We start from the raw sequence: 57,671 nt of genomic DNA on the forward strand, positions 1-57,671 counted from the left end.
GCCGCAGCTGCTTGCGCCGGCGCTGGCACAGGCGTGCTTCGACGCGCTGCGCGATGCAGCGGACTGGCGCAGCCAGCGGCGCGAGATGTACGACCGCGTGGTCGAGGTGCCGCGCCTGCTGGCCTCCTATCGGCTGGATGGCGCGTTGCCTGCCGGCTTGCCGTTGCACTGCCTGCTCGATGCGGTGCAGGCGGTGGTGCCCGCGCCGTACAACGCAGTGGGGCTGAACCTGTATCGCGACGGGCGCGACAGCGTGGCGATGCATCACGACACGCTGCCGACGCTGGTGGCGCCGTATCCGATTGCGCTGGTGTCACTGGGAACGCCGCGACGCATGAACCTGCGTGCCAACACTGGCCATGCACGCGCCATCGGCCTGGAGCTGGCGCCGGGCAGTCTGCTGGCGATGAGCCATGCGTCGCAGCGAACGCATACCCATGGCATTCCCAAGACCAGCCGCGCAGTGGGCGAACGCCTGAGTGTGGTGTTTCGCGTGCGCCCGGCAGAGCGCATGGCCACAGGCCGGCATGGCCCGCACTGGGAGCCGCCGTCGCCGTGATGTGCGTGCAGATGTGATGGCCCGGTGGCGCTCGCCTGCGCAGGCACGCGCCAGGACGCGGCCGTGCGCAGTCGGCTGCCACCTCCGCTCGCGTGCGCTTGCGGCGCGTGTGCCGCGTGTCATGCGCTGCCGTGCCTATTTCGAGTGATTGCCATTGCCGTCACCACTGCGCATGCTTGCATGCAATCCCCCTTCAAACGCTGCCGATCCATGCCTCTGGACGAGACCCGCCACCATCAGATGTTTCCCGAGCTGGATGCGGGCCAGTTGGCAATCACGCGGCGCTTTGCCAGCGGGCCGGCGCAGCGGTTCGGCGCTGGCGAGACCGTGTTCGAAGTGGGTGATGCGCACGCGCCGGTGTGGGTGGTGCTGGAAGGCGCCATCGAAGTGGTGCGCCGCGACGGCCTGGGCAACGAAAAACCGATCACGCTGCACACGCCCGGCCAGTTCACCGGCGAGGTGAGCCAGCTGGCCGGGCGCGCGTCGCTGGCGGCCGGGCGCGCCGGGCCGGACGGTTGCCTGGCGCTGCCGTTCGACACTGCACATCTGCGCGCGCTGATGATCAGCTCGGCCGAAGTGGGCGAAGTGGTGATGCGTGCGCTGATCCTGCGCCGGGTGGGGCTGATCGAAGGCGATGCCTCCGGCTCGGTGTTGATCGGCGAGCCGGACGACCCGCATCTGACCCGTTTGCAGGGCTTTTTGACCCGCAACGGCTACCCCAACACGGTGATGGATGTTTCCGACGACGACGGCCGCGCGCTGGTGGAGCGGCTGGGCATCCAGGAGCACGACCTGCCGGTGATGGTGTGCCCCAGTGGCCGCGTGCTGCGCCAACCCAGCGATGCCGAGGCCGCGCATTGCCTGGGCATGACCCCGGACATCGACCCGGACAAGCGCTACGACGTGGCGATTGTGGGCGCCGGCCCTGCAGGCCTGGCGACGGCGGTGTACGCGGCCTCGGAGGGCTTGTCGGTGCTGGTGCTGGATCAGCGCGCCATCGGCGGGCAGGCGGGCGCCTCGGCGCGGATCGAAAATTATCTGGGCTTTCCTACCGGGATTTCCGGGCAGGCGCTGGCCGGGCGTGCGTACAACCAGGCGCTGAAATTCGGCGCCGAGCTGGCCATCCCGCTCGAAGCCGCAACGCTGGAATGCGGGCGCGACGACGGTGCGCTGCATCTGGACCTGGCCGATGGCAAACAGGTGCTGGCCAGCACCGTGGTGATCGCCTCCGGTGCGCGTTATCGACGCCCCGACATCGAAGGATTGGAGCGCTTCGAAGGCCACGGCGTGTCGTACTGGGCTTCGCCGGTGGAAGCGCGCCTGTGCGAGGGCGGCGTGGTGGCGCTGGTGGGCGGCGGCAATTCTGCAGGGCAGGCGGTGGCGTTCCTGGCGCCGCGGGTCAAGGAATTGCACCTGATCATCCGCGGCGACGGGCTGGAAGCGTCGATGTCGCAGTACCTGATCGAGCGCATCGCTGCGTTGCCGAACGTGCAGCTGCATACCGGCACCGAAGTGGCCGCGCTGGACGGTGACCCCGATCGCGGCCTGCAGGCGGCCGTCCTGCGCACCCGCGCAGATGGTGCAACCACACGGGTGGAGTTGCGCCACCTGTTCCTGTTCGTCGGTGCCGACCCCAATACCGGTTGGCTGCAGAACTGCGTGGAAACCGACAAGCGCGGTTTTGTCATTACCGGCACCGCGCGCGGCGATGGTGTGCCGGCCTGCCTGCCGCTGGAAACAAATCGCCCGGGTGTATTCGCGATCGGCGATGTGCGGGCCGGCTCGGTCAAGCGCGTGGCTGCGGCCGTGGGCGAGGGCGCGGCGGTGGTGGCGCAGGTCCATCAATACCTGGCGCATCAGGCCAACCCGGTGCCGGTCTCTGAACTTGCCAGTGCTGGGGAATAGGGAATCGGGAATCGGGAATCGGGAATCGGGAATCGGGAATCGGCTTGCGTGCTGGGTGATTTCTTCGGGTGCGGATGGTGTGTCAGGCGATTGCGCTTGTGCCGATGGGGGCGCGATTGGCGCGCGCGTGCTTAGTGCGGCCAGTGCACCTGCGGTAGCGCGCCGATCTGCGGTCTGGCGAACAGGTAGCCTTGCTGCAGGTGGATGCCCATGTCGCGCAGGGCGCGGGATTCGTCGGGTTGTTCGATGCCTTCGGCGATGACAGTAATGCCGAGTTCTTCGCACATGCGGGTGACGTGCAGGACGATGGCCTGGCGGCTGCGGTTGGTGTCGACGCCGCGGATCAGGGCGATGTCGAGCTTGAGCAGGTCGGGCTGGAAGTCGGCCAGCAGGCCGAGCCCGGCGTAGCCGGCGCCGAAATCGTCGATGGCGGTCTTGAGGCCGCGGGCCTGGTAGGTGCGCAGGATGTCGAGCAGGTGGGCCGGGTCGGTGAGGTGCTCCTGCTCGCTGACCTCGAAGATGATGGCATCCAGCGGCCAGCCGTATTGCTCGGTAGCCGAGAGCGTGGCGCGCAGGCAATGCTCGGGGTTGTAGACCGCATTGGGCATGAAGTTGATCGACAGCAGCGTGGGCAGTGCGATCTGCGCGGCGCATTCGATCGCCTTGATGCGGCAGGCCTGGTCGAAGGCATAGCGGTTGCGCGCATCCACCGCCGCCAGGATGCTGCCGGCCGACTCGCCGTTGACCCCGCGCACCAGCGCTTCGCCGGCATAGAGGCTGCGCGTGGCGACATCGACGATGGGCTGGAACGCCATGGTGATGGCGGTGGGAAATTCCTGGCCGTCGCGGCAGGCGTTGCAAACAGGAATCTGGGTCATGGCGTGGTCTATCATGCGGCGTGGGTCGAGCCTAGTCCTATCGGCCGCAACAGCGCGTCATTGAGGGCGCACGGCCCATCGCAGCATCCTCACTCCGCGCGTGGTCGGGCTCGGCGATACTGTCACCATCGCTCGCATCGGACGCCCCATGACCGCTCTTACCGAACGCTACGCCCTGGCCGTGGACTACGCGCGCATTGCCCATGCCGGACAGGTGCGCAAGGGCACGCAGATTCCGTATCTGAGCCATCTGCTGGGCGTGTCGACACTGGTGCTGGAATGCGGTGGCGACGAAGAGCAGGCCATTGCCGGCCTGCTGCATGACGTGGTGGAAGACTGCGGTGGCGGCCACGAGGCCTCGATCCGCGCGCAGTTCGGCGACGCCGTGGCCGACATCGTGATGGCCTGCACCGATGCCACCGCCGAAGACAAGGCCGAGGTGGACAACAGCGCGCGTGCGCGCAAGCGCGATTGGCGCGAACGCAAGCTGGCCTATCTGGAGCACCTGCGCAAGACGCCCGAGCGCGCGCTGCTGGTGTCCGGCTGCGACAAGCTCTATAACGCGCGCACCATCGTGCAGGACCTGGACAACCCGGCGGTGGGGCAGGACATCTTCAAGGTGTTCACCGCCGGCCGCGACGGCACGCTGTGGTACTACGCCGCGCTGGAAGAGATCTTCCGCAGCCGCAACGCCGCCACCGCACGCCTGTTCAGCGGCGTGGTCGCGCGGATGCAGGCATTGGCCGACCACGGCGAGCAGGCGCTGCCGGCGCACGCACCGGGCTGAGTGCGGGCGCGCGCTGGTCGATCAGCACTGGGTGATCAGCACCGGCCGCAAGCGCTGACATCGGCTGCATGCCGCGCACGCTAGGCTGCGGCCTTGTCGATCTGGTTTTACCGTCATGTCCAACGCAATGTCTGCTTCTTCCGGCCTGGTGCGCGTGCGCGGTGCGCGCGAGCACAATCTTCAGCATGTGGATGTGGATATTCCACGCGATGCGCTGGTGGTGTTCACCGGTGTGTCCGGTTCGGGCAAGTCGTCGTTGGCATTCGGCACCATCTTTGCCGAGGCGCAGCGGCGCTATCTGGATTCCATCTCGCCCTATGCGCGGCGGCTGATCGACCAGGTCGGCGTGCCGGAGGTGGATTCCATCGATGGCCTGCCGCCGGCGGTGGCGTTGCAGCAGGCGCGCGGCGCACCGAGTGCGCGTTCGTCGGTGGGCAGCGTCACCACCATCTCCAACTCGTTGCGCATGCTGTATTCGCGTGCGGGCCAGTATCCGCCGGGGCAGGACATCATCTACGCGGACGGGTTTTCGCCGAACACGCCGGCCGGCGCCTGCCCCACCTGCCACGGCCTGGGCCGCATCTACGACGCCACCGAGGCGACCATGGTGCTGGACCGCAGCCTGAGCATCCGCGACCGCGCGGTGGCGGCCTGGCCGGGCGCCTGGCATGGGCAGAACCAGCGCGACATCCTGACCACGCTGGGCCACGATGTGGATGTGCCGTGGCACAGCCTGCCGAAGAAGACCCGCGACTGGATTCTCTACACCGACGAACAGCCGGTGGTGCCGGTGTATGCCGGCTACAGCCTGGCCGAGGTCAAGCGCGCCCTCAAACGCAAGGAAGAGCCCAGCTACATGGGCACCTTCACCAGTGCGCGCCGCTATGTGCTGCACACCTTTGCCACCACGCAGAGCGCACAGATGAAAAAGCGCGTGGCGCAGTATCTGATCAGCACGCAATGCCCGCAGTGCGATGGCAAGCGGCTGCGCCGCGAGGCGTTGTCGGTGACTTTTGCCGGGCTGGATATCGGCGAGCTGTCGCGACGGCCGCTGGACGAGGTGGCCGAGTTGCTGCGCCCGGCCGCGCAGGCCGATGTGCGCACGCAAGGCAGCAGGAAGGGCGCTGCCAGCCACCCGGAGCAGGCGATTGCCGCGCAACGCATCGCTGCCGACCTGCGCGCGCGCATCGGCGTGGTGCAGGCGCTGGGGCTGGGCTATCTGAGCCTGGAACGCAGCACGCCCACGCTGTCGCCGGGCGAGCTGCAACGGCTGCGGCTTGCCACGCAGATCCGCTCGCAGTTGTTCGGCGTGGTGTACGTGATGGACGAGCCATCGGCGGGTCTGCATCCGGCCGATGCGCAGGCGCTGCTGGGTGCATTGGATCAGCTCAAGGCGGCCGGTAATTCGGTGTTCGTGGTCGAGCACGAGGTGGACGTGATCCGCCACGCCGACTGGATCGTGGATGTGGGCCCGGCCGCCGGCGTGCATGGCGGGCAGGTGCTCTACAGCGGCCCGCCTGCCGGATTGGAACAGGTGCAGGCCTCATCCACGCGGCGCTATCTGTTCGGCACGCCGCCACCGGTACAGAGCCGCGCGCGCGCGGCGACCGGCTGGCTGCAGCTGCGCGGCATCACCCGCAACAATGTGCGCGCGCTGGACGTGGATCTGCCGCTGGGCGTGTTCACCACCGTCACCGGTGTGTCCGGCTCGGGCAAGTCGTCGCTGGTGAGCCAGGCGCTGGTGGAACTGCTGGCGGCTCACCTGGGGCACGCGCCGGCAGACGAAGACGAGGCACTGGACCCGCTGGAGCGCGGCACGCAGCTGCCGTTGGGTGGGGCGATCGTGGGCGGGCTGGAGCAGGTGCGCCGGCTGGTACGCGTGGACCAGAAGCCGATCGGCCGCACGCCGCGCTCCAACCTTGCCACCTACACGGGCCTGTTCGACCCGGTGCGCAAGTTGTTTGCCGCCACGCCTACCGCCCGCCGCCGGCGCTACGACCCAGGGCAGTTCTCCTTCAACGTTGCCAAGGGCCGTTGCGCCACCTGCGAAGGCGAGGGCTCGGTGTCGGTGGAATTGCTGTTCATGCCCAGCGTGTATGCGCCGTGCCCCACCTGCCACGGCGCACGCTACAACGCCAAGACCCTGGAGATCGAACTGCGCGGGCACACCATTGCGCAGGTGCTGGCGATGACGGTGGATCAGGCGGCCGACTTTTTTGCCGACGACACCAGCGTGGTGCGGCCGCTGCAGGTGTTGCGCGAAGTGGGGCTGGGGTATCTGCGCCTGGGCCAGCCGGCCACCGAACTCTCCGGCGGCGAGGCGCAGCGCATCAAGCTGGCGAGCGAGTTGCAGCGTGCGCAACGCCGCGACACCGTCTATGTGCTGGACGAACCCACCACCGGCCTGCATCCGGCCGACGTGGACACCTTGATGACCCAGCTGCAGGGCCTGGTGGATGCCGGCAACACGGTCATCGTGGTCGAGCACGACATGCGCGTGGCGGCCAGCAGCGACTGGGTGCTGGACATGGGGCCGGGCGCCGGTGGTGGCGGTGGCAGCGTGGTGGCGGCGGGGACGCCGGCCCAGGTTGCGCGGCAGCGTGGCAGCCGCACGGCGCCGTTTCTGGCGCAGGTGCTGGCGGGGAAATAGGCAGGGCTGGCATCGCAGGCTGCGTATGCCGGCGATGCAGCGCGCCGGATGCGCGTGCGCAATGCGCACCGCCGGTGTGGTCGCGCACGCTGGCGCCGACGTATCGCGTTGATGCCTTGGGTGGCCGCCGGCCGGCCGCTGCGTCAACAGCCGGCGCGTGTTGCGATGCTGCCGCCGCCGCTGCAATGCCCGGGCTCTGCAATCAAGTGCAACGCAACGCGCAACGACTGCGGCGACATCGCCGCGCTCATCCCAGCAGTTCGAATCTGCCGCTCACGCCATCGGCTTCGGCCGACGGCGCGATCCACACATCGAACACACCGGGCTCCACGGTCGGCGTCATTGCTTGCCCGACAAACAGCAGGTGCTCGCGGCGCAGCTCGAACTGCACCTCGACGCTCGCGCCGGCCGGCACCCTGACCTTGCGGAAGCCCTTGAGCTCGCGCACCGGGCGGGTGACGCTGGCGGTGCGGTCGCGCACATACAGTTGCACCACTTCGTCTGCATCGCGGCTGCCGCGGTTGCCGATGCGCGCGCTGAGTTGCAGGCGGCTGGTGGCGGTCAGCTGTGGTGCGCTCAGGCGCAGGTCGCTGTAGTCGATGCGGCCGTAGGTCAGGCCATGGCCGAACGGGAACAGCGCCGTATTGGGCACGTCGCGGTAATGCGTGGTGTACGGCTGCAAGGTGGCCGGGTTCAGATTGGGCCGGCCGCTGGGCGGATGCGCGTAGGTGTAGGGCACCTGGCCCGCCGCCTGCGGAAAACTCACCGGCAGGCGGCCGCTGGGTGCCTGCGCACCGAACAGGATGTCGGCCATCGCGTTGCCGGCCTGCGAACCCAGGAACCAGGTGACCAGGATCGCTGCGCTTTGCAGCGCCGGGCCTTGCAGCGCCAGCGCCCGGCCGGTGCTGAGCAGCAACACCACCGGCGTGCCGGTGGCCGCCACCGCCGCCAGCAGTTGTTGTTGCACGTCCGGCAGGACGATCTCGGTCCGCGATTGCGCCTCGCCGGAGTAGGTCATCGGCTCGCCGACCGCCAGCAGGGCCACGTCGGCCGTGCGCGCGGCCGCCACGGCGGCCTGCACGCCGCCGGGCAGCGGCTGGTCGAAGCCGCACCCGTCCACCACCTGCAGCAGCTGCGGGTCGGCCATGGCACGCGCCACGGCCGCGGCCACGGTGTTGTTGCGGTCTTCCTGGTCGAACAGGCTCCATGGCCCGGCGTGGTTGACCCAGTCGCGCGCCATCGGCCCGATCAGCGCAATACGTTGCCCGCTGCGCTGCAGGGGCAGCAGCGCGCGTTCGTTCTTCAGCAGCACCACCGACTTGCAGGCGGCCTCGCGCGCCAGCGCCAGCGTGTCTGCCTGGCGCTGGCGCGGCTGCGCCCGTGCCGGCTGCAGACGCCGGAACGGGTCGTCGAACAACCCCAATGCCGCCTTGAAACCCAGCACCCGGCGCACCGAGGCGTCCAGGCGCTGCATCGGCACCACGCCCGCGGCCACCAGCGCGGGCAGATGGCGCAGATACAGGCCGCTCTCCATGCTGATGTCCACGCCGGCCAGAAACGCCAGCCGTGCCGCGTCGCGGTCGTCGGCGGCCACGCCATGCGCCACCAGTTCCTGGTCGGCGGTGAAGTCGGACACCACCAGGCCGCGGTACTGCAGGTCCTGCCGCAGCACCGTGCCCAGCAACCAGGCGTTGGCGGTTGCCGGCACACCCGACAGCGCGTTGAACGCGGCCATGGTGGTCACCGCGCCGGCGTCGAAGGCGGCTTGGAACGGAGGCAGATACACCTCGCGCAACGTACGCTCGGAGATGTCCACGCGGGCGTAGTCTAGGCCGCCTTCGGCCGCGCCATAGGCGGCAAAATGCTTGGGGCAGGCGGCAAGCGCATCGGCATGCGCCAGCCCGGCCTCGCCCTGGAAGCCACGCACGCGTGCCTGCGCAAACTCCTGCGCCAGCTGCACGTCCTCGCCGGCGCCTTCCACCCCGCGGCCCCAGCGGGCATCGCGGGCGATGTCCACCATCGGCGCGAATGTCCAGTCGATGCCGACCGCGCTGGCTTCCATCGCGGCGGCACGCGCGGTGCGTTGCGCCAGCTCCGGCTCGAAGCTGGCCGCTTCGCCCAGCGGCACCGGAAAGACCGTGGTGTAGCCATGGATCACGTCGGCGGCAAAGACCAGCGGGATTTTCAGCCGGCTCTGCATGGCGGCCTGCTGCAACTGCCGATGCCAGCGCACGTTGGAGCCGTTGAAAACCCCGGTCAGCTGCCCGGCGCGCGCTGCCGCCAGCTGGGTGCGGCCGGCCGCGTCCTTGTGGATCGGGTTGGCGACGATGGCCTTGTCGATCTGTTCTGCCGAGCTGAAAAGACTGAGCTGGCCGGCCTTTTCCTCCAGCGTCATGCGTGCAATCAGGTCTTCGATGAAGGCCGGCCCGTGCGCGGGGGCGTGCGGCAGCGCCCAACCGCTCGGGACCCGGCTGAGCACGGCCAGCGTGGCCGCACCGCGGAGCAACTGTCGACGGGTGGTGCGCGGTGCCATACGAGCCTTGCGGTGGGCGGAGGTCCGCTCACGCTACAGCAGCGCCGCAGCATTCGCGTCGATGGCGTTCGCATTTGATGTGGCCGCTTCGGAGGGGCTGGCCTGTGCAACGCGCAGTGCCAGCGATGCAGTCGCAAGACGCGACGGGCCCGACATCGTGCAATGTCGAGCCCGTGCGTTGCCGTCGTGGTCAAGCCGCGGATGGACGCATCCGCGGCCAATCGCTCAGTCCGCCATCACCTTGTCCGGCGTCATCGGCGTGCTGCGGATGCGTTTGCCGGTGGCGTGGAAGATCGCATTGCAGATGGCCGCCGACACGCCGACCTGCCCGATCTCGCCCACGCCCTTGGCGCCCAGGCTACTGACCACGCGGTCGTCTTCATCGGCAAAGATCACCTCGATGTCGTGGATGTCGGCGTTGGCCGAAACGTGGTACAGCGCCAAGTCGTGATTCATGAAGCGCCCGAAACGATGGTCGGACTGGGTGTGTTCGTGCAGGGCCTGGCCGATGCCCCACACCACGCCGCCGATGATCTGGCTGCGCGCGGTGGTGGGGTTGAGGATGCGTCCCGCGGCAATCGCGCTGACCACGCGCGTCACCCGCACCGTGCCCAGTTCCTCGTCCACCCGTACTTCCACGAAGACTGCGCCATGCGTGGCACGGGTGTACTTGCGCTGCTTGAGCACGTTGGGCAGCAGCAGGAACTTGTCCTCGATCTGCTCCAGCTCGGCCGCGCGCAGCAACGCTGGTAGCGCAATCGCACTGCCGGCATCGCCACGCAAGGCAATGGCCCCATCGGCGAACACCACAGCGTCCTGCTTGACCCGCGCAAAGCGCGAGTCGGGCAAGGCCTGCGCCAACCGGAACAATTTGGTGCGCAATTTGCCGCAGACCCCATCCACCGCCGAACCCACCGTGCTGACATGCGAGGAGCCGCCTTCGATCGGCGCGACGGGCAGGGTGGAATCGCCCAGCTGGAAGGTCACCTGTTCCAGCGGCAGGCCCAGCGCCTCGGCGGCGATCATCGCCATCACCGTGTAGGTGCCGGTACCGATATCGCTGGCGGCGCTGCTCACCACCAGGCGGCCATCGGCATGCAGCACGGCGTGCGCACGTGCAAACATCTGCATGGCATCCCACTGCCCGGTGGCCATGCCCCAGCCAACCCACTCGCTGCCTTCCTTGCGCGCACGTGGTTGCATGGGGCGCTGCGCCCAACCAAAGCGTTCGGCGCCTTGCTGGTAGCACTCGCGCAGCGCCTTGGTGGAGAACGGCTTGTCGTCGGCCGGATTGACCTCGGCGTAATTCTTCAACCGCAACGCCAACGGGTCGATACCGACCTCGTAGGCCAGTTCGTCCATCGCCACCTCCAGCGCATGCACGCCGTGGGTGGCGCCAGGCGCGCGCATGTCCATCGGGCTGTACTGGTCCAGGCTGACCAGGTTGTAGCCCAGATGCACGTTGTCGCAGGCGTACAGCTGGCCGCTCCAGTTGACCACCACCTCCACGTAATCCTCGATGCGCGAGGTTTCGGCGATGGCCTCGTGCCAGATCGCCCGCAGCGTGCCGTCGCGGTCGGCGCCGAGCTTGAGCCGCTGCACGGTTTCCGGGCGATGGCCGAAGGTGAACATCTGTTGGCGGGTGAGCACCACCCGCACCGAGCGATCCAGCAGGATCGAGGCCATCACCGCCAATGCGAGCTGATATTGCGGGCGCAGGCCCGAACCGAAGGCGCCGCCCACATACGGGTTGCGCACGGTGACCTTGCGCTTGCTCAGGCCAAACACGTGCGACACATACCAACGGCTGTTCTGCGAGCCCTGGGTCTTGTCGTAGATGGTGAAGTGGCCGTCCGCCTCACGGATCACGGTGGAGGCGAACAATTCCATCGGATTGTGATGCTCCACGCCGCTGTAATAGTCGCCCTGCACCTGGCAGGCGGCATTGACGAACGCGGTGTCCGGCTCGCCCTTGTCCTTGGGCGGCGGCGAGAAGCCGGCCTTCATCGCCTTGGGCTTGTGCGCACGGTCCAGATTGGTCATCAGGTTGGTGTCGTGCGGCTCCTGGGCGTAGTCCACCTGCACCAGATGCGCGGCGTGACGCGCCGCTTCGAAGGTCTCGGCCACCACCAAGGCGATCGGCTGCCCGCTGTACAGCACGGTGTTGTCGTACAACGGGCGGAACGGCGAGCCGGCCGGTGCGGTCATGTCCTTGTAGAACAGGTCCATGCCGCGCATGTGCGGACGGTTTTCATGGGTGATGATGTCCAGCACGCCAGGTACCGCACGCGCGGCTGCCAGGTCGAAGCCGATGATGGTTCCCTTCGCGATGCTGCTGCTGACCACCACGCCATAGGCCAGGTCCGGCACCGGCCATTCGGCGGCATAGCGTGCCTGGCCGGTGACCTTTGCGCGCCCGTCGATGCGCGGGACACCGGTACCGGTCGGGCGAAAGCCGGTGCCCTGGTCGGCAACCGGTGGCGTCAGTTCGGTGTTGGACAGGTCGGTGCTGCGTGCATTCATGGCGATTCCTCCAGCGCGCTGGTGCGCCCGCGGTTGTCGATGGTGCCCTCGCGTGCGACCTCCAGTGCGCGCACGATGGCGCGGCGCGCCAGCGGCAGCTTGAAGCCGTTTTCGCCTTGCGACTGTGCGCCCTGCAGCAGCGCATCGGCCAGACGCGCGAAAGTCTCGGCGTTGGCGGGCAGGCCCACCAGCTGCGCCTCGGCAGCGGGATTGCGCCATGGCTTGTGCGCCACGCCGCCGAGCGCGACGCGCACCTCGCCGATGCTGCCGTCCTCTGTCAGATCCAGCGCGGCGGCAACCGACACCAGCGCGAACGCATACGACAGGCGCTCGCGGATTTTGAGATAGGCGCTGTGGGCGACAAAGCGCTGCGCGTCGGGCAGGTCGATGTGCACGATCAACTCGTCCGGCGCCAGGGTGCTGTCCAGCTCCGGATGGTCGCCAGGCAGGCGATGGAAATCAGGGAAGGCAATGGCGCGTTCGCCCTGCGGGCCCTGCACATGCACCACCGCATCCAACGCGGCCAACGCCACGCACATGTCCGAAGGATGCGTGGCGATGCAGTGCGCGCTGGCGCCGAGAATGGCGTTGTACTTGGTAAGCCCGCCAATGGCCGAACAGCCGCTGCCCGGTGCGCGCTTGTTGCAGGGCGTGGCACGGTCATAGAAATACATGCAGCGCGTGCGCTGCAGCAGGTTGCCGCCATTGCTGGCCATGTTGCGGATCTGCGGCGAGGCACCGGCCAGGATGGCCGCGCTCAGCAACGGATAGCGCGTTTCCACCTCCGGGTGGTAGGCGGTATCGGCATTGCGTGCCAACGCACCCAGGCGCAGCCCGCCTTCCGGCAGCGTGGTGATGCTGTCCAGTGGCAAGCGGTTGATGTCGACCAGGCTGCTGGGCCGCATCAGCTGCAGCTTCATCAGGTCGGTGAGGTTGGTGCCGCCGGCAATCAACCGCACCGGCGCGTCTGCGGGTACCGGGTGCGGATCATCCCCACGCGGCGCGATGGCGGTGAGCGCGGCATCGATGCTGTCCGGGCGCGCGTAGCTGAGCGGAATCATGCCGGCACCGTCCCGGGCGTCCACGGCGTGGTGGCGCTGTCGCGGCTGTCGCCGGGCTTGCCCAGGACCTCCATCACCGCATCGGTGATCTGCGGATAGGCACCGCAACGGCACAGATTGCCGCTCATCAGCTCGCGCACCTGATCGCGATCGTGCGCCTTGCCCTCGTTGATCAGGCCCACCGCAGAACACAGCTGGCCCGGCGTGCAGTAACCGCACTGGAAGGCATCGTGGTCGATGAAGGCGCGCTGCAACGGGTGCAATTGCTCGCCATCGGCCAGGCCTTCGATGGTGGTGATGTCGGCGCCGTCCTGCATCACCGCCAGGGTCAGGCAGCTGTTGATGCGGCGGCCATCGACCAGCACCGTGCAGGCACCGCACTGGCCGTGGTCGCAGCCCTTCTTGCTGCCGGTCAGATCGAGCCGGTCGCGCAACAGATCGAGCAGGCTGACCCAGGCTTCGAGCTGGAGGTGATAGGGCTGGCCGTTGATGCGCAGATTCACCGGATAAGTCGGCGCAGGGGCAGTGGCGGTGGCCGGTGCCGTTTCATGGGCAGTGGCGGGCGTGGCATTCATGCGAACCCCGTGGCGGTGGCTGAGGAGGGCCACCACCTTGACGACGAAGGGGTCAACGCAGAGTGACCACCTCCTCTATTCATTCGAGGTGATATCGCGCATCTGCAGCGCTGTGACGGTTGCACCCTTGTCGTGAAGGGCATGCTGATCCGCTGCGAGGTGGTGCAAGCCTTCGAACTGAATTCGTCAGCAATGCGGCGCGCTGCAACAGCTGCGTCCCAGCGGGTGCGACGCAGCGCCGGTATTCTGGTGGCATGAACAAGCAGTGGCAGTCATGAGCCGGCGCGGCGGCAGTGCAGATCTTCCCTTGCATGGCGGACGCGTGCCGCAATGGCTGGGGCAGCGGATGACGCGACTGGGTGCGGTGATGTGCGAGGCCATCGTGCACAGCTATGGACGCGATGAGTTGTTGGGTCGGCTTGCGCATCCGTTCTGGTTTCAGTCGTTCGGTGCGGTGATGGGCATGGACTGGCATTCGTCCGGCATCACCACCAGCGTGATCGGCGCGCTCAAGCGTGGGATGACGCCTCTGGCTGGCGAGCTGGGCATCCATGTGTGTGGCGGGCGCGGCCGGCATTCGCGCGCCACACCGGCTGAGCTGCTGGCGGTGGGCGACGCGGTGGGGCTCGATGGCGCGGCGTTGGCGCAGGCCAGCCGGCTGGTGGCCAAGGTCGACAGCGCGGCAGTGCAGGACGGTTTCGACCTGTACCTGCACGGTTTCATCGTCAGCGATGACGGCCGCTGGGTGGTGGTGCAGCAGGGTATGCATGGGCAACGCAAGCAGGCGCGCCGGTATCACTGGCTCTCCGAGGGGCTGAGCAGTTTCGTGGATGCGCCGCATGCGGCCATCGACGGGGCGCATCAGGGCAGGATCGTCAATCTTGCAGATCAACGGGCCGCCGCCTCGCGTGAGGCGCAGGTGGAGTTGCTGCGCAGCACCGCGCCGGATCAGCTAGCGCGTGAATGGCAGCGGATTGCGGGTGTGGAAGCGCCTGTAGCGGCGCCCGCTGCGCAAGGCCCGGTGACTGGCGATCTGTTCGCCGGGCACGGTTGGGACCCGGCGCAGCAACCGCATCTGTCCATGCCCGAGCATCACGACGTGCGCAGCGAAAACGTGATCGTCCGGCGGCTGCACGCCAGCCTGGCCGCTGCCGCCGAAGCCGGCCCGCGCGATTTCACCGCATTGCTGCAAGTACCTGGCGTAGGTGCGCGGACCTTGCGTTCGCTGGCGATGGTGGCCGAAGTGGTGCATGGCACGCCATGCCGTTTCAGCGACCCGGCACGCTTTTCGTTGGCCCACGGCGGCAAGGATCGCCATCCGTTTCCGGTGCCCACGCGCGTGCTCGATCACACCATCGGCGTACTCAAGCAGGCGATGCAGCAGGCCAAACTGGGCAATGACGAACGCTTGCAGGCGATCGCACGGCTGGACGCGCAGGCGCGCCGGCTCGAAGCCAGCGCGCAAGGTCCCACGGTGGAGGAGTACATCGCACAGGAACGCCGCGATTCGCACCGTTACGGCGGGCGCAGCGTCTTCGGCTGGGAGCCGGCGCCGGCGCCGTCACGACCCGCTGCGCCAGTGCGTGCGCGTGCGGGGCAGCGGTGAGCACGCGGACACGCCGCGCCACGACGGTCGCCACCGACGGACGCTGCTTCACCTACGTGTTCCCGTGCCAATGGGAAGACCATAGCAAGATCGGTTTCTCGCGCGACCCATTGGGGCGCATCGGCAGCCTGCATCCGCGTTGGTTCGATTTTTTCGATCTGGAGCGCGGGCTGTTGGTGGAAGCCGAACGTGAGCGCGATGCGCGCGACCTGGAGCTGCAACTGCGCCGCCCGTTGCTTGCGCACAACGCGCCGGCGCCCCTGGCCATCCGTGCGACGGCAGGCGGGCATACCGAGTGGTTCCGTGGCGTGAGCCAGGCGCTGGAGCTGGTAGTGGCTGATCTGCAGACGCAGGGGTATCGCGTCTTTGTGCTGCGCGATTGGCTGCAAGCGGCGATGGCGCAGCGGATCGATCGCCTGTACGACTGGTCGGCCGTGCAGTTGAGCCCGGACGAACTGGATGGCCTGCTCGGCACCACGCCGGCGCAACGCGCGCTACGCGATGTGCTTGATGGGTATCGTGCGCTGGATCTACCGCTGCAGGCGCACCTGCCCGACCAGGTCTGGGCGTGGTACTGCCGTCACCCATGAGCGCGTTGCCAGCGCGTTGACGCGTGGCGGCCCAGCATCGCGGCAATCCCGAGGAGATGCCACATGCGCAGTGCACAGCTGACGTTGACTGATGCGTTCAAGGTGCTGTTTTCGGTGCGGCACGTGCAGGCCGCCGAAATGGTGATCGCGCCGGGCGAGGGCGAAGGCGGGCCCGACAATCGTCACCGTGGCGCCGATCAATGGCTGTACGTGGTGGACGGCACCGGCGTGGCAGTGGTCGAAGGGCAGGCGCATGCACTGCAGGCCGGTTGCCTGATCGCCATCGAGCGCGGTGAAACGCACGAGATCCGCAACACCGGGCACACGCCATTGAAGACGGTCAACTTCTATCACCCACCCGCCTACGATGCGCAAGGTGAGCCGCTACCGGCTGGCGAAGCGTAGTGTGAGCTGAGCGCGGTGACGCATACATCTGCTGGGTACGCCGATGCGCTCATTCTTGCGCAAGCCAGGCGCATGCACAGGCCTGGGATGGCGCCAGGCACGCTTCAACGTCAGGTGAGTATTGCGCCCACTGCATATTGACGCCGCGCTTGTTACATCGGGCTGCCATCCACAGCCCGGGAAGTGCCATGCCACAGATCAAAACGCGCCGCGCTGCCGACAAGGACAAGCGCGAAGGAAAATCGCCCAGTACCCAGGCCGGCGAATACGTCAAAGAAGAAATCGAACAGGTGCGCGAAGGCGCGCATGGAGTCAAAAGCACCAAGCAGGCCATTGCGATCGGGCTGTCCAAGGCGCGCCGCGATGGCGTGGATGTTGCACCGTCCGGTTCCGCGTCCAAAGCCACCAAGAAGAAAGCCGCACAGGACAGCGCAGCTGCAACTTCCAAAAAGCCGGTGTCGCCCACACGCTCGGCCGGCGCCAAGAAAGCCTTGAAGACTGCCAGCAAGAACACCAGCGCCAAGAAGACAGTGGGCAAGCAGGCCCTGTCCACGCAGGCCGCGGGCGCTGCCAAAAAGCGCACAGCCAGCGACCGTTCGGCAGCGGCAAAGAAAGCCGCAAGCACCAAGGGCCCGGCAGTGCGCAAGGCGGCCGCGAAGAAGGCAGCTGCAACGCGTAAGCGTGCCGAAGCCAAAGACGCTTAGACGGCGAGTACGAGCGTAGCGTGCAGTCGTTAGCCGGAGTGGGACGGCGTGAGGGAGATTGGCGTGCAACGGGCGCATGCCATGCCCACAGAGAATCGACTCTCCAGGTGATTGGTTGCGCGGTCACTTTTATTTATGCCTGCCACGCTCAGCAAGAAGTGCTGCCACGCGGCACGCACGAACAGTGCCGCGCCGGCGGTCACTCAGCCGTAGGTCGGTGCTGATTCATGCACACGCTGCTGGTGCCGGGATTGCAAACGTGGACGCAGCCAAGCGGCACAAGCGGCTTCATCGAGCGAGCCGTCCGCCAAGCCGATATAAAACCCGTAGAGTTCCAGATCGCCCGCCACCAAGGTGGCGCCGTTGAGCACAATGAAGGTTTCGCAGGCCACTGCTGCGGTGCGCTTGTTGCCATCGACAAATGGATGGTTACGGGCCAGGCCATACGCCAGGCTCGCTGCAAGCGCCGCCAGGTCCGGTGGCGGGTCGCCATAGGCAGCCAGTTGTTTCGGTCTGGCAAGCGCCGAATCGAGTAGCGCATCGTCACGCACACCGCTCCCGCCGCCATGTTCGGCCAGCTGGCGATCGTGAATGGCCAAGACAAGTGGCCGCTCGATCCAGATGAGCATGCGTGCGCGTTACTGTGCCAGTTTGTTGAGCAAAGTGCGGCGGTCACGCATCACCTGCTCGGCCACATCCATCTGCGCAGCCAATGTAGGGTCGAATGCGGTCAGCTTGATGCCGTCTGGCGTTTCCAGCGCATAGAGTTCGTCGCCCTTGCCCAGGCGCAGGCGGGCGAGCAGTTCCTTGGGCAGGATGACGCCGGAGGAATTGCCGATGGCAGTGATCTTGAGTTTCATGGCGGCACCTTGCGTTAATACGTAAGTTATAACTCCCCAGCGACCCGTTCGCAAGCCGGCCCGGCTGAATCGGCTCAGTAAGCCAATCTCGTCTGCTGCGACCGATGGGTGTACAAATGTACACCTTGTCCCGTCCGGCTGCCGTTGCCATGCCCCCACTGTCTCCTCAACGCGCTGCGGTGCTGGCCTTTCTGCAAGAGCAGGCCCAGGCCGGCGTGTCGCCCAGCCTGGCCGAGATTGCGCAGGCCTTCGGGTTCGCCTCGCGCAACGCGGCGCAAAAGCATGTGCAGGCCCTGGCCGAGGCCGGGTTGATCGAGCTGCTGCCCAACCAGAAGCGCGGCATCCGCATGCCCGGCGGGGCAAGACGCGATGCGGTGCTGGCCTTGCCGGTGCTGGGGCGGGTGGCGGCGGGTGTGCCGATCGGCGCAGACATCGGGCTGGAACGTCAGCTCTGGCTGGATCGCGCGCTGTTCTCGCTGCGCCCGGATTACCTGCTGAAAGTGCAGGGCGATTCGATGATCGACGACGGCATCCTGGATGGCGACCTGGTGGGCGTGCATCGCAGCAACGAGGCGCGCGATGGGCAGATCGTGGTGGCGCGGGTGGACGGCGAAATCACCATCAAGCGCCTGGAGCGTGGGCCCGAGCGCATCCGCCTGCTGCCGCGTAACCGCGCGCATGCGCCGATCGTGGTGGCAGCCGATGCCGACTTCGCGATCGAAGGACTGTACTGCGGCCTGATCCGGCAGGGCTGACATGAGCCAGGAGCCCGCGCGCACCAGACAACACGGCAATGCGGCGCTGGCGTTGCCGCTGGATGCCTTGCTGGCCGCGCGCACGGTGTGGCGGGCCGGCCATGGCACGGCCACCGCCAATGGCGGCGAAGCCACCGGGCATGCCGCACTGGATGCGCTGCTGCCCGACGGCGGCTGGCCGCGGCGTGCGCTGACCGAGTTGCTGTTGCCTGCCCACGGCGTGGGCGAAATCGCCTTGTTGTTGCCCACCCTGGCACGCATGACCGCTGCCAGCAGCCGGGTGGTGTTGGTGGCCCCGCCGTTCATTCCGTATGCGCCGGCCTGGCAGGCGGGCGGGGTGGTGCTTGAGCACCTGGAAGTAGTGCAGGCCGAGCCGCGCGAGGCCTTGTGGGCCTTCGAGCAATGTCTGCGCAGCGGCGCCTGCGCGGCGGTGCTGGGCTGGCCGCAGACCGGCGATGCGCGCGCATTGCGACGGCTGCAGGTGGCAGCCGACAGCGGCAACTGCTGCGCGTTTGCGTTGCGCGACCGCCGGCATGCGGTGAATGCATCGCCGGCGGCCTTGCGGCTGGAATTTCTGCCCGAGCGCGATGCCTGGCAGGTGCGCAAATGCCGCGGCGGGCAGGTGCCCTCGCAGCCGTTGCGGCTGGCGCATTGAGGCGCGCGCATGTTGTGGGCCTGCATATTGCTGCCGCAGCTGGCGCTGGACGCCGTCCTTCGGCGTCTGGAAGAGCCGGACGCACCGCTGGTGCTGGTGGAAGGCCCGGCGCAGTTGCGCAGCCTGCACTCGGTCAATGCCGCGGCCGGCGCGGCCGGGCTGAAGGCCGGCATGCGGCTGTCGGCGGCGCATGCGTTGATGACGCAGGTACGCACCATCGATTACGACGCACAGAACGAAGCACGCACGCAGCGGTTTCTTGCGGCCTGGGCCTATCGGCATAGTTCGTTGGTGAGCCAGCAGTGGTCGCGCGCCATCGTGCTGGAAGCCGGCGCCAGCTTTCGCCTGTTCGGCCCCTGGCCACGGTTCGAGCGGCGCTTGCGTGACGAGCTGCAGGCGCTGGGCTTCCAGCATCGGCTTGCGCTGGCACCGACACCGCGCGCCGCACGCGTGCTGGCCGGCCTGCGCGATGGCATGGTGGTAACGGAATTGCCGTCCTTGCACAGCACGCTCGACAAGGTGCCTGTACGCCGCGCCGCGTTGCCGGGCGATGTTGGCGAGCGCCTGCAACACATGGGCGTGCGCACGCTTGCGGCGCTGCGCGCACTGCCGCGCGACGGGCTGCGTCGGCGCTTCGGTGCAGGCCTGCTGGATCACCTGGATCGCCTCTACGGCACCGTCGACGACCCGCTGGAGTGCTACGCGCCGCCAGACCATTTCGATCACCGCGTGGAGCTGGGCTACGAGGTGGAAACGCATCCGGCGCTGCTGTTTCCGTTGCGCCGGCTGATCGGCGACCTGTGCACGTACCTGTCCATCCGCGATGGCGGTGTACAGCGTTTTTTGCTGCGCCTGGAACACGAAGAGGGCGCCACCGATGTCGAGATCGGCCTGCTGACGCCAGAGCGTGCGCCAACCTTGCTCTTTGAGCTGGCGCGCAACCGGCTGGAGCGGGTGGAAATTCCGCGCCCGGTGGTAGCGATGCGCCTGCTGGCGCGGCAACTGCCGCCGTTCGTGCCGGCGATGCGCGACCTGTTCGATCAACGCGCGCAGCAATCGGTGGACTGGCCGCAACTGCGCGAACGCCTGCGTGCGCGGCTGGGCGATGAGGCAGTGTACCGTGTGCTGCCGGCCGACGACCCGCGCCCGGAACGCGCCTGGCGTCGCGCCATCGGCGATGCGGTGCGCGAAACCGCCGCGCCGCCACGTCCGCCGCGTCCCACCTGGCTGCTGCCGCAGCCGGTGCCGCTGCACGACCCGCATCTGCGCATCGTGTCCGGCCCGGAACGGCTGGAAAGTGGTTGGTGGGACGACGACGACGCGCGTCGCGATTACTACGTGGTGGAAACCGCGCGCGGCCGGCGCGGTTGGGCATTCGCCGCACCGGGCCGGGTGGATGGCTGGATGCTGCATGGGTGGTTTGCGTGAGCGCGCATGCCCGCGCGGTATCGGAGCACGTGCAGCTTGGCTGCTCATTGCGGCTGCGGCGTACGCGGCCGGTGCCAAGGCTCCAGACAAAACGCGGCAGGATCTGCGGCGATGCGATCTGCCGCGCACTGGACATCTGCAGGGCGCAGCCCGAAGTTGAAGGCGTCCGTGCATGAGCTGGGATGACGCCGTCGATGGCGTGGACCGCGACACGCCCGGCGGGCGCATGCCGCGCGCCTGGAACGTGGCGGCGCGGCTGCGTGCGGCCAACGACGACATCACCCATGCGCAGGTCGCCGATGGCTTGCCCGCGTATGCCGAGCTGCATTGCCTGTCGGATTTCTCGTTCCTGCGTGGCGCCTCCAGCGCAGAGCAGTTGTTCGTGCGCGCACAGCACTGCGGCTACAGCGCCTTGGCCATTACCGACGAATGCTCGCTGGCCGGCATCGTGCGTGGCCTGGAAGCGTCGCGTGCCACCGGCGTGCGGTTGATCGTCGGCAGCGAATTCACCCTCGTCGATGGCACCCGCTTCGTGCTGCTGGTGGAAAACGCGCAGGGCTATCCGCAGTTGTGTGCGCTGATCACCAGCGCGCGGCGTGCCGCAAGCAAGGGCGCGTATCGGTTGGGGCGTGCCGAAGTGGAAGCGCAGTTTCGCGACGGTGTACCAGGTGTGTTTGCACTGTGGTTGCCCAGCGCGCAGCCGCAGGCAGAGCAGGGCGCCTGGCTGCAACACGTGTTCGGCGAGCGTGCGTTTCTGGCGGTGGAACTGCATCGCGAGCAGGACGATGCCGCACGCCTGCAGGCGCTGCAATCGCTTGCCCAGCAACTGGGCATGACCGCCTTGGCCAGCGGTGATGTGCATATGGCGCAACGCCGCGAGCGCATCGTGCAGGACACCCTGACCGCCATCCGCTACACCCTGCCACTTGCCGAGTGCGGCGCGCATCTATTTCGCAATGGCGAGCGCCATCTGCGTACGCGGCGCGCGTTGGGCAATATCTACCCGGATGCGTTGTTGCAAGCCACGGTGGAGTTGGCGCAACGCTGCATCTTCGATATTTCCAAGATCAGCTACACCTACCCTAAAGAACTGGTGCCGGAAGGGCATACGCCAACCAGTTATCTACGTCAGCTCACCGAAGCCGGAATTCGCAAGCACTGGCCGGGCGGCATCTCGGCAAAGGTGCGCGAGGACATCGAAAAAGAGCTGGCGCTGATTGCGTTCAAGAAGTACGAAGCGTTCTTCCTCACTGTCCAGGATGTGGTGCGCTTCGCGCGCGAGAAAAAAATTCTTTGCCAGGGCCGTGGCTCATCGGCCAATTCGGCGGTGTGTTATGCGCTGGGCATCACCGCAGTCAATCCCGACGAGACGCGTTTGTTGATGGCACGCTTTCTCTCCGAAAAACGCGATGAGCCGCCAGACATCGACGTGGATTTCGAACACGAACGCCGCGAAGAAGTGCTGCAGTACGTCTACAGCAAGTACGGTCGCGAACGTGCGGCGCTGGCGGCAACAGTGATCTGCTATCGCGGCAAGAGTGCGGTACGCGACGTGGCCAAGGCCTTCGGCCTGCCGCCGGACCAGATCGCGCTGCTGGCCAATTGCTACGGCTGGGGCAATGGTGAAACGCCGATGGAACAGCGCATCGAAGAAGCCGGGTTCGCTCTGGCCAATCCGTTGATCAACAAGATCCTTGCAGTGACCGAGCAGCTGCGCGATCACCCACGGCATCTCTCCCAGCATGTCGGCGGTTTCGTCATTTCCGACGAGCCGCTATCGCTGCTGGTGCCGGTGGAAAACGCCGCCATGGCCGATCGCACCATCATCCAGTGGGACAAGGACGATCTGGAAACCATGAAACTGCTCAAGGTCGATTGCCTGGCGCTGGGCATGCTGACCTGCATCCGCAAGACGCTGGAGTTGGTGCGCGGTCACCGCAGGCGCGACTACAGCATTGCCACGCTTCCGGGTGACGATCTCCCAACCTACAAGATGATCCAGCGCGCCGATACGGTCGGTGTCTTCCAGATCGAGTCGCGCGCGCAGATGGCGATGCTGCCGCGGCTCAAACCTGCGGTGTTCTACGACCTGGTGATCGAAGTGGCGATCGTGCGTCCCGGGCCGATCCAGGGCGACATGGTGCACCCGTATCTGCGCAGGCGGCAGGGCCGCGAAGAAGTGAACTATCCATCGCCGGAAGTGGAAGACATCCTCAAACCCACGCTGGGCGTGCCGTTGTTCCAGGAGCAGGTGATGGAACTGCTGATGCATGCCGCCGAGTACACCGAAAGCGAGGCAGACAATCTGCGCCGCTCCATGGCGGCCTGGCGGCGCGGCGGCGACATGGAACAACATCGCACGCGCGTGCGCGAGCGCATGCAGAACAGAGGCTACGCCTCCACCTTCATCGACCAGATCTTTGAACAGATCAAGGGCTTCGGCTCCTACGGGTTTCCGCAAAGCCACGCCGCCTCGTTCGCCAAACTCGTCTATGCCAGCTGCTGGCTCAAACGCCACGAACCGGCGGCCTTCGCCTGCGGGCTGCTCAATTCGCAGCCAATGGGCTTTTATTCGGCCAGCCAGATCGTGCAGGACGCGCGCCGCGGCAGCCCAGAGCGCGAGCGCGTGGAGGTGCTGCCGGTGGACGTGTTGCACAGCGACTGGGACAACACCCTGGTCGGCGGCCGGCCGTGGCGCAGCGACGCCAACCCGGGCGAACAACCGGCGATCCGGCTGGGGATGCGGCAAGTTGCCGGGTTATCGGAAGTGGTGGCACATCGCATTGTCGCTGCACGCACGCAACGGGTTTTCGCCGACATCGGCGACCTGTGCCTGCGCGCGACACTCGACGAAAAAGCGCGCCTGGCCCTGGCCGAAGCCGGCGCCCTGCAGGGTCTGGTGGGCAACCGCAACGCCGCGCGCTGGGCGATGGCCGGCGTGGAAGCGCGGCGACCGTTGCTGCCGGGCAGCCCGGAAGAACGCCCGGTGGAGTTCGAAGCGCCGCGCGCGGGCGAAGAAATCCTGGCCGACTACCGCGCGGTCGGCCTGAGCCTGCGCCAGCACCCGATGGCGCTGCTGCGCCCGCAGATGCGCCAGCGACGCATCCTGGGCCTGCGCGAATTGCAGGGACGCCGCCACGGCAGCGGCGTGCATGTGGCCGGCCTGGTCACCCAGCGTCAGCGCCCGGCCACCGCCAAGGGCACCATCTTCGTCACCTTGGAAGACGAGCACGGCATGATCAACGTCATCGTCTGGTCGCACCTGGCGCTGCGCCGCCGCCGCGCGCTGCTGGAGTCGCGCCTGCTCGCGGTGCGCGGACGCTGGGAACGCGTGGATGGCGTGGAGCACCTCATCGCCGGCGACCTGCACGACCTCAGCAACCTGCTCGGCGAGATGCAGCTGCCCTCGCGCGATTTTCATTGAGCGCTGCCCGCGTGCAGCAGGTATCGGCAGCGCAACACTCCATCGCGTCGATACGCCTGCCCTGATGCCTTCATTCGTGTACTGCAATGCAGGGTGGGTGACCACCTGTGGTGCCGATCACCCGCGCATCGCCGGTATCACAGGCGCCGAGCGACGCCGGGCAGGGCGGAGTTGTCGAGGTCGCTATCGGTGAAGACCCGCCTGAGGCCCGTCCACGCAGGCGTTGTGCACCACGAAACCCGGACGCGCATGAATACTGCCCTGCGTTGGTCACCGACAGCCAACCGGTCTGTGCTACACCATGCAGGCTGGCGCGGCCGCGCTGGCTTATCCCTTCACCCACGAGGCGATCATGAAGTTGGAGGCGCTGTTCGAGCAGTTGCATACCTTGCCCACGGTACCCAAGGTGGCGCAGGACCTGATCCGTCAATTCGACGATCCGCAGACCGATATCGATACATTGGCGCGCAGCATCGAGCGCGATCCGGTAATCGCCGCAAAGGTGCTGCGGCTGGCCAATTCGGCGCGCTTTCACGGCCTGCGCGATTCCACCAGCGTGGAAGACGCCGCGATGCGCCTGGGCTTCAATACGCTGCGCACCCTGGTGCTGGCCTCGGCGATGACTGGCGCCTTCCGCGCCGGCCCGGGCTTCGACCTCAAGGCATTCTGGCGGCACAGTTTCGAAGTGGCCGGCATCTGCCGTCTGCTGGCGCGCCAGCACGGCCTGGACCCGGAAACCGCCTTTACCTGCGGCATGATGCACAACATCGGCGAGCTGCTGATCCAGTCCGGCGCCCCGGATTACGCCAGCCGCATCAACCACGACACCTCGTCGGCCGGCCATGCCGCCGAAGAGACGCTGCAACTGGGCTTCGGCTACCCCGAAGTGGGCGCCGAGCTGGTGCGTCGCTGGCAGTTGCCAGCCGTGATCCAGGAAGCCATTGCCTACCAGGTCCGCCCCGCGGCCGCACCCGACGGCGCGCGCATGCCCTTGCTGGTCGCCCAGGCCGTGCAGGTCTCCGACGCCCTGCATGCCCATGGCGGCGACCCTGTGGCGGCACTGCAGGCGGTACGCGGCCCGCTGATGGACGGCGTGGATCTGGACGCGTTGTTCGCCGCGCTGCCTGAGGTCATCGAAGCCGATCGCGCGTTTGCCGAATTGCTGCATTGATCAGGGCGTGCCGCTGCGTCACTCCAGACGCAGCGGCTCGAACGCGCAGTCCGCCGCGCTTTGGATGTCCTCGCTGCGGGAACAGGCATAGAACTGATCCTGCCCAGGCGCTGGCGCTTGATCGAGCTGCCAGCGGGATGGGTGCTGCAGGGTGACGATCAGGTTGCGTTGCGTCTCCGGCGTCTGGCGATCGAAGTAGGCCAGATCCACCTCCGTGCCACCGCGTAACGTGTAGCTGCAATTGACCAGCACTCCGGTGCTGGGCGCCGCCACGGCGAGGGTGCCGTAGTAGAGCGCTGATGAAAAATGCCGTGGACTGCCCGCGTTGGGTTGCAGGGTACTGGCCCACACGCCGCTCCCGGAGCCGACCTCAAGCCGGACAGGGGCGCGATAGCGTCCGGCCGCGTAGTGCACCGTTTCAGGTGCCGGGCATCGTGCCGCATCCTGAGCGGGCTGCTTGCCGGATGCATCGGCGGCAGCAGGCGGCAACAGCATGCCGGCCAGAATCAACGGTGTCAGTGGACGGATCATGTGTCGGACCTTTCGGCACGCGGCCGCGGTATGCGATGGAAGGCCGATGAAACAGGCTTGGCGGTCAGCGCACGCCGCATCGGCCGGAGCGGGGCGCACAGGCTCCTGTCGACGCGCTGCTGTGCAGGACGATAGCGAGCCCCACGCCCAGGCCGGCGCCGTGTGCGAATCCGTGGCGCCACGGGCGCATCGATCCACACAGGCTGCCGCCAGCTGGCGTCTCCATCGCGCCACGCAAGGCGTCGCCGCCGATGTCGTTGGTGCCGCACGCCATGCCTTGCACACTGTCACGCCGCGGCGCAGCTGGACGGAAACCTGCGTAGACGCTAGCGTGGTGCGGATTTTTTGCCTACAGGGGAACGCCCAATGCGCCATGACGCGCAGCCGCGCCAGCTCACTTTCCGCGCCGTCGTGCTGGCCATCGTGCTGGCGGTGGTGCTTTCGGCCGCCAACGCCTATCTCGGCCTGTTTGCCGGCCTGACCATTGCCACCGCCATCCCGGCAGCGGTGGTGTCGATGGGCGTGCTGCGCCTGCTCGGCGGCGGCACCATCCTGGAGAACAACATCGTCCAGACCGGCGCCTCGGCCGGTTCGTCGATCGCGGCGGGGGTGATCTTCACCATCCCGGCGCTGGTGATCATGGGCTACTGGCCGGACTTCAAGTACTGGTGGGTGCTGGGCATCGCCGGCATGGGCGGTCTGCTCGGCGTGCTGTTCTCGGTGCCGCTACGGCGTTCGATGATCGTCGAAGACCCGCTGCCATTCCCCGAGGGCAAGGCCGCCGCGGAGGTACTCAAGGCCGGCGAAAACCCCGGCCCGGGCCTGAAGATCCTGGCCGCCTCCGGCGCCATCGGCGCGCTGGTCAAGCTCGGTGCGGCCAGCGGCCTGCGCGTGATCCCGGACACCTGGGCGCAGGCCACTTACCTGGGCAGCAGCCGCCTGGTTGGCTATATCGGCACCAACCTGTCGCCGGCGCTGCTGGGCGTGGGCTATATCGTCGGCCTGAATGTCGGCATCGTGGTGCTGTCCGGCTCGATCCTGTCCTGGCATATCGCCATTCCGCTGTATCAGCAGTTCTTCATGGGCAGCGATCCGGCGCTGGCGCAGAGCCTGGCCGGTGCGCCGGCCGCCGATGCGGCGTTCGGCATCTGGGGCGCGAAGATCCGCTACCTCGGTGTCGGCGCGATGCTGATCGGCGGCGTGTGGACGCTGTTCTCGCTGCGCAAGTCGCTGTTTTCCGGCATCAAGAGCGGCTTTGCGGCTGCGCGCAAGAGCAGTGGCGGCGTGGTCGCCGAGACCGAGCGCGACCTGCCGATGAAGTGGATGCTGGTGGCGCTGGTGCTGTGCACGTTGCCGCTGCTGGGTCTGTACCAGGCCATCGTGCAGCAATGGCATGTGTCGATCCCGATGACCATCATCATGATCGTGGCCGGCTTCCTGTTCGTGTCGGTGTCCGGCTACCTGGCCGGGTTGATCGGCTCGTCCAACAACCCGGTGTCCGGCATCACCATCTCCACCATCCTGTTCGCATCGGCGGTGCTGGTGCTGCTGCTGGGCAAGAGCGGCCTGGTGCCGGTGGGCATCGGCGCTGCGCCGCTGGGCGCGGTGGCGGCCATCATGATCGGCGCAGTGGTGTGCTGCGCGGCGGCGGTGGGCGGTGACAACCTGCAGGATCTCAAAGCCGGCTATCTGGTTGGTGCCACGCCGTGGAAGCAGCAGTTGATGCTGGGCATTGGTGCGTTCTCGTGTGCGTTGATCATGGCGCCAGTGTTGAATCTGCTGGCCCAGGCGTATGGCATCGGCCCGGCCACGCCGCAACATCCCAACTCGCTGGGCGCGCCCCAGGCCACCTTGATGGCCTCGGTGGCCAAGGGACTGTTCGGCGGCCAGTTGCCGTGGACCATGATCGCCATCGGCGCCGGCGTCGGTGCGGCGATCATCGCGCTGGACGAATGGTTGAAGGCCACCGGCAAGCGCTTCCGCGTGCCGGTGCTGGCGGCGGCCATCGGTATCTATCTGCCGCTGGAACTGATGGTGCCGATCTTCATCGGTGGCCTGATCGCGCACCTGGTGGAGCGCTTCCACAACATTCGCGCCGACGACGAAGATGGCCGCGACCGCGTGCATCGTCCGGGCGTGCTGTTCGCCGCCGGCCTGATTACCGGCGAGGCGCTGATGGGCATCGCCATTGCCGTGCCGATCGTGCTGTCCAGCCGTGCCGATGTGCTGGCACTGCCGGCCGCCCTGCAGCTCAATCAATGGATCGGCCTGGCCATTCTCGCCCTGGTTGGCTGGCTGCTGTACCGCGTCGGCAAGCGCGGCGAACAGGCCGCCTGAGCCTGCGACAGACACGGCGCATGCGATGCATGCGCCGTCCTGGCAGGCGCGCAAGGCGACCTGCCCGCAGCGGATGTCGCTGCCATCATCTGCATCATCCCCACGCACCGCCGCTGCAAACTCCATCGACGGTCCCTGACGGCACCTCGTCGTCTGCGGCCTGTCTTTGCGCCGACTTTATGCCGGGTCCAGCGCTCATGCATAGCGCCTTTATGCCGCCGCTGCGTATCGTGCCGTCTCCCGCACGGATGATGCGCCACCACTGCCGCAAGCCTGGATCGACCCCGCTGATCTCCGCGCAATAAGCCATCGCGCCGCCGCTGCTGCCGACAAAAACGTTAGCCCAATCACACTGCGCTCCTTTCAAGGCACGGTTGCGGCCGCTTTTTGTCTGGCGAGCTCGACAGTTCGATAGGATCGACCAGACGTCGCCGTTTGGGCGGCGTGCAGTCGATCCACCTCTCCACGCGCATTCCCCCCACTCACTGCTGGCCTGTTGTGTCCTGGCCCAGCGCTCTGCCATGGAGTTACTGCAATGCTGACTGTTATTTCCGGTATTTCCGGTTCTTCTTCCCGCGCACCCCGCATCTCGCTGCTGACCATCGCCGTGGCCGGCATGCTGTGCGGCCTGGCCACTCAAGCGCAGGCGCAAGACGCCACCGAAGCGGCGCTCTGCACCGATCGGCCGACCAAGGCCAATTCCACCTGTACCGTGCCGACCGGCGCCTGGCAGCTGGAAACCGATATCGGCAGCTACACCCGCGACAGCCAGCCCGGCACACGCATCGAAACCTCGGTGTTTACCAATCCCACGCTCAAGTACGGCGTCAGCGACCGCATCGATCTGCAGCTCAACTGGGCACCACAACTGCAGGTCAAGAGCACCGATCGCGCCACCGGCGCACGCAGCAGCCTGAGCGGCGGTGGCGACATCTATCTGCGCATGAAGGCGCGTTTCTACGAAAGCGACACCGCCACCGTGGCGGTCCTGCCGTTCGTCAAGGCGCCGACCGCCCGCACCGGCCTGGGCAACGACGAGTGGGAAGGCGGCGTCGCTCTGCCGATCAACTTTGCGTTGCCTAACAGCTTCTCGTTGACCTTCGGCCCGGAGCTCGACTGGTTGGCCGACAGCGATGGCAGCGGCAAGCACATCGCGGTGATCAATGCGATCAACCTGGCCCACCCGCTCACGCCGAAGCTGTCGATGGCGGTGGAGGTGTGGTCCTCGATCAACCGCGATCCTGCACAGACGGTCGAACAGTATTCGGCCGACATCGCCGCGGCGTATCTGCTCAACCCGCTGTTGCAGCTGGACGTGGGCGCCAACTTCGGCCTCAACGACCGCACCCCGGACGCGCAGGTGTATGTGGGCATGTCGCACCGCTTCTGATGCGCTGCCGCCCGTGCCGCCCATAGGCGGCATGGGCAATGCGCGCGACGGCGTGCCGCGCCACTTCACGCCGCATGACGTCCTGCCTTTGCGCGTGCGCCGCAGCAACGCCTACCATCGGCGTTTTGCCGTTGCGGGAATTATCGATGAAGCTGCGTCACGCCGTATTGCCCTTGTGTTTGCTGGCCGCCTTGCCAGACCTTGCCGCCGCGCGCGGTTTCGATGTGCGCGACATGGTGGCACTGGACCGGGTGTCCTCACCCACGCTCACGCCCGATGGCGGCAGCGTGCTGTTCGCCAAACGCCAGGCCAAGACCAGCAATGGCAAGCCGGCCACCAGCCTGTGGGTGCGCAATCTGCGCACGCGCGATCTGGCGCCACCCAAGCGGCTGACCCCGGAAGGCTGGAACGTCAACAGCCCGGCGTTGTCGCCCGATGGCAAGACGGTGTACTTCCTCAGCAGCAAGTCCGGCAGCCAGCAACTCTATGCGCAGCCGCTGGCCGGCGGCACCCCGCAGCAACTCACCGCCTTTGCGGTGGATGTGGACAGCTACAAGCTCTCGCCCGAGGGCAAGCGCATCGTCTTCAGTGCGGGCGTGTTCCAGGACTGCGGTTCGGACCTGGGCTGCACCAAGAAGCGGCTGGGCGAGCTCAAGAACAGCAAAGCCAGCGGCGTGGTGTACGACCAGCTCTTCGTGCGGCATTGGGACACCTGGAACGATGGCCGCCGCAATACCTTGTTCGTGGCCGACCTGCCAGCGGCAGGCGGCAAGGCCGTGGTCGGGGCGTCGGCCATCAGTGCCACGCTGGCTGGCGACGCGCCCTCCAAGCCGTTTGGCGGCAACGACGACTACACCTGGTCGCCCGATGGCAGCACCGTGGTGGCCAGTGTGCGCATCCCACAGCCGCATGGCCCGGAAGCGGGCAAGAATGCCAAGGCCGGCGCCAAGCCCACCGGCAACGACGAGCCGTGGCAGACCAACTTCGATCTGTATCGCCTGGATGCCAGCGGCAAGTCTGCACCGGTCAACCTCACCGCGGCCAATCCGGCCTGGGATGCCGGCCCGGTGTTCAGCACCGACGGCAAGACGCTGTACTACCGCGCCATGAAGCGCCCAGGGTTCGAGGCCGATCGCTTCGGCCTGATGGCGATGGACGTGGCCAGCGGCAAGACGCGCGAGATCGCGCCGAAGTGGGATCGCTCCGCCGGTGAGATCGTCTTGAGCGAGGACGGTACCAGCCTGTACACCAGCGCCGACGAGCTCGGCGAGCACCCGTTGTTCAAGATCGACATCGCCACCGGCGCCACGACCAAGCTGGTCGGCGAGGGCGCGGTGCACGCACCGACGCTGGCCGGAACCACGCTGGCGTTTACCCGCAACTCGCTCAAGAGCGGCGACCAAATCTTCGTGAGCGACCTGCAGGGCCAGGGTCAGCGTGCGATCAGTCAGAGCGCCGGCGAGCAGCTGCCCGACGTGCAGTTTGGCGACTACGAGCAGTTCCAGTTCAAGGGCTGGAACAATGACACCGTCTACGGCTACGTGGTCAAGCCGTACAACTATCAGGAAGGCAAGACCTACCCGGTGGCGTTCCTGATCCATGGCGGTCCGCAGGGCAGCTTCGGCAATGGCTGGAGCAACCGCTGGAATCCGCAGACCTACGCCGGCCAGGGCTACGCGGTGGTGATGATCGACTTCCACGGCTCCACCGGCTATGGCCAGGAATTCACCGATGCGATCAGCCAGCACTGGGGCGACCGCCCGCTGGAAGACCTGCAAAAGGGCTGGGCCGCCGCGCAGAGACAGTACGGCTTCCTCAATGGTGACAAGGCCTGCGCGCTGGGCGCCAGCTACGGCGGCTACATGGTCTATTGGATGGCGGGCAACTGGAATCAGCCGTGGAAGTGCCTGGTCGACCACGACGGTGTGTTCGACAACCGCACCATGGGCTACGCCACCGAAGAACTATGGTTCAGCGAATGGGAAAACGGCGGCACGCCGTGGCAGAACCCGGCCGGCTACGAGAAGTTCAACCCGGTGCTGCACGTGGACAAGTGGAAGGTGCCGATGCTGGTCATCCACGGCCAGCAGGATTTCCGCATCCCGGTCGAACAGGGGCTGGCCGCGTTCACCGCGCTGCAGCGCAAGGGTATCGACTCCAAGTTCCTGTACTTCCCGGATGAGAACCACTGGGTGCTCAAGCCGGACAACAGCATCCTGTGGCACGACACCGTCAACGGCTGGTTGAAGCAGCACATCGGGCAATAAGCCGGCGATACCGGCACGCCGCGCAATGCGGCGTGCCGGTCTTCATCGATAGGCACGCTGCAACGTTGGTTTACAAACAGCAGCGCGACAAGTGTGCGCACGCAACCGCGACACATGCGGCTACGTGCGCCGCGGTCGGTCCGCAGCATGCAGCGATCGCTGCTACAGCTGCATTGCTGTCGGGTTCGCTTGCGGGCACGCACGTTACGCCGAGACGAGCGCTGTCGGGTGCGCTTGCGGGCGCGCCAAACAGTGTCATGACGAAACGGCGGCTGATCGCGCACGGGCATCATCGCCCAGGCGTCATGTCGACGTGTCAAAATAGCGCTTCTTTAACTTTCCCAGTCCCTGCAGGATCGCAAGGATCTTCCGTATGCGCACGTTCGCCCGTCCCGCCCTGCTGGGCCTCGCCCTGATCTTCAGCCCTGCCTGGAGCGCCGCGCCGCGGACGGCAGCTGGCGCACCTGCGCGTGTGCCGGCACCTGCGGCGCCCGTGGCCGCAGCGGAGGCGGCCGACAGCGAGCTGCTGGTGCCGCTGCCGGCAACACTGAAGTCGGGCATGAACTACCGCGCGTTCTCGCAGGCGATTGCCGAACAGGGCTGGCAGCCGGTGGATCCGCTTGCAGCCGACAGCTGCATGGCGGCGGGCGACTGCGAAATCGAATTTGTGGCACCGGCTGCCGGTGCGCGTCTGCGCGTGCAGGTGGGGTCGCACTCGGGTGCGGCCGTGGTGCAAAGCTGGGCGGCGCGGCGCACGCCGGCCGATCGTCTGGGCGCGACGAGTGCTTCGCTCGACACCTCCAAGGCCGCTCCCGCTGCAGCCACGGCCACCGTGGCCGAAGAGCCGCGCTGACCTCCTGCAAGCCGTGCGGCCTGCGCGGCGTATCATGAAGCGGCGCGGCGATGCTGTTCGCCGAGATGGCTGCGTCGTTTTCTTGCCGCCGCGTCTTTCCTGCTCACGAGCCCACCGTCCTGCATGAAGAGCATCGATCCTGCCGATCTGGAAGCGTTGTTCGATGCCGTGCCGGACGTGCTGTTCTTCGTCAAGGATCGCGAGGGCCGCTATACCCACGTCAACCAGACCATGCTGCGGCGGCTTGGCCTGAAATCGCGCAAGGAGCTGATCGGCAAGCGCGTGGCCGAGGTATACCCGAGCGGCCTGGGTGCCAACTACGCCAACCAGGATGAGCAGGTGCTGGCCGGCGAGGTGATCGACAACCTGCTGGAGCTGCACCTGTTCGCCAACCGCGAACCGGGTTGGTGTCTCACCTGCAAGCGCCCGCTGCTGGTGGATGGCAAGGTGCAGGGCATCATCGGCATCTCACGCGATCTCGGTCCGCAGGACGGGCACGAGTCGCAGTACGAAAAATTGCGGCTCGCACTGGCCTACCTCAACGCCAACTACGCGCAGAACGTGCGCATGCAGGCGCTGGTGGAAATCACCGGGTTTTCGATGTCCAAGCTGCAACGCTCGTTCCGCAAGGTGTTCCAGCTCACTCCGCAGCAGGTATTGGCCAAGTTGCGGCTGCAGATGGCTATGCATCTGCTGCACGGCGACAAGAGCCTGACCGAAATCGGCCACGCCTGCGGCTTCAGCGATCAAAGCGCGTTTGCGCGGCAATTCAAGCAGGCCGTGGGCATGACGCCGCGCGAGTATCGTGCGCTGGCGAATGCGCAACGGTTTGCTGTCGAAGCGGTGTAGAGCTGCAGACCACACGACTGCACCGCTGTGGAGTATGCGTGGCTAGTTCCAGCATCTCTCTTCCAATGTTCAACATCTAAACGATGGGTCGGTCGAGGGCGCGGTGCCCTCACCGCTTGCGGGACACGCCGTGAATCCGTCCGTGGAGGCTCGGTGGCGGCATCCATGCCGCCACACGGTCCCGCAATCGGCGAGGGCACCGCACCAGACAGTGTGCTGGTGACGTCGTTGAAGGACGAAAGCACCGCACCGGATAGTTGGCTAATGGTTTTGTTGAAGAGCGAAGAAGCCACGCCACGCGACTTGCCAATCGCTTATCAAAGCGCTGCGCATCAACTACACACCGCGCATCGACCATCTCCACTGGTCCTTGCCCGCCCACCGTCGCGGGACCCTTGGCGGCATGGATGCCGCCACGGAGCTTACAGGGACGTACTTGCAGCGTGTCCTGCGATGGTGGGCGGGCAAGGACCCTGCAGCAAAATGCAGAGCTAGCACTCCGCAGCTGATCTTCCGCGCTGTCAACGTACTTTATGGCGATCAGCATCGGCGTTCTGGTCTTGCTGGTTCAGTCAAACGCTGAGTCGGTCGAGGGCGCGGTGCCCTCACCGCTCGCGGGACACGCCGTGAATCCGTCCGTGGAGGCTCGGTGGCGGCATCCATGCCGCCACACGGTCCCGCAATCGGCGAGGGCACCGCACCAGACAGTGTGCTGGCGACGTCGTTGAAGGACGAAAGCACCGCACCGGATAGTTGGCTGATGGTTATGTTGAAGAGCGAAGAAGCCACGCCACGCGCCTTGCCGATCGCTTATCAAAGCGCTGCGCATCAACTACACACCGCGCATCGACCATCTCCACTGGTCCTTGCCCGCCCACCGTCGCGGGACCCTTGGCGGCATGGATGCCGCCACGGAGCTAAATGGACGTACTTGCAGCGTGTCCTGCGGTGGTGGGCGGGCAAGGGCCCTGCAGCAAAGGCGAAGATGATCCGCTTTCCACCTGTTCTGCCGGTATTGAGCAGTCAGGTCGAGACGGCTGCACTGTGCGTATCGCGATCGCTTGGCTGTCTTCACGTCTGGTCGAATGCGCGGTGCCCTCACCGCTTGCGGGACACGCCGTGAATCCGTCCCTGGAGGCTCGGTGGCGGCATCCATGCCGCCACACGGTCCCGCAATCGGTGAGGACACCACGCCAGACAGTTGGTTGGTGGTTTTGTCGAAGAGCGAAGGTCAACGCATCGCCAGCCTGCTGTTCGCTGGTCGCTGGTTGAGATCCATGCGCACCGACCAACTCCACTGGTCCTTGCCCGCCCACCGTCGCGGGACCCTTGGCGGCATGGATGCCGCCAAGGAGCTACATGGACGTACTTGCAGCGTGTCCTGCGATGGTGGGCGGGCAAGGGCCCTGCAGCAAAATGCAGAGCTAGCACTCCGCAGCTGATCTTCCGCGCTGTCAAGGTACTTCATGGCGATCAGCATCAGCATCAGCATCAGCGTCTTGCAGGTTCAGCCAAATGCGGCGTCGATCGAGGGCGCGGTGGCCTTGACCCATGCAATCAACAGCGCGCTCAACGCCTCCGGCGCTGCATCTTCATCGCTGCCTGCGGAAACAACTTGGGCGCGAAACGGCTACTGGAAAGCCGCTCGCGCCCAAGCCTGCATCTGCCAACCAGCCGCGATTACGCCAGCATGCGCACCTTCGGCTCGCGTGCCCACTGGCGGGTCTTTGCCGCCGCGATGAAGGCCTTGGTATCGGCGGCAGAAACGATGCCCGCGTCCTTGCCGACGTTGCCGGCCTTGAGCAGCAGTTGCGCACCGTCGTCGAAGGCGATCGCCTTCAGATGCGCCCAGGCGTTGCTGACGAAATCCAGCGCCGCCGATTCGTTGGTCAATGCCTTGGCCGCTTCCGACGACAGCAATACCGCCACCGCATCGAAGATGATCGACGGGGTGCCGGCCAGCTGGCCATCGGCCGCCAGTTGCTTGCCATCGCTGAGCTTGGCGCCACCCAGTTTGGGTGCCACGATCTTGACCGTGGCGCCGGCCGCTTCCGCCGCCTTGCGCACTGCCTTGATCGCCGCAGCATCCGAGCCGTCGTGGATCAGGATGCCGACCGTGCGGCCTTGCAGGGTGTCCTTCATCTTGCCGATCAGCTGCAACGCCGGCGACAACGGCATGTCGGTGGGCGCAACGGCCGCTGGCGGCGCGGGCGGCAGCGTGGTCATGCCCATGCCGTCGGCCACGCGCTTGGCCAGGCTTTCATCGATGTGGCGCAGATGGCCGACAACAGCCTCGCGCACGTGCGCGGTTTCGACCTTGGACAGTTCAAACACCAGCGCCGATGCCACGTGTGCCTGCTCCGGTGCGGTCTGGCTGCGGAAGAACATGCGCGCCTGGCTGTAATGATCGGCAAAGCTGTCCGCACGCACGCGGCCCTTGGCGCCGTCTTCGGCTGGCGTGGCGTGGCTGGGGAATCCACGCAGCGCCTCGCGCGGCGCATCTGCCTGCAGCGAGCTCGGTTCATAGGCCACGCGGCCCTTCGGCACGCCCATCTGCATGTGGCCATCGCGTTGGTTGTTGGCGAACGGGCACTTGGGTGCGTTGATCGGAATCTGGTGGAAATTCGGCCCGCCCAAACGGCTGAGCTGCGTATCCAGATACGAGAACAGGCGCCCCTGCAGCAGCGGATCGTTGCTGAAGTCGATGCCGGGCACGATGTTGGCCGGGCAGTACGCCACCTGCTCGGTCTCGGCAAAGAAGTTGTCCGGCCAGCGGTCCAATACCATGCGCCCGACGATCTGCAGCGGCACCAGTTCTTCCGGAATGACCTTGGTCGAATCCAGGTGGTCGAACGGGAATGCCTCGGCCTCGGCCTCGGTGAACAGCTGCACGCCCAATTCCCATTCCGGGAAGTCACCGTTCTGGATCGCTTCGAACAGGTCGCGGCGCTGGAAGTCCGGGTCGGCGCCGGCGATCTTCACCGCCTCGTCCCAGATGGTCGATTGCAGGCCAAGCTTGGGACGCCAATGGAATTTGACGAAGGTGCTCTCACCGGCTTCATTGAGCAGGCGGAAGCTGTGGATGCCGAAGCCTTCGATCATGCGCAGCGAACGCGGAATGGTGCGGTCGCTCATCGCCCACATGATCATGTGCATGGATTCGGGCGTGAGCGAGACAAAATCCCAGAACGTGTCGTGCGCGCTGGCGGCCTGCGGAAAGCCACGGTCAGGCTCCATCTTTACTGCATGGATCAGGTCCGGGAACTTCATCGCATCCTGGATGAAGAACACCGGGATGTTGTTGCCGACCAGATCCCAGTTGCCTTCCTTGGTGTAGAACTTCACTGCGAACCCGCGCACGTCGCGCGGCGTGTCCACCGAGCCGGCGCCGCCTGCCACGGTGGAAAAGCGCGTGAACAGCGGTGTTTTTTCGCCGACCTCGGTGAAGATCTTGGCCGTGGTGTACTGGCTCAACGATTTGGTCAGCTCGAAATAGCCATGCGCCGCGCTGCCGCGCGCATGCACGATGCGCTCAGGAATACGCTCGTGATCGAAGTGGGTGATCTTCTCGCGAAGGATGAAGTCTTCCAGCAACGTCGGCCCACGCGGCGTGGCGCGGAGCGAGTTCTGGTTGTCGCCAACCGGGATGCCTTGATTGGTGGTCAGTTGCGGATGCGAGCCGCCGGCCTTTTGATGCAGTTCGTCGCCGCGACCGCGCGACACATCGGCGGTGGCGCTTGCGGTAGCGGCGGCAGGAACCTGCGCGGGTTTACTGGGGGACTTGGCCATGGGACTCCACTCTGGCGAGCTGATTGCGGGCTGAGCCGCAGAGCGTGCGAGTGGCGCTGTTAACTGCATGTGTCTGCTTGAGAACGAATACTCACATCTGCGCAGAACCCTGCAGCGCGTCGCAGCGCTTTGTTGCGCGCGTCACGTCAATGGGCACATGCACCGAATGACGTGCATGCGCAGGGCGAAGTTACAGCAGATCCAACGGCTGCTTGCGCGTTGGCGCAGGGAAGCTGCGGTCCAGCTCGGCAAGATCGTCGTCATCCAGCTGCAATGCACAGGCGGCGGCGTTCGCGCGCACATGCTCCGGCGTGCCCGACTCGGGAATGGCGATGACCTTGCCGCTGCGAGTCGCCCACGCCAGTGCGACGGCAGTGGCCGCCACGCCGCGTCGCGCACCGATGGCCTGCAAGGTTGAGTGGCCGAGCAGGGCGCGGCTACCCAGTGGCGAGTACGCCATCACTGTCACCTGATGGTCGGCGCACCACGGCAGCAGATCGAATTCGATGCCACGGCTGCCGGCGTGGTACAGCACCTGGTTGACCAGGCAGCGGTGTCCGCCATCGATGGACCACAATTCTTCCATGTCATCGACATCGAAGTTGGATACGCCCCAGTCGCGGAGCTTGCCGGCATCGCGCAAGGCTTCGAACGCATCGACCACCTCGGCCAGCGCGCTGCCGCCGCGCCAATGCAGCAGGTACAGGTCCAGCGTGCGCACACCCAGCCGCTGCAGGCTGGCCTCGCAGGCGCGCGCAATACCGCGCGCGCTGGCATTGCTGGGCAATACCTTCGACACCAGATACGGCGGCTGCCTGCTGTCGATGGCCTGGCCGACCAGCTGCTCCGAGCGGCCATTGCCATACATCTCGGCGGTATCGATCAGCCGCATGCCCAACTGCTGCCCGACCTGCAACGCATCGATCTCCTGCTGCGACGGATGCCGGCCCTGGCCCAGATTCCACGAACCCAGCCCGAGTGCCGGTAACTCGCGCCCGTGACGCAGGCGCACCTGGGGACAGGAAGGTGACGGGGCGATGGACATGGATGGCTCCTCTGCGGTGATGGCGGTTGGTCGTGTGTCCGGTGCGACGGGCGACGTGCGACGTGCATGCACGGTTGCGGGCGCCTGCCGGTATCGCGCGGCAGCGGTCCTATCGTTGAGCAGCGTGCGTTACGTCGGGCTGATGCTGTTGCGAAGGCGATGGGACGTTCGCCGTGGCAGCGCGCGTCTGTGCGTCCCAGAACCCACAGCGGTGCCCTTGCACGAAGTCCGGCGTTGCGCCGATCCGGGCGGGCGACAAGGTCAGCGGTGTCTGGCCATCGAATCGCGGCCACTGCGGGCGGCCATGACCGTTCGGATCGCCGGTACGCGCGAACGCGCCCCAGTAGTCCTGCAACGTGTCGGAGAACGCCTGTTGCGCCGGGCTGAACTGCGGATCGCCGCTGAGCACCCAGGGGCGCTGAAACAGATACACCAGCTCGGAGGCGTGGAAGGCGCCCAGCGCCGGCGAGAACGGCAGGCGCAGCAGCCCGTACGGCGCCTGCGGGTCATCGAACTCGTATGCGTACACCGGGGCCTGCGTGCGCAATGCCTGGCCCAGCCGGCGCGTCGGACAGGCGAAACCGCCGTCGGTGACGATGTCGGCAAACGCCTCCCAGCGCGAGTGCGTGGCGACATCGGCGTACTGCGCCATGATCGGCGCCGCAGACGCGTGCATGCGTTGGATGCGTGCCTCGTAGCCACTGCGCGAGGTGAGCTTGCCAAGGTAGGACAGCAGCTGCGCGAACAGGCGTCCCTCATCGCGGTTATTGCCGATCAGTACCGGCACCTGTGCGTGTTGCGCGCTTGCGATCGCCTGTGCAGGTGGCAGCGGCAGTACATCGCCGCCGGCCATCGGCGCCCACGCATCGCGGCCGGTCAGGCCGCGTCGCTGCGGCGTTGCATCGGCCAATGCATCGGCCGGAAGCGCGCGCAGGCATGCTGCAACGTCGGCCGTGTGCGTGCAGCCAAGCGCCTGCGCCATGCGCACACCGCCGTGTTCGGCTTCATCGTGGGTCACGCTGGAATCGGCGGCCAGGCAGCTGCCGCTTTGCAGGATGGCACGCTGGAACAGCCCTTTGGCCGTTGGCGAAGCGAGCTGATAACAGATGCTCCATGCGCCGGCGGATTCGCCGAACACGCTGACGTTGTGCGCATCGCCGCCGAACCCGGCGATATTGCGTTGTACCCAGCGCAGCGCGGCCTGCTGGTCGAGCAGCGCATACGCGCCTTCGCCCTCGCCACGCAGACCAGGGTGCGCAAGAAAGCCGAACACGCCCAGCCGGTAGTTGGGCGCCACCACGATGACATCCTGGCGCGCCGCCAGTGCGCTCAGGTCGTAATCCGCATTGCTGCCCAGCTCCAGCGCACCGCCATAGATCCATACCATCACCGCGCGTGGATGCGCGGGGGCCGGGCCGGGCGGGGCATAGATGTTCAGCGTGAGGCAGTCCTCGGAGACATGCGTGCGCCCGATGCGATAGCGCGGCAGGCAGGCGGGCCCTGCGTGCGTGGCATCGCGCACGTCCTTCCAGGCCGGCACCGGTTGTGGCGCGCGAAAGCGCAATGTGCCCACCGGCGGCGCTGCGAACGGTATCCCCAGGAAGACGTTGCCGTGCGCGCTGGCCACGCCGCGCACCGGCCCGGCGTCGGTCTGCACCACCGCCGCACGCGCATCGTGCGCCTGCACCAGTGCCGGCACCTCGCCGGGACGACGCGGCGCGCAGCCGCTCAACATGCAGGCGGCCAGCAGCACGGCGCCGAGATGTTTCAGTTCAAGCATGTGCGAGGCTCTGCCAGTGCGGTAAGGACGTCCGCCATCATCCCGACTGCACGTGTAGGCCAGGCAAATGAACGACGCGCCTTGCGCGCAATGAAAAACCCAGCCGTTTCCGGCTGGGTTTTTTTGTTTACAGCATGCGTGGCGCTACTCAGGCTTCTGCGTCTTCCTTGTACGCGTCCACCGGGATGCAGGCGCACATCACGTTCTTGTCGCCATAGACGTTGTCCACGCGCGCAACCGGCGGCCAGTACTTCTGCTGCTTCAGGCCGGGCAGCGGGAAGGCGGCCAGTTCGCGCGGGTAGGCATGGGTCCACTCGCTGGCCGAGACCTGCGTGGCAGTGTGCGGGGCGTGCTTGAGCGGGTTGTCCTCGCGGTCCAGGCGGCCGTCCTCGATGGCGCGGATCTCTTCGCGGATCTGGATCATCGCGTCGATGAAGCGGTCCAGCTCATGCTGCGATTCGCTTTCGGTGGGTTCCACCATCAGCGTGCCGGCGACCGGGAAGCTCAAGGTCGGTGCGTGGAAGCCGAAGTCGATCAACCGCTTGGCGATGTCTTCGGCGCCGATGCCGCTGGTCTTCTCCAACGGGCGCACGTCGAGGATGCATTCATGCGCCACCAGCCCGTTGCGGCCGGTGTACAGCGTCTTGTAGTGCGGGGCCAGGCGCTTGGCGATGTAGTTGGCATTGAGCAGGGCCACCTGCGTGGCCTTGCGCAGGCCGGCGCGGCCCATCATGGTCACGTACATCCAGCTGATCGGCAGGATGGAGGCAGAGCCATAGCTGGCCGCGCTGACCATGCCCACATCGCCTTCGCCGCCCAGCGTGCGCGGCAAAAAGGGTGCGAGGTGCGACTTGACCGCACACGGGCCCACGCCCGGGCCGCCGCCGCCGTGCGGAATGCAGAAGGTCTTGTGCAGGTTCAGGTGCGACACGTCCGAGCCCCACTTGCCGGGCTTGGCCACGCCAACCAGCGCGTTCATGTTGGCGCCGTCGGTGTAGACCTGGCCGCCATGCGCATGCACGGCTTCGCAGATCGCCACCACGTCTTCTTCGAACACGCCGTGCGTGGACGGGTAGGTGATCATCAGCGCAGCCAGGCGGTCGGAATATTTCTCCGCCTTGGCGCGAATGTCTTCGACATCGACGTTGCCGTTGGCATCGCACTTGGTGACCACCACGGTCATGCCGCACATCTGTGCGGAGGCCGGGTTGGTACCGTGTGCGGACTCCGGGATCAGGCAGATGTCGCGATGCGCCTCGCCGCGCGAGCGGTGATAGGCACGGATCGCCAGCAGGCCGGCGTACTCGCCCTGCGCGCCGGAATTGGGCTGCAGGCTCACCGCGTCGTAGCCGGTGCATTCGACCAGCATCGCTTCCAGTTCGTCGATCAGCTGCGCGTACCCGGCCGACTGTTCGGCCGGGGCTAGCGGATGGATCGCGCCGAACTCCGGCCAGGTCACCGGGATCATTTCGGCGGTGGCGTTGAGCTTCATGGTGCAGCTGCCCAGCGGGATCATGGTGCGATCCATCGCCAGGTCCTTGTCGGCCAGCGAACGCATGTAGCGCAGCAGTTCGTGCTCGCTGTGGTGGGTGTTGAACACCGGGTGGGTCAGGAACGGCGTCGTGCGCAGCAGGCCTTGCGGCAGGGCATCGGCGGTGGCGGCATCCAGCGCGTCCACATCGGCCGTGGCACCGAACAGCTGCGCCAGCGCGACCACGTCGGCGCGCGTGGTGGTTTCGTCCAGGCTGATACCGACCGCTTCGCTGTCGATGGCGCGCAGGTTGATGCCGGCCGCACGCGCGCGGGCGTGGATGGCGTCGGCATCGATGGCCTTGACGTGCAGGGTGTCGAAGAAATGCTCGCCCACGGTGACGCCGGCGCTGCGCAGTGCAGCCGCCAGGATCACTGCCAGGCGATGGGTGCGGCGCGCGATGCGGGTCAGGCCATCGGGGCCGTGGTAGACCGCGTACATCGACGCCATCACCGCCAGCAGCACCTGCGCGGTGCAGATGTTGGAGGTGGCCTTCTCGCGGCGGATATGTTGTTCGCGGGTCTGCAGGGTCAAGCGATACGCCGGGTTGCCGGCGGCATCGATCGACACGCCGATCAGGCGGCCCGGCATCGAACGCTTGTAGGCATCGCGGCAGGCCATGAAGGCCGCATGCGGGCCACCAAAGCCGAACGGCACGCCAAAGCGCTGCGAATTGCCGACCACGATGTCCGCGCCCCATTCGCCGGGTGCGGCGATCAGGGTCAGCGCGAGCAGGTCGGTGGCCACCGCGACCAGGCCGCCCTGCGCATGCACCGCCTCGGCCAGCGCGGCGTGATCGCCGATATGCCCGAAGCTGTCCGGGTACTGCAGCAGCACGCCGAAGCATTCGGCCTGCAGCGCTTCGTCCGGCGTACCCACGCGCAGCACGATGCCCAGCGGCTCGGCGCGCGTGCGCAGCAGTTCCTGCGTCTGCGGATGCACCGCGTCGTGCACGAAGAAGATGTCGGACTTCGATTTGGCCGAACGCTTGGCCAGCGTCATCGCTTCGGCCGCGGCGGTGGCTTCGTCCAGCAATGAGGCGTTGGCGATCTGCATGCCGGTCAGATCCGCGCACAGGGTCTGGAAGTTGATCAGCGCCTCCATGCGGCCCTGCGAAATCTCCGCCTGATACGGCGTATAGGCGGTGTACCAGGCCGGGTTTTCCAGGATGTTGCGCAGGATCACCTTGGGCGTATGGGTGCCGTAGTAGCCCTGGCCGATGAAGGTGCGCTGCACCTTGTTCTTGCCGGCGATGGCGCGGATCTTGGCCAGCGCTTCTTCTTCGGTGATGGCATCGGGCAGCGCCAGCGCGGCCGGCGACTTGATGTTGCCCGGCACGATGGCGTCGGTGAGCGCATCCAGCGAGGCGTGGCCGACCACCTCGAGCATCTGCGCGATTTCCGCGTCGTTGGGGCCGATATGGCGTTCGACGAACGCGCCGTGGTGTTCGAGGTCGCGCAGGGAAGACGGGGTCTGGGACATGGCGGGCATCCGGGGCAGGGGACAGACGAATGGTCGACGCGTCCCGCAGCCGGCCCGGCGCGCATGGCGCACCGCAACCCGCCGTAGCGACGGTCTTCCTCGCGCCCCTCTGTCCTTTTGCCTGAGAGTTTAAAAACGCGGCATGGCGCCTGGCCTGCCTGCGTTCCGTGCCCCTTCGGCGCCGGCATCGGCCGGTCTCTCCAGAGTTGTACTGCGGATGGTATCGGGCCTGAGCGATTACGGGCTGTTGCGCCTTCGGCAGCGGCAGTGCCGCTTCTCCCACCGTGTTGCCGGCCGATTATAGCGTGGCTGCACGTGCTGGCGGGCCGCGTGGGTCGCCGGCAACGGCCCGTGCACTTGGGTTTGCTTAACCTCGCTGGCGCAAGCGCCTATCATCGGCGCCCTCACGCGCTATCCGGCGCCGCCCCCGGCGGATGCCGGCGTGCGTCCCGGATGCATCACGTTTCGGATCCCTGCATGACCCCCACCACGCCCTCCACCCGGCGCATGGCGCTGCTGCTCGCCGGGCTGGCGATGTTCGGCCCGTTTTCCATCGACACCATCTTCCCGGCGTTCTCGCGGCTCAGCCGCAGCCTGGCGGTGGACCAGGTGGCGATCCAGCAGACCATCAGCGTCTACCTGCTGGCCTATGGCGTGATGAGCATCGCGCACGGGCCGCTGTCCGATGCCTGGGGCCGCAAGCGAGTGATCCTGGGCGGGCTGGTGCTGTTCATTGCCGGCTCGATCGGCTGCGCGCTGTCGCAGGACCTGCCCACGCTGCTGGCGTTCCGCGCCTTGCAGGGCCTGTCGGCCGGGGTGGGCATGATCGTCGGGCGGGCGGTGATCCGCGACCTGTTCCATGGCCCGGACGCGCAGCGGCTGATGAGCCAGGTGTCGATGATCTTTGGCATCGCGCCGGCCATCGCGCCGATCATCGGCGGCTGGATTTTGCTCAGCGGTGCCGGCTGGCCGCTGATCTTCTGGTTTCTGGTGGTGTTCGGGCTGGTGCTGCTGGTGGCCACCATGACCTGGCTGCCGGAAACCCACCCGGTGGAGGCACGCACACCGCTGCAGTTCAAGCGCCTGCTGCAGGACTACGTGCGCATCGGCTTCAATCCGCGCTTCCAGCGGCTGGCCGCGGCCGGGTCGTTCAATTTCGCCGGCATCTTCCTGTACATCGCCTCGGCGCCGGTGCTGATCATGCAGCACCTGGGTCTGGGCGAGGGCGACTTCGCCTGGCTGTTCATTCCCACCATCGGCGGCATGACGCTGGGTTCGTTCCTGTCCGGGCGCATGGCCGGACGCATGGAGCCGGTGCGGCAGATCCGCATCGGCTTCATCTGCTGCGGCGTGGCAGCGCTCGCCAACCTGGGCTACACCTTGTCGGTGACGCAGATCGCGTTGCCCTGGGCGGTGCTGCCGATCTTCCTGGCCGGCGTCGGCATGGCGCTGATCTTCCCGATCCTGGCACTGGCTGTGCTGGACATGTACCCGCAGCAGCGCGGGCTGGCGTCCTCGCTGCAGGCCTTTACCCAGTTGATGACCAATACCGTGGTGGCCGGCGTGCTGTCGCCGCTGCTGAGTGAACACCCGCGGCATCTGGCAATCGGCATGACCGGTTTTTTCTTGCTGGGCTGGCTATTCTGGCGTTGGGAGCGCCGCAGCGGCCGCCGTCTACGGCACCGCCAGGCCACCGAGGCAGTGCCTCTGGAGCCGGCCGACCACCTTTGATCCCACAGGAGCCCGCATGTCCACCGATTCCAAGTTGCGCCGCGATGCCCGCAAACGCGCCGCCGAGCGCCAGCGCAACCAGGCTGCCGCCAAGGCCACGGCCGACTCGCCGATCGAACCGCATGCAGAACTCCGCGACCAGCAACGCACCCTGCTGGCCGGTATCGTCCGCCGCGACGGCGAATGGGTGCTGGGCATGGACGGCCGCATCGCCGGCGAAAGCACCAGCGCCGCCCAGGTGCTGGCGCTGATCATGCGCGCGGCCGAACTGCACGAACGCCAGGGCACACCGGTGCGCCTGACCTACTCGGACGCCCTCAAGGACGCCGCGCACGCCGAAGCCCGGGCCGACGGCATGGAGTTCGAACAATTCAAGACCCGGCTGAGCGAGCGGCTGCAGGGCGGCGCCAAGCTCAATTGAGCCACGCTCGCCGTGTGCCTTCGCTGGTGCCTTGAGAGACGCGTCGTTTAGAACGGGTTACCGGGTTGCTGTGCCTGCTGCAAGGATGTGCAGCAGGCCGGTGTTAGATCCGCTGCCTGGCAGGTGTGGCGCGCGGTATCACCGGCCAGCCAGCAGATCATCGTTCCCGTCCAGCCCACCGGGCCAACATCGCGGTTGGCCATGCGTGTCTTCGAACGCTTTCGATCGGGGAATCCAGGTGCAGCCCCCAGCGCGCAGTCTCAGCGCGCCTGCGCCTGTCGCTGCGTTTCCTGCTGCGACGCCTGCGCCTGCGTGGCGGCATCGCGCTCCGTGCTGGGTTCCAGCGCCTGCAGGCGTTGCAGGCTGTTGGCAATGGGCTCCTCCTGCACAGCCTTGGCGTCGAAGCTGCCCCGCAGATGTGCTGGCGAGTCGAGCGCTCCCTGCACCACGAACCCGCGCGCGGGATCGTTGCCGAGTAGCACGTGATCGACCCGCTGCAAGCCATTCTCGCGTGCGGCTACCACCGACCCCAAGGCCAGGCGTTCGCTGTCCATCCCGGCCGCGGGGCCGGGTGTCGCTTGCAGGCGCTCCACTGCCGCCGTGCATTGCTGCAGCAACGCATGATCCGGGTGCGTTGCATCGCGCGGGTCCGGGAGCGTCGGGGTGGCGTCCGTCGGTCGCGGCAGTACGGTGGCATCCACACGCTGCAGCTGGCCGTCGTATGTTCCGTCGGCACCGTCGGCGATGCGCTGCAGCCGCTCGGCAAACCCATAAGGCGATCCACCCACATTGCGCGCCATCGCGATTGCGAACTGCTCGGGCGACTGCGACGGGGCATTGTGGTCGCCGACCAGCGCCGTCAACGCGCTGCCGCCGATCTTGCCGGCGTCGGCGCTGGCGCGGGTCTGCTCCAGCAGCGCCTGCATCTGCACCTCGCTGAATTCCAGCGTGGTTTTCTGCCCTGGCGCGATTGCGCCAGTGCCCGCCATGTCGCCGCTCAACGCGCTGTTGAGGGTCTGCGCGATCGCCTTTTCCTCGCTGGCCTCGTTGCGCCCGCCCAGGCGCTGCAACAAGCCCGGCGCGGCCACATCGCCATCGATCTCGAAACGGTAGCTGCGCTGCTCCACGCGTTCGGCATCGTTGCCGTCGTACTGGCGCACGATCGTCAGCGGCACGTTGTCGCCGTACTGCAGCTGTTGCACCATGGTGTAGCCGTACTGGCCCGGCGTGCTGATGCGCACCTGGCTGCCTTGGTTGCGGTTGCCGGCGACATCGGCGCTGAGCGGGCCCAGTTCCAGCTGCAGACGCTGCTGCGAGCTGAAATTGATCCGTTCCAGCGTCTGCATCTCATCGACGCCGGGCACGCCCGGGGCAATCTTGCCCTCGCGCACGAACGCACCCATGGCCGCAAGCGCACGCGGATCGGCCAGATCGAACTGCGCGCTGTGCACCTGCGACTGGCCCAGCGAGTCGGCGCGTCCGAGCAGGGCCTGCGCCGGTCCGGCCTTGATGCCCAACGCATTCACCGCCTCGATGGCCGCGTTCGGCCCAGTCACCACCCGCACGTGGCGCTCGTCGACGCGTTCGATCATGTAGCTGCGGCCGCTGGCTTCGGTGATCTCGCTCTGCGTGCTCAGCGATCGCAGGCTTGCCGAGGATTCGCGCTGCACAAAAGTCTGGGTGTCCATCACCGCGCGTGCGCCGATCGGAAGGCTCTCCGGCTGCAGCGGATTGACTCGCCTGGCGGCTTCCAGCGGTTGATCGACACCGGGCAGCGTCACTACGTAGCGCATGCGCTGCCCGGCACTGGCGCCTGCCTCGATGCTCAGCTTGCTGTCGCCGAGCTTGGATTGCAGGCTTTGGTGCTGGCCGGTCTGTGCGTCGGCCTCAAGGCTGAAGGTGGTGGTCTTTGCATCGGCATCGCTGAGCATGCCTGCGCTCAGCGCGCCGCCGCGACGCAGGATGGTCTCGCCCGGTGGCTGCGTCGGGCTGCCGCTGCTCTGCTCGCTGGTCTGCGAAACTTTGGCCGACTGCTCTGCCGGGGTCACCGAGACGGTGCCGCTTCCCACCTTCGCCGCGTATTCGCTGTTGGAGCTGCTGTAGGTCGGGTCGAACGCGCGATCGTTCGCATCGTCAATGAACTGCGTGTTGCGGTCCACATCGCGCGCGTCCGGGCCGGTGGAGGCGTTGCTCATTAGGATGCTTCCTGCATGCTGCGCCTGTGCAGCGGGCGCGCAGTATATCGCCGGCGTTTTAGGCGTTTATCAAAGGAACGTTAGGCGGCGGCCTTGGTGACGGCCGCCGCATGCCGCAGCGACAGCGGCGCGTCAGTGCAGCGCGGCAGGCGCAGGCGCGTTGCTCGCGGCAGCAGGCGCAGTCGCCTGCCACCCGCACATCTGCCCCTGGTTCTGCTGCTTCAGCCACTCGCTCATCGGTGCGAAATATTCCAGCATCGGGCCGGCGTCGAGTCTGTCGCTGCCGGTGAGTTCCTTCAGCGTGGTCTGCCACGGCTGGCTCGCTCCACGTTGCAGCATCGACCAGAATTTCTGCCCGGCGTCCTTGTTGCCGTAGAAGCTGCACTCGTACAACGGACCCTGGTGGCCGGCGGCCTGGCACAGGCCCTTGTAGAACTGGAATTGCAGGATGTGCGCCAGGAAGTAGCGCGTGTAGGGGGTGTTGCCCGGCACATGGTATTTGGCGCCGGCATCGAAGAACGCTTCGCCGCGTGCGGTTGCCGGCGCCACGCCTTGATAGCGGGCTTTCAGTTCCCACCAGGCCTGGTTGTAGCGCTCCGGCGGAATCGAGCCATCGAACACCCCCCAGCGCCAGCGGTCGATCATCAGGCCGAACGGCAGGAATGCCACCTTGCTCAAGGCCATGCGCATCTGCGAGTTGATCAACGCCTCGCGGCCGGCCTGTTGTTCGCCCACCATGCCGATCGACTGCAGATACCTGGGCGTCATCGCCAGCACGATGGTGTCGCCGATCGCTTCATGAAATCCATCGTTGGCACCGTTCTGGAACAGCGGCGGCAACGGGTTGTAGGCCAGATCGTAATAGATGTGGCCCAGCTCATGGTAGATGGTGGTGAAGTCTTCCTCGGTGGGTTTGATGCACATCTTGGTGCGCACATCCGCACCGATGTTCTGGTTCGCCTCGCCGCCCATGTTCATGTCCCAGGCGCTGGCGTGGCAGACCACATCGCGGTCCAGTGGTTTGATGAACTGCGAGCGCTGCCAGTAGGTGTCCGGCAACTTGGGCATGCCGAGCGAGGTGTAGAAATCCTGCGCGCGCTCGGTCATCTGCCTGGCGGTGCGCAGCTGCGCCTCGCGCTCGGCATTGAAGCGTGCCGCGGTGCCGCCGTCGCCACCGGTATTGCGTGCCAGCACTGCGCTCAGATTGCCCTGGTACTGCTTTTCCAGGGCCGAAGTGATGTCCAGATCGCCGGCGCCGGGGTAGGGCTGCAACAGGTCCCACAGATTGCTCCAGTCCTGCTGCCACATGTTGCCCATCAGATGCGCCGGCAGCAGGCCGCCGGCCACCTCGCCCTTGTCCTTGCCGTATTGCGTGTCCAGCTTGCCGCGCGCATAGCACTGCAGCTGTGCGTACAGCGGTTTGACCTGCTCCCACAGGCGGTCGGTTTCGCTGGCCAGCTGCTGCGGCGGCATGTCGTAGCCGCTGCGCCACATCACGCCGACATCGGCAAACCCCAGGCCGCGGGCGCCTTCGTTGGCCAGCTCGACAAAGCGCTGGTAGTCCTTGCGCATCGGCTGCGCGGTGCGATGCCAGCCCTGCCAGGCATCGAGTTGTTCGTTGTAGTCGCGGCTGCTGGCCAGTACCTGCTCCAGCTCGCCCAGCTGGCGGCAGCGGCGTTGCTCGCCATCGCCCACGCAATAGGTTCCGGCGCCGTAGTCGCCTTCCATCTTGGCGGCGATGCGGGTGAGTTCGGCCAGTTTGGCTGGGTCGCGCGGAGCGGGCAGGGCGCTCATCAATTTGAGCAACTGCAGCGCACGCGCGCTGTCGGCCGACATTGGCGTGCCGGCGTAGCGCTTGGATTGTTCGATCCAGCGATCCAGCTGCGCCAGCGAACGCTCGTTGGCCTTGGCGGCCAGCAGTTGTGAATCGCCATTGATGAAGGTGGACGACAGCCACTGCGCCGCGGTGACTTCCGGGTAGGCCGCCTTGTACTCGGCGCTGATGCGCGCGACGAACTGGTCCGCAGTTTCGCCCGGCGCGGCGTTGGGTGCGGCCGGTGTGACCGGCGGTGCGGCATCCTTGCGACAGGCCGACAGCGACAACGTGCCGGCGGCAACAGCCAGCGCCAGCAACAGCAGACGAGGATTCACGGGTGGTCCTTGCGGTGAAGTCCGGCGAAGGCTAGAGCGCGCCGGTCTTCAGGGCAAGCGGTGCGGCGGTAGGCGTCACGCCGCGACGATCGATCCGGGCAGCGATCCGGCAGAACGGTTGGCGCGCGCGCAAACCCTGGCCGACCAGGGTCAGGCGGCGTGATCGGCGGCCAAGCTGCAACGCCGCAGGTGGACATGCGGCGCCGAACACTGTCCGCGCCCGCCTGCTGCGCGGGCTGAAGGCATGGGCGCGCTCAGCTCAGCGCTTGCCCGTGCATTGCGCGAACACGTCCCGCTCGCGCGCATACACGCTGGTCCTGACCTGCATCAGGCCCAGCACCGAAGGAAACAGCGCATCCTGATCGGTGTACTGCCCGGCGCGGTGGCGCAGGCAGGCCTCGTCCAGGCCGCGGTCGCGCGCGAACTCCGGCGAGAACCACATCACCATCGGCACATGGGTCTGCTCCTTGGGCGCGATCGCGTACGGCACGCCATGCAGGTACAGGCCTTTTTCGCCGAGCGATTCGCCATGGTCGGAGAGATAGATCAGCGCCGTGTCGTAGTCCTGCAGCCCGCGCAAGGTGTGGATGGCCTGGTTGAGGAAATGGTCGGTGTAGCTGATCGAGTTGTCGTAGGCATTGACGATGCTCTGGCGGCTGCAGCTGCCCAGGTCGGCGGTCCTGCACACCGGCTTGAAGCGCTCGAAATGCGCCGGATAGCGTTCGAAATAGCTCGGCCCATGGCTGCCCAGTTGATGCAGCACCACCACACGGTCGCCAGGCTTTGCCCGCACCTGCGCGGCCAGATCGCTTAGCAGGATTTCGTCCATGCAGCGGCCATCCGCGCACAGGCCCGGCGTGGTGGCATCGTCGAGTTTCTGCAGTTCCAGCCCGTCGCAGACACCCTTGCAGCCGGACTGGTTGTCACGCCACAGCGTGGAGATGCCAGCGTGTTCGAGCACATGCAGGAACGATTGATGCCCGCGAATCATGTCTTCGTTGTAGTCACGGCGGCCGAATGGCGAAAACATGCATGGCACCGAGACCTCGGTGCTGGTACCGCACGAATGCATGTCCGGGAAGTTGATGACCCCGGCCTGCGCCAGCTCGGGCGTGGTCTGGCGCGCATAGCCGTTGAGGCCCCAGTTCTGCGCACGCGCCGTTTCGCCCAGCACCAGCAGCAACAGGCGGGGGCGGCTGCCGGCAGCGCGCGGCGTGGCCATGGCGTCGTGTTCGATCGGCTGCTTGGGCGCATGCTTGATCGGCGATTCGGATTTGAGGTTCTGCCGCAGCGCCACGATGTAGTTGATCGGCGTGGCCAGATAACGCACTTCACGGTGATTGCGCATCAATGCCGAAATATCCTGCGACGACAGCAGCGTGCCCGCAGCGCCCACCACCGCGACCGCCAGCAAAAACCCCACCCGCACCAGGAACGTCTTGCCCACGCTGCGTGCGCGCAGACGCGTGCGCCACAGCAATGTGGTCGGGATCAGGAAGTAGCCCACCAGCGGCAGGATCAATCCAGGCGTGAGCAGCTCGCGCGATTCCTTGTGGTCGGTATGCAGCACGTTGCGCAGCATGTCCGCATCCAGATAGACGTTGTAGCTGTCCATGTAGTGCGCGGCCAGGGCGGTGGTGAACAGCAGCAGCGTGAGCAGCGGCTTGGCATTCCAGCGCCAGACCAGCACCCCCAGCAGCAGCGCATGCACGGCCACCAGCAGCGCCATCAACGACACCGCAAAGCCAAGGCTGCCCGGATGCGTGGCCATTGCCGTGCGCCAGAACAGCTGGTTGCACACCAGTGCGAAAAACAGGCTCGACAGCAACACCAGCGCTTCGGTCGACACCGTCGGCCGCGTACTCCATGTCAGCGCGCGCAGGCCACTACGCCTGCGTGGTTCCGGTAACCAGGTGCTCATGCTGCGTCCCCCGATAGCAACATCAAACCAAGCGCGCGACGCGGTGGTTGCAGCATCACGCAGTACAGTGCCAGTGCGCTCACCCAGCACACCGCCAACGACCAGACATCGTGCGAGAGAAAATGCGCGCCACGCAGTTGTTGCGCAACGCCGAAAATGAGACCTGCTGCCAAGCCTGCGAACAAGCCTGCAAAGCGCCATGCAGGACGGAGCGCCAGCGCACAGAAATACAGCGCCACCCACGCATAGCCGGCACTGGCATGGCCTGCCGGAAAACAACCGGACGCAGCAATGCCGTTGCGCGATTCAAACAGTCCGATCATCGCGTGCGTGCCGCCATAACGGCTCAGATCCCAAGGGCAGTCCATCGCAGTCCACGACTTGAGCAGCGACACCAGCGAGGTCGACAGTGCGACCGATGCGGCCAGATACGTCAGCGGCCAGCGCAATCCCTTCAGACGCGGCCGGCACCACGCAACGCTGGCCAGCACCAACACGCTGACACCGGCAGTCGTGCTCAACCATTTGCCCACCCGGTGGATCACGCCGCTGGTAAACCAATGGTCCTTGAGCAGCCAGTGCCCGCCTTCCAGCCGATACAGCGCGTCGGCAATCCACTGGTCGCCACCGGCGCCCATCAGTAGCGCACTCGCCAACAGCACGCAGGCCAGTGGCAGCCACAGATGCCGAACAAGAAACTGCGCCTGCACATCGCTGGCGGTATGTGCCACGTTGGGCGCATGGAGAGGAAACGAGCTCATCGAGATGTCGGTCTGTGTCAATGCCCGGCATCTTCGAAACCCGGATGTCGGAGAGCGGTCGGACCGGAGTTGCTCAGGTGTTAACCCGACACCAAGCGTTCAGTCTGTCTCGTCGTCATTGCCGGTTTGCTCGCTGTCCGACGCCGTGGCAGCGCATCCGGCATGCCACGCAGTGCCCGGCACCAGTTGCCATTGATTGCGATTGGATTCGCCGATATCGATGCGTTGCGCAGGGTCGATACACGCCGGCACCGCCTGCCGGAGCACGAACAGCCAACGCCGCTCCGGCGCCTGTGCGAGCCAGGGGCCCGCCTTGGCCCACTGCTCCTGCCAACTCGCCTTGAAGCCGAAGTCGGTGACCGGGCGATCGGCCTGCAGCAGGTTCTGCTCGCGCCAGGCCAGCATGCCCAACTCCGCGTCCGGCCCGATGCGCTGGCCCACCCGCTGCATCAGACGCGCGGATGAACTGTACGGGTCCAGTGCCGGCATCAAGCCCAGGCCGTACACCGTCCACAGCGTCGCGGTCATCACCACCAACGCGGTGCCCGCGCGTTGGCCGCGCGACCATGCAACCGTGGCAAAGCCGACCACGCCCAGGCCGATCAGCCAGAACCCCACCGACTGCAGCGAAGCCAGCTCCATCCCGCGTTTCAGTGCCGGGTTTTCCGCCCAGTGCAGATGCAGCGCGATCCCGCCTCCCAGGATCAACCCGGCCAGCGCAAGCAGCAGCACATAGCCGCCCAGCAACACGCGCACGCCGCGCCGGCGCAACAGCCCGGCCAGCAGCGGGGCGGCTGCAACGCACAACGCTGGCAACATCGGAAAGATATAGACCTCGCGCTTGCCCGGGCTGGCGCTGAAGAACAGCAGCACCAGCGCGCTCCAGGCAAGCAACAGCACATAGCGCGGGTCGCCGCGGCGCAGTCGCCGCCACCAGGCCGGCAGCAACCACGGCAACAGCAGGCAGCCCGGCAGCCACAAGGTGGCGATCACCTGCAGGTAGTACCAGAACGGTTTGACGTGATGCCAGGCGTGCGCGTACCGCGTGCCGGTCTGCTTGAACAAAAGCTCGTGCGCGTAAGCGTGCAGCTGGGGGTCGTCGCTGTGCCACAGCGCGATACCCAGCGGCCCCAGCCACACGGCGGTGCCAGCCACGAACGCCGGCAGCACCAGCAGCCAGCTGCGCCCTGCCTGCGCACGCGCCGGCAACACGCTCCAGTGCCGGCGTGGCAGCGCCATCCACGGCAACAGCAGCAACAGCGGTAGGAAGCCAACGCCCTTGGTCACCGTGCCGACGCCGGCGGCAAACAGCCCCAGCGTCCAGGCGCGCCAGTCCGGCCCGCGCAGCACATGCCGCAGCAGCCCCCACAACGACAGCGTGGTCAGCGCCACCAGCACCATGTCGATCTGCGCACGCTTGGCCATCAGGCCGAACTGCAGCACCGTGAACAAGGCCAGCACCGCATACACCGCCACGCGCCGGTTCCACAGCCGGCGCGTCATGTCCCAGGTCAGCCACAGCGTGGCCAGCGCGGCCAGCAGCGAAGGCAGCAGGAATGCCACCGGCCAGTGCGGTATCAGCGTGTAGGTGGCGCCCTGCAGCCACATGAACACCGGCGGCTTTTCCGCATACAGCTCGCTGCCCCGGTGCGGCAGCAACCACTGGCCGCTTTCGACCATCGTGCGTGCAGCCAGCACGAAGCGCGGCTCGTCCGGCGGGTTGGGCTGGCGCATGGCCAGGCCCGCCAGCAGGCCGATCACGATCAATAGCAACGCGGTCATCTGCGCGCGCTGGCGGGATGAGAAGGCAGAAATGGCAGGTGACACGCGCACGCCCTGAGTGAATGCGGGCAGACACTATCTGGCAAACAGGTCGGAAATTTGTCGGAACCGCGCAAGCGGAGCGCACGCCGCAGTGCAGGCGTTGCAGCGTGACGGGGTCTTGAGCACAACCGATTGCGAGGCGATCCCGGCGATACCGGCCGCGTTCGGCTTGCCTCGGTTAGGATGCGCACACCGTCCCGGTCGGGCCGTTCTGGAATCGCGCGCATGCGGCTGCTGGTCATCGAAGACAACCGCAACATGGTTGCCAACCTGTTCGACTACTTCGAAGCCCGCGGGCACACCCTGGACGCAGCGCCCGACGGCGTCACCGGCCTGCACCTGGCCACCACCCAGCAGTACGACGTGCTGGTGCTGGACTGGATGATGCCGCGCATGGACGGCCCGGAAGTGTTGCGCCGCCTGCGCGAGCAGCATCAGTCCGAGCTGCCGGTGATCATGCTCACCGCCCGCGACGAACTGCCCGACAAGATCGCCGGCTTCCGCGCCGGCGCCGACGACTACCTGACCAAACCGTTCGCGCTGCCCGAGCTGGAAGTGCGCATCGAGGCCTTGCTGGCGCGCGCGCACGGCCGCCGTCGCGGCAAGCTGCTGCAGGTGGCCGACCTGCGCCTGGATCTGGCCACGCTGGAGGCCACCCGCGCCGGCCAGGCGCTGCACCTGTATCCGGCCTGCCGCAAATTGCTGGAGGTGCTGATGCAGGCCAGCCCGGCGGCGGTGACCCGGCAGCGGCTGGAGCAATCGCTGTGGGGCGACGACCCGCCCGATGGCGACATGCTGCGTTCGCATATCTACGAATTGCGCCGCAGCGTGGACGGCCCGTTTGCGCAGAAGTTGATCCACACCCTGCCGCGGCTCGGCTACCGCCTGGCCGAGCTCGATAGCGGCAGCGAGCCCGCACTCAGCGACAGCGTCGATGGCTAAGCAGCGCCCGCTGGGCCGCCGCGTCATGGTGTGGCTGTTCGGGTACACGCTGCTGATGACGCTGGCGGTGTTCGGCACCGCGCAGTACCTGCACGAGCGCGCTGAGCATGGCGTGTGGCGCTCGTTGCTGAACTCCGAGCTGGACAGCATCCTCGACCGCAGCACGCAGAATCCGGACTACCGCTGGCAGGACTCGGACACCTTGCGGCTGTACCGCATCGATGGCTCGTCAGGCGTGCCGCCGGTGCTGCGCACCCTGCACCCGGGTCTGCACGACGAGCTGGAGGTGGCCGGCCGCCAGAGCGCGGTGATGGTGCGCGATACCCCCCAGGCCGGCCGCCTGGCGCTGGTGCTGGACATCACCGATTTCGAGGCGCTGGAAAAGTTCCTGACCCGCTGGATGCTGGCCGCCGGCATCGCGTTGATCGGCATCACCGTGCTGATGGGTACCTATGCGATGGCGCGCCTGGTGCGCCCGCTGGTGGAACTGGCCCGCGACATCGGCGCGTTGCGCCCGGAGCAGCGCGCGCAGCAGATTGCGGTGGGCGCACAGGGCAGCGCCGAGCTGTATGTCATTGCCGATGCGCTCAACGATTATCTGGAGCGCAACCGCCACTTCGTCGAGCGCGAACGCGCCTTCATCGACAGCACCAGCCACGAGCTGCGCACGCCGATCGCGGTGATCGGCAATGCGGTGGAGCTGGCGCTCGAACAACCCGGCACGCCGCCGGCGGTGCGTCATCAGCTGCAGCGCATCGCCCAGACCAGCGCGTCGGTGGAGCAGCTGATCACCTTGTTGCTGGTGCTGGCCAAGGACCCGGGCCGGCTGGTGCGCAGCAGCGATACGCTGCGGCTGGATCAGCTGCTGCCGGACATCGTTGCCGACCATGCGCATCTGTGTGCCGACAAGGACCTGCAACTGGTCATCGACCCGCTGCCGGCCTGCAGCCTGACCGCGCCGGTGGCCATCGTGCAGACCGCCATCGGCAATCTGCTGCGCAATGCCATCGAAAACAGCGACCGCGGCATCATCCGGATTTCGCTCTCGGCACCGGGTACGGTGCGCATCGCCGACCCGGGCCACGGCATGACGCCGGAAGAAGTTAGCGCCATCTACGCCCGCTTGGCGCGCGGCAATGCACGCCAGGGCAATGGCATCGGGCTGGAGCTGATCGGTCGGCTGTGCGAGCACCTGGGCTGGAAGCTGAGCCTTGCATCCGATGCAGGGCAGGGCACGGTGGCCACGCTGGATCTGGTCGGTGCCAGCACGGCGGGTGCACCGGCCTCAGGCAGGCAGTAACCCGCGCGCGTTCAACCAGCTGCGCGCGTTCTCGGCATCCTGCTCGAACCAGGCGCGCGTGGAGCCCAGGCGATAGGTGTAGCCCCAGGCGTCCATGTCGGCCATCAACCGCGCGCTGCCCACCCCGGGCAGCTGTTCGGCCAGCAGGATCTGCAGGTAGCAGGTGGCGTCTTCCTCATCCACCGAATCGGTGGCATCGGTGTGCACGGCTGCACGCCTGTCGGCTGGCAACACGATCAGGTGCCCGGCTTCATGCAGCATCGAATGCACCGGGGTGTCATCGCGCACATAGACATCGCAGCCGATGATGCCGGCCTCCGGTTCGCCCCAGAAACTGCCGGGAATCGGTGCGCCCGCGTCGACGCGGTGCAGGCGCAAGCCGTAGCGGCCGAGCAACGCCGTCGGCGCCTCCAGGCCGATATCGGCCACGCACAGCACTTGGGAAGCATCAGGCACCTGGGCAGGGTCAGCAGTCACGCGCAGTCGCTCGCGGTCGGGCGCGCCGCAGGGCGCGGTGGGACAGACACCAAAACGGTACCGTGCGAACACGGTACCGTCGGCAGAAGGTCGCCGCTGCGGCCATGCAGCGCGCCCGTGTGGGCGGACGGCATGGCCGCAGCGCGAGGTCGCTTACTTGTCGCCGTCTTCCGGCAGCGCGACCGTGATATCGAGCACGTCGTGTTCGCCATCCTTGACCAGATCAACCCGCACCGCATCGGCATCGATGTTGACGTATTTCTTGATCACTTCCAGCAATTCGCGCTGCATCAGCGGCAGGTAATCCGGCCCGCCACGGTGGTTGCGCTCCTGCGCAATGATGATCTGCAGGCGGTTCTTGGCCGTCTCGGCGGTGTTCTTCTTGCTCTTGAGAAAATCGAGCAGGCCCATGCTTACCCTCCGAACAGCTTGCTGAAGAAGCCTTTCTTCTCCACGGATGTGAATCGCATCGGGCGCTCCTCGCCCATGATGCGGGCGACTGCGTCGTCATACGCCTGACCGGCCGGGGATTCGGCGTCCAGGATCACCGGCTCGCCCTTGTTGGAGGCATTGAGCACATCGCCGGACTCGGGAATCACGCCGATGGCCTTGAGCCCTAGCACTTCTTCCACGTCGGTGATGCTCAGCATCTCGCCGCCTTCCACGCGGCCGGGGCTGTAACGGGTCAGCAGCAGGAAGGCCGGTACCGCCTTGCCTTCCTCGGCCTTGCGGGTCTTGGAGTCGAGCAGGCCGATGATGCGGTCGGAGTCGCGCACCGAGGACACTTCCGGGTTGACCACCACCACCGCGCGGTCGGCGAAATACATCGCCAGGAACGCGCCCTTCTCGATACCGGCCGGCGAATCGCAGACGATGTAATCGAAACCGTCGGCGGCCAGATCCTTGAGCACCTTTTCCACGCCTTCCTGGGTCAGTGCATCCTTGTCGCGCGTCTGCGAGGCCGCCAGCACGTACAGGTTGTCGAAGCGCTTGTCCTTGATCAGCGACTGCTTGAGCGTGGCTTC

At 66.7% G+C, this 57,671-nt stretch carries 42 protein-coding genes and 1 riboswitch (2 of these 43 running past the window's edge); of the genes, 22 read left to right on the plus strand and 20 right to left on the minus strand.

The features are described 5' to 3' along the window. Together RZV17_RS05925 and RZV17_RS05930 are read left to right on the plus strand one after the other, a co-directional pair. Nucleotides 1-559 carry the 3' portion of an alpha-ketoglutarate-dependent dioxygenase AlkB gene (locus RZV17_RS05925; protein ID WP_355607890.1) on the plus strand. The gene continues 71 nt to the left of window position 1, outside the view, so only the last 559 of its 630 coding nucleotides appear in the window; the start codon falls outside the window, past its left edge; the stop codon is at nucleotides 557-559. Nucleotides 560-769: 210 nt separating this feature from the next. Then, on the plus strand, nucleotides 770-2,464 hold the full coding sequence (locus RZV17_RS05930) for an FAD-dependent oxidoreductase (RefSeq protein ID WP_166744062.1): 1,695 nt from the start codon (nucleotides 770-772) through the stop codon (nucleotides 2,462-2,464). A 131-nt stretch (nucleotides 2,465-2,595) separates the two neighbouring features. On the opposite strand, the gene RZV17_RS05935 is transcribed toward RZV17_RS05930, so the two are convergent. Continuing rightward, the gene (locus tag RZV17_RS05935; protein ID WP_104581160.1) at nucleotides 2,596-3,342 is read right to left on the minus strand and encodes an EAL domain-containing protein; all 747 of its coding nucleotides are present in this window, start codon (nucleotides 3,340-3,342) and stop codon (nucleotides 2,596-2,598) included. A gap of 148 nt (nucleotides 3,343-3,490) precedes the next feature. Here RZV17_RS05935 and RZV17_RS05940 point away from each other — a divergent pair, with 148 nt between their 5' ends. Continuing rightward, nucleotides 3,491-4,129, plus strand: a complete 639-nt coding sequence (locus RZV17_RS05940; RefSeq protein ID WP_047695851.1) for an HD domain-containing protein — start codon at nucleotides 3,491-3,493, stop codon at nucleotides 4,127-4,129. 115 nt (nucleotides 4,130-4,244) lie between these two features. Further along, nucleotides 4,245-6,779, plus strand: a complete 2,535-nt coding sequence (locus RZV17_RS05945) for an excinuclease ABC subunit UvrA (RefSeq protein ID WP_355607894.1) — start codon at nucleotides 4,245-4,247, stop codon at nucleotides 6,777-6,779. A gap of 247 nt (nucleotides 6,780-7,026) precedes the next feature. On the opposite strand, the gene RZV17_RS05950 is transcribed toward RZV17_RS05945, so the two are convergent. The 4 genes from RZV17_RS05950 to RZV17_RS05965 all read right to left on the minus strand — a co-directional run bounded on the left by RZV17_RS05950 (nucleotide 7,027) and on the right by RZV17_RS05965 (nucleotide 13,471). Then, nucleotides 7,027-9,312, minus strand: coding sequence for a glycoside hydrolase family 3 N-terminal domain-containing protein (locus tag RZV17_RS05950; protein WP_355607897.1), 2,286 nt, complete (start codon nucleotides 9,310-9,312; stop codon nucleotides 7,027-7,029). 225 nt (nucleotides 9,313-9,537) lie between these two features. Then, nucleotides 9,538-11,835, minus strand: a complete 2,298-nt coding sequence (locus tag RZV17_RS05955; RefSeq protein WP_184369567.1) for a xanthine dehydrogenase family protein molybdopterin-binding subunit — start codon at nucleotides 11,833-11,835, stop codon at nucleotides 9,538-9,540. Further along, complete coding sequence (locus RZV17_RS05960) at nucleotides 11,832-12,920, minus strand: xanthine dehydrogenase family protein subunit M (RefSeq protein WP_355607900.1); 1,089 nt, start codon at nucleotides 12,918-12,920, stop codon at nucleotides 11,832-11,834. Before RZV17_RS05960 ends, RZV17_RS05955 begins: the two co-directional genes overlap by 4 nt. Further along, nucleotides 12,893-13,471 carry a (2Fe-2S)-binding protein gene (locus RZV17_RS05965; protein ID WP_104581140.1) on the minus strand — a complete coding sequence of 193 codons (579 nt, stop codon included), beginning with the start codon at nucleotides 13,469-13,471 and terminating at the stop codon, nucleotides 12,893-12,895. The genes RZV17_RS05960 and RZV17_RS05965 overlap by 28 nt, the downstream gene beginning before the upstream one ends. A 274-nt stretch (nucleotides 13,472-13,745) precedes the next feature. Between RZV17_RS05965 and RZV17_RS05970 the strand changes: the two genes are divergently transcribed. The 4 genes from RZV17_RS05970 (at nucleotide 13,746) to RZV17_RS05985 (ending at nucleotide 16,776) form a co-directional block, all read left to right on the plus strand. After that, on the plus strand, nucleotides 13,746-15,077 hold the full coding sequence (locus RZV17_RS05970) for a DUF763 domain-containing protein (RefSeq protein WP_355607903.1): 1,332 nt from the start codon (nucleotides 13,746-13,748) through the stop codon (nucleotides 15,075-15,077). Continuing rightward, on the plus strand, nucleotides 15,074-15,667 hold the full coding sequence (locus RZV17_RS05975) for a GIY-YIG nuclease family protein (protein ID WP_355607906.1): 594 nt from the start codon (nucleotides 15,074-15,076) through the stop codon (nucleotides 15,665-15,667). Before RZV17_RS05970 ends, RZV17_RS05975 begins: the two co-directional genes overlap by 4 nt. 63 nt (nucleotides 15,668-15,730) lie before the next feature. Then, nucleotides 15,731-16,072 carry a cupin domain-containing protein gene (locus tag RZV17_RS05980; RefSeq protein WP_184385712.1) on the plus strand — a complete coding sequence of 114 codons (342 nt, stop codon included), beginning with the start codon at nucleotides 15,731-15,733 and terminating at the stop codon, nucleotides 16,070-16,072. 188 nt (nucleotides 16,073-16,260) lie between these two features. Continuing rightward, a complete protein-coding gene (locus RZV17_RS05985) occupies nucleotides 16,261-16,776 on the plus strand; it encodes a DUF6496 domain-containing protein (RefSeq protein ID WP_184369582.1) in 516 nt (171 codons plus the stop codon). 203 nt (nucleotides 16,777-16,979) lie between these two features. Here the strand turns inward: RZV17_RS05985 and RZV17_RS05990 are convergent, their stop codons facing one another. Both RZV17_RS05990 and RZV17_RS05995 read right to left on the minus strand, forming a co-directional pair. Then, nucleotides 16,980-17,405 carry a type II toxin-antitoxin system death-on-curing family toxin gene (locus RZV17_RS05990; protein ID WP_039413334.1) on the minus strand — a complete coding sequence of 142 codons (426 nt, stop codon included), beginning with the start codon at nucleotides 17,403-17,405 and terminating at the stop codon, nucleotides 16,980-16,982. Between the two features lie 9 nt (nucleotides 17,406-17,414). Beyond that, nucleotides 17,415-17,636, minus strand: a complete 222-nt coding sequence (locus RZV17_RS05995) for an AbrB/MazE/SpoVT family DNA-binding domain-containing protein (RefSeq protein WP_166751276.1) — start codon at nucleotides 17,634-17,636, stop codon at nucleotides 17,415-17,417. Between the two features lie 149 nt (nucleotides 17,637-17,785). Between RZV17_RS05995 and lexA the strand changes: the two genes are divergently transcribed. The 5 genes from lexA to RZV17_RS06020 all read left to right on the plus strand — a co-directional run bounded on the left by lexA (nucleotide 17,786) and on the right by RZV17_RS06020 (nucleotide 25,069). Then, complete coding sequence (gene lexA / locus RZV17_RS06000) at nucleotides 17,786-18,391, plus strand: transcriptional repressor LexA (RefSeq protein ID WP_123137481.1); 606 nt, start codon at nucleotides 17,786-17,788, stop codon at nucleotides 18,389-18,391. A gap of 1 nt (nucleotide 18,392) precedes the next feature. Further along, nucleotides 18,393-19,046 (plus strand): translesion DNA synthesis-associated protein ImuA, encoded by a 654-nt coding sequence (imuA, locus tag RZV17_RS06005; RefSeq protein ID WP_179454858.1) that lies wholly within the window; start codon nucleotides 18,393-18,395, stop codon nucleotides 19,044-19,046. A 9-nt stretch (nucleotides 19,047-19,055) separates the two neighbouring features. Beyond that, nucleotides 19,056-20,474, plus strand: a complete 1,419-nt coding sequence (locus RZV17_RS06010) for a DNA polymerase Y family protein (RefSeq protein ID WP_355607912.1) — start codon at nucleotides 19,056-19,058, stop codon at nucleotides 20,472-20,474. A 172-nt stretch (nucleotides 20,475-20,646) separates the two neighbouring features. Beyond that, nucleotides 20,647-23,898 (plus strand): error-prone DNA polymerase, encoded by a 3,252-nt coding sequence (locus RZV17_RS06015; RefSeq protein WP_355607914.1) that lies wholly within the window; start codon nucleotides 20,647-20,649, stop codon nucleotides 23,896-23,898. A gap of 352 nt (nucleotides 23,899-24,250) precedes the next feature. Beyond that, nucleotides 24,251-25,069, plus strand: a complete 819-nt coding sequence (locus RZV17_RS06020; RefSeq protein WP_184439799.1) for an HDOD domain-containing protein — start codon at nucleotides 24,251-24,253, stop codon at nucleotides 25,067-25,069. Nucleotides 25,070-25,087: 18 nt separating this feature from the next. Here RZV17_RS06020 and RZV17_RS06025 read toward each other — a convergent pair whose 3' ends face one another. Further along, nucleotides 25,088-25,579 (minus strand): DUF3757 domain-containing protein, encoded by a 492-nt coding sequence (locus RZV17_RS06025; protein ID WP_355607922.1) that lies wholly within the window; start codon nucleotides 25,577-25,579, stop codon nucleotides 25,088-25,090. A 387-nt stretch (nucleotides 25,580-25,966) separates the two neighbouring features. On the opposite strand from RZV17_RS06025, the gene RZV17_RS06030 reads away from it, so the two are divergent. The 5 genes from RZV17_RS06030 to RZV17_RS06050 all read left to right on the plus strand — a co-directional run bounded on the left by RZV17_RS06030 (nucleotide 25,967) and on the right by RZV17_RS06050 (nucleotide 33,296). Next, nucleotides 25,967-27,937 carry an OPT family oligopeptide transporter gene (locus tag RZV17_RS06030; protein WP_047694232.1) on the plus strand — a complete coding sequence of 657 codons (1,971 nt, stop codon included), beginning with the start codon at nucleotides 25,967-25,969 and terminating at the stop codon, nucleotides 27,935-27,937. Between the two features lie 535 nt (nucleotides 27,938-28,472). After that, nucleotides 28,473-29,327 (plus strand): transporter, encoded by an 855-nt coding sequence (locus RZV17_RS06035; protein ID WP_355607925.1) that lies wholly within the window; start codon nucleotides 28,473-28,475, stop codon nucleotides 29,325-29,327. 146 nt (nucleotides 29,328-29,473) lie between these two features. Next, nucleotides 29,474-31,594 (plus strand): S9 family peptidase, encoded by a 2,121-nt coding sequence (locus RZV17_RS06040; protein WP_355607928.1) that lies wholly within the window; start codon nucleotides 29,474-29,476, stop codon nucleotides 31,592-31,594. A gap of 373 nt (nucleotides 31,595-31,967) precedes the next feature. Then, the gene (locus RZV17_RS06045; RefSeq protein ID WP_355607931.1) at nucleotides 31,968-32,447 is read left to right on the plus strand and encodes a hypothetical protein; all 480 of its coding nucleotides are present in this window, start codon (nucleotides 31,968-31,970) and stop codon (nucleotides 32,445-32,447) included. 123 nt (nucleotides 32,448-32,570) lie between these two features. After that, nucleotides 32,571-33,296, plus strand: a complete 726-nt coding sequence (locus RZV17_RS06050) for an AraC family transcriptional regulator (protein ID WP_039413302.1) — start codon at nucleotides 32,571-32,573, stop codon at nucleotides 33,294-33,296. A 1,680-nt stretch (nucleotides 33,297-34,976) separates the two neighbouring features. On the opposite strand, the gene RZV17_RS06055 is transcribed toward RZV17_RS06050, so the two are convergent. The 4 genes from RZV17_RS06055 to gcvP form a co-directional block, all read right to left on the minus strand. Further along, on the minus strand, nucleotides 34,977-37,085 hold the full coding sequence (locus RZV17_RS06055) for a catalase (RefSeq protein WP_047694238.1): 2,109 nt from the start codon (nucleotides 37,083-37,085) through the stop codon (nucleotides 34,977-34,979). Nucleotides 37,086-37,275: 190 nt separating this feature from the next. Then, nucleotides 37,276-38,130 carry an aldo/keto reductase gene (locus RZV17_RS06060; RefSeq protein WP_355607935.1) on the minus strand — a complete coding sequence of 285 codons (855 nt, stop codon included), beginning with the start codon at nucleotides 38,128-38,130 and terminating at the stop codon, nucleotides 37,276-37,278. A 109-nt stretch (nucleotides 38,131-38,239) separates the two neighbouring features. Next, entirely contained in the window at nucleotides 38,240-39,910 is a 1,671-nt protein-coding gene (locus RZV17_RS06065; RefSeq protein WP_355607938.1) for a carboxylesterase family protein, read from the minus strand. 148 nt (nucleotides 39,911-40,058) lie between these two features. Then, nucleotides 40,059-42,932 carry an aminomethyl-transferring glycine dehydrogenase gene (gene gcvP / locus RZV17_RS06070; RefSeq protein ID WP_355607941.1) on the minus strand — a complete coding sequence of 958 codons (2,874 nt, stop codon included), beginning with the start codon at nucleotides 42,930-42,932 and terminating at the stop codon, nucleotides 40,059-40,061. 90 nt (nucleotides 42,933-43,022) lie between these two features. Beyond that, a riboswitch (glycine riboswitch) is annotated at nucleotides 43,023-43,137 on the minus strand. A 263-nt stretch (nucleotides 43,138-43,400) separates the two neighbouring features. Between gcvP and RZV17_RS06075 the strand changes: the two genes are divergently transcribed. After that, nucleotides 43,401-44,654: a multidrug effflux MFS transporter gene (locus RZV17_RS06075; RefSeq protein WP_039565791.1), complete on the plus strand. Its 1,254-nt coding sequence runs from the start codon at nucleotides 43,401-43,403 to the stop codon at nucleotides 44,652-44,654. 16 nt (nucleotides 44,655-44,670) lie between these two features. Next, on the plus strand, nucleotides 44,671-45,075 hold the full coding sequence (locus tag RZV17_RS06080) for a hypothetical protein (RefSeq protein WP_349775901.1): 405 nt from the start codon (nucleotides 44,671-44,673) through the stop codon (nucleotides 45,073-45,075). 260 nt (nucleotides 45,076-45,335) lie between these two features. On the opposite strand, the gene RZV17_RS06085 is transcribed toward RZV17_RS06080, so the two are convergent. The 5 genes from RZV17_RS06085 to RZV17_RS06105 all read right to left on the minus strand — a co-directional run bounded on the left by RZV17_RS06085 (nucleotide 45,336) and on the right by RZV17_RS06105 (nucleotide 53,936). Then, on the minus strand, nucleotides 45,336-47,270 hold the full coding sequence (locus RZV17_RS06085) for an XVIPCD domain-containing protein (RefSeq protein ID WP_355607945.1): 1,935 nt from the start codon (nucleotides 47,268-47,270) through the stop codon (nucleotides 45,336-45,338). A 132-nt stretch (nucleotides 47,271-47,402) separates the two neighbouring features. Then, on the minus strand, nucleotides 47,403-49,421 hold the full coding sequence (locus RZV17_RS06090) for a M2 family metallopeptidase (RefSeq protein WP_355607948.1): 2,019 nt from the start codon (nucleotides 49,419-49,421) through the stop codon (nucleotides 47,403-47,405). Nucleotides 49,422-49,680: 259 nt separating this feature from the next. Continuing rightward, complete coding sequence (locus RZV17_RS06095) at nucleotides 49,681-51,342, minus strand: phosphoethanolamine transferase (RefSeq protein ID WP_228333214.1); 1,662 nt, start codon at nucleotides 51,340-51,342, stop codon at nucleotides 49,681-49,683. After that, entirely contained in the window at nucleotides 51,339-52,103 is a 765-nt protein-coding gene (locus RZV17_RS06100; RefSeq protein ID WP_355609209.1) for a phosphatase PAP2 family protein, read from the minus strand. Before RZV17_RS06100 ends, RZV17_RS06095 begins: the two co-directional genes overlap by 4 nt. Before the next feature lie 99 nt (nucleotides 52,104-52,202). Beyond that, nucleotides 52,203-53,936, minus strand: a complete 1,734-nt coding sequence (locus RZV17_RS06105) for a glycosyltransferase family 39 protein (RefSeq protein WP_355607952.1) — start codon at nucleotides 53,934-53,936, stop codon at nucleotides 52,203-52,205. Between the two features lie 216 nt (nucleotides 53,937-54,152). On the opposite strand from RZV17_RS06105, the gene RZV17_RS06110 reads away from it, so the two are divergent. Both RZV17_RS06110 and RZV17_RS06115 read left to right on the plus strand, forming a co-directional pair. Beyond that, nucleotides 54,153-54,869, plus strand: a complete 717-nt coding sequence (locus RZV17_RS06110) for a response regulator transcription factor (protein WP_228313780.1) — start codon at nucleotides 54,153-54,155, stop codon at nucleotides 54,867-54,869. After that, nucleotides 54,862-56,169 carry a HAMP domain-containing sensor histidine kinase gene (locus tag RZV17_RS06115; RefSeq protein ID WP_228313779.1) on the plus strand — a complete coding sequence of 436 codons (1,308 nt, stop codon included), beginning with the start codon at nucleotides 54,862-54,864 and terminating at the stop codon, nucleotides 56,167-56,169. Before RZV17_RS06110 ends, RZV17_RS06115 begins: the two co-directional genes overlap by 8 nt. Here the strand turns inward: RZV17_RS06115 and RZV17_RS06120 are convergent. The 3 genes from RZV17_RS06120 to minD form a co-directional block, all read right to left on the minus strand. After that, nucleotides 56,155-56,646 (minus strand): hypothetical protein, encoded by a 492-nt coding sequence (locus tag RZV17_RS06120; protein WP_355607957.1) that lies wholly within the window; start codon nucleotides 56,644-56,646, stop codon nucleotides 56,155-56,157. The two genes, RZV17_RS06115 and RZV17_RS06120, sit on opposite strands and share 15 nt — an antisense overlap. 153 nt (nucleotides 56,647-56,799) lie before the next feature. Continuing rightward, a complete protein-coding gene (gene minE, locus RZV17_RS06125; RefSeq protein WP_011036323.1) occupies nucleotides 56,800-57,057 on the minus strand; it encodes a cell division topological specificity factor MinE in 258 nt (85 codons plus the stop codon). A 2-nt stretch (nucleotides 57,058-57,059) separates the two neighbouring features. After that, nucleotides 57,060-57,671, minus strand: partial view of a septum site-determining protein MinD gene (gene minD / locus RZV17_RS06130; RefSeq protein WP_012444318.1) — the 3' portion only. Its footprint extends 198 nt past the window's final position; only the last 612 of its 810 coding nucleotides appear in the window; its start codon lies beyond the right edge, outside the window — the gene reads right to left on this strand; it ends in the stop codon at nucleotides 57,060-57,062.

The organism is Xanthomonas cannabis, from assembly GCF_040616535.1.
GTDB classification, from domain to species: domain Bacteria; phylum Pseudomonadota; class Gammaproteobacteria; order Xanthomonadales; family Xanthomonadaceae; genus Xanthomonas; species Xanthomonas cannabis.

Bases quoted from the DNA above. Each gene is read 5' to 3' on its own strand.
- minE (WP_011036323.1), bottom strand. From the start codon at position 57,057: ATGGGCCTGCTCGATTTTCTCAAGAGCAAGAAGAACACCGCCGAGACG.
- lexA (WP_123137481.1), top strand. From the start codon at position 17,786: ATGCCCCCACTGTCTCCTCAACGCGCTGCGGTGCTGGCCTTTCTGCAA.
- RZV17_RS05940 (WP_047695851.1), top strand. From the start codon at position 3,491: ATGACCGCTCTTACCGAACGCTACGCCCTGGCCGTGGACTACGCGCGC.
- gcvP (WP_355607941.1), bottom strand. From the start codon at position 42,932: ATGCCCGCCATGTCCCAGACCCCGTCTTCCCTGCGCGACCTCGAACAC.
- RZV17_RS05970 (WP_355607903.1), top strand. From the start codon at position 13,746: ATGAGCCGGCGCGGCGGCAGTGCAGATCTTCCCTTGCATGGCGGACGC.
- RZV17_RS05995 (WP_166751276.1), bottom strand. From the start codon at position 17,636: ATGAAACTCAAGATCACTGCCATCGGCAATTCCTCCGGCGTCATCCTG.
- RZV17_RS05965 (WP_104581140.1), bottom strand. From the start codon at position 13,471: ATGAATGCCACGCCCGCCACTGCCCATGAAACGGCACCGGCCACCGCC.
- RZV17_RS06040 (WP_355607928.1), top strand. From the start codon at position 29,474: ATGAAGCTGCGTCACGCCGTATTGCCCTTGTGTTTGCTGGCCGCCTTG.
- RZV17_RS06095 (WP_228333214.1), bottom strand. From the start codon at position 51,342: ATGAGCACCTGGTTACCGGAACCACGCAGGCGTAGTGGCCTGCGCGCG.
- RZV17_RS06010 (WP_355607912.1), top strand. From the start codon at position 19,056: ATGTTGTGGGCCTGCATATTGCTGCCGCAGCTGGCGCTGGACGCCGTC.
- RZV17_RS06030 (WP_047694232.1), top strand. From the start codon at position 25,967: ATGCGCCATGACGCGCAGCCGCGCCAGCTCACTTTCCGCGCCGTCGTG.
- RZV17_RS05950 (WP_355607897.1), bottom strand. From the start codon at position 9,312: ATGGCACCGCGCACCACCCGTCGACAGTTGCTCCGCGGTGCGGCCACG.
- RZV17_RS06045 (WP_355607931.1), top strand. From the start codon at position 31,968: ATGCGCACGTTCGCCCGTCCCGCCCTGCTGGGCCTCGCCCTGATCTTC.
- RZV17_RS06115 (WP_228313779.1), top strand. From the start codon at position 54,862: ATGGCTAAGCAGCGCCCGCTGGGCCGCCGCGTCATGGTGTGGCTGTTC.
- RZV17_RS06020 (WP_184439799.1), top strand. From the start codon at position 24,251: ATGAAGTTGGAGGCGCTGTTCGAGCAGTTGCATACCTTGCCCACGGTA.
- RZV17_RS06055 (WP_047694238.1), bottom strand. From the start codon at position 37,085: ATGGCCAAGTCCCCCAGTAAACCCGCGCAGGTTCCTGCCGCCGCTACC.
- RZV17_RS05980 (WP_184385712.1), top strand. From the start codon at position 15,731: ATGCGCAGTGCACAGCTGACGTTGACTGATGCGTTCAAGGTGCTGTTT.
- RZV17_RS06015 (WP_355607914.1), top strand. From the start codon at position 20,647: ATGAGCTGGGATGACGCCGTCGATGGCGTGGACCGCGACACGCCCGGC.
- RZV17_RS06065 (WP_355607938.1), bottom strand. From the start codon at position 39,910: ATGCTTGAACTGAAACATCTCGGCGCCGTGCTGCTGGCCGCCTGCATG.
- RZV17_RS06110 (WP_228313780.1), top strand. From the start codon at position 54,153: ATGCGGCTGCTGGTCATCGAAGACAACCGCAACATGGTTGCCAACCTG.
- RZV17_RS06060 (WP_355607935.1), bottom strand. From the start codon at position 38,130: ATGTCCATCGCCCCGTCACCTTCCTGTCCCCAGGTGCGCCTGCGTCAC.
- RZV17_RS05985 (WP_184369582.1), top strand. From the start codon at position 16,261: ATGCCACAGATCAAAACGCGCCGCGCTGCCGACAAGGACAAGCGCGAA.
- RZV17_RS05990 (WP_039413334.1), bottom strand. From the start codon at position 17,405: ATGCTCATCTGGATCGAGCGGCCACTTGTCTTGGCCATTCACGATCGC.
- RZV17_RS06085 (WP_355607945.1), bottom strand. From the start codon at position 47,270: ATGAGCAACGCCTCCACCGGCCCGGACGCGCGCGATGTGGACCGCAAC.
- imuA (WP_179454858.1), top strand. From the start codon at position 18,393: ATGAGCCAGGAGCCCGCGCGCACCAGACAACACGGCAATGCGGCGCTG.
- RZV17_RS05945 (WP_355607894.1), top strand. From the start codon at position 4,245: ATGTCCAACGCAATGTCTGCTTCTTCCGGCCTGGTGCGCGTGCGCGGT.
- RZV17_RS06075 (WP_039565791.1), top strand. From the start codon at position 43,401: ATGACCCCCACCACGCCCTCCACCCGGCGCATGGCGCTGCTGCTCGCC.
- RZV17_RS06050 (WP_039413302.1), top strand. From the start codon at position 32,571: ATGAAGAGCATCGATCCTGCCGATCTGGAAGCGTTGTTCGATGCCGTG.
- RZV17_RS05935 (WP_104581160.1), bottom strand. From the start codon at position 3,342: ATGACCCAGATTCCTGTTTGCAACGCCTGCCGCGACGGCCAGGAATTT.
- RZV17_RS05955 (WP_184369567.1), bottom strand. From the start codon at position 11,835: ATGAATGCACGCAGCACCGACCTGTCCAACACCGAACTGACGCCACCG.
- RZV17_RS05930 (WP_166744062.1), top strand. From the start codon at position 770: ATGCCTCTGGACGAGACCCGCCACCATCAGATGTTTCCCGAGCTGGAT.
- RZV17_RS06035 (WP_355607925.1), top strand. From the start codon at position 28,473: ATGCTGACTGTTATTTCCGGTATTTCCGGTTCTTCTTCCCGCGCACCC.
- RZV17_RS06080 (WP_349775901.1), top strand. From the start codon at position 44,671: ATGTCCACCGATTCCAAGTTGCGCCGCGATGCCCGCAAACGCGCCGCC.
- RZV17_RS06100 (WP_355609209.1), bottom strand. From the start codon at position 52,103: ATGAGCTCGTTTCCTCTCCATGCGCCCAACGTGGCACATACCGCCAGC.